This is a genomic window from Streptomyces sp. x-80 (assembly GCF_046549095.1).
Taxonomy (GTDB): domain Bacteria; phylum Actinomycetota; class Actinomycetes; order Streptomycetales; family Streptomycetaceae; genus Streptomyces; species Streptomyces celluloflavus.
Map to the genome: position 1 here is coordinate 1 of NZ_JAJPWM010000016.1, position 57,671 is coordinate 57,671.

General features: G+C 71.6%; 37 protein-coding genes. 23 read left to right on the forward strand and 14 right to left on the reverse strand.

The window, feature by feature from the left end; genetic code table 11:
• From ACLJWH_RS28355 to ACLJWH_RS28370, 4 genes are all read left to right on the forward strand, one after another.
• Nucleotides 1-2,849: type I polyketide synthase (locus ACLJWH_RS28355; RefSeq protein ID WP_411144616.1), on the forward strand; the 2,849-nt coding region annotated here is incomplete at its 5' end.
• Nucleotides 2,850-2,962: 113 nt separating this feature from the next.
• Nucleotides 2,963-4,216 (forward strand): aspartate kinase, encoded by a 1,254-nt coding sequence (locus tag ACLJWH_RS28360; RefSeq protein ID WP_411144617.1) that lies wholly within the window; start codon nucleotides 2,963-2,965, stop codon nucleotides 4,214-4,216.
• Nucleotides 4,217-4,310: 94 nt separating this feature from the next.
• Nucleotides 4,311-5,624, forward strand: coding sequence for a homoserine dehydrogenase (locus tag ACLJWH_RS28365; protein WP_411144618.1), 1,314 nt, complete (start codon nucleotides 4,311-4,313; stop codon nucleotides 5,622-5,624).
• A gap of 229 nt (nucleotides 5,625-5,853) precedes the next feature.
• Nucleotides 5,854-7,383 carry an MFS transporter gene (locus ACLJWH_RS28370; protein ID WP_411144619.1) on the forward strand — a complete coding sequence of 510 codons (1,530 nt, stop codon included), beginning with the start codon at nucleotides 5,854-5,856 and terminating at the stop codon, nucleotides 7,381-7,383.
• Nucleotides 7,384-7,495: 112 nt separating this feature from the next.
• Here the strand turns inward: ACLJWH_RS28370 and ACLJWH_RS28375 are convergent, their stop codons facing one another.
• From ACLJWH_RS28375 to ACLJWH_RS28385, 3 genes are all read right to left on the reverse strand, one after another.
• Nucleotides 7,496-7,855, reverse strand: a complete 360-nt coding sequence (locus ACLJWH_RS28375) for a winged helix-turn-helix transcriptional regulator (protein WP_411144620.1) — start codon at nucleotides 7,853-7,855, stop codon at nucleotides 7,496-7,498.
• Nucleotides 7,856-8,562: 707 nt separating this feature from the next.
• Nucleotides 8,563-9,684 (reverse strand): FAD-dependent oxidoreductase, encoded by a 1,122-nt coding sequence (locus ACLJWH_RS28380; RefSeq protein WP_411144621.1) that lies wholly within the window; start codon nucleotides 9,682-9,684, stop codon nucleotides 8,563-8,565.
• A 97-nt stretch (nucleotides 9,685-9,781) separates the two neighbouring features.
• Nucleotides 9,782-10,675, reverse strand: coding sequence for an NADP-dependent oxidoreductase (locus ACLJWH_RS28385; RefSeq protein ID WP_411144622.1), 894 nt, complete (start codon nucleotides 10,673-10,675; stop codon nucleotides 9,782-9,784).
• Between the two features lie 70 nt (nucleotides 10,676-10,745).
• Between ACLJWH_RS28385 and ACLJWH_RS28390 the strand changes: the two genes are divergently transcribed.
• On the forward strand, nucleotides 10,746-11,333 hold the full coding sequence (locus ACLJWH_RS28390; protein ID WP_411144623.1) for a TetR/AcrR family transcriptional regulator: 588 nt from the start codon (nucleotides 10,746-10,748) through the stop codon (nucleotides 11,331-11,333).
• Nucleotides 11,334-12,415: 1,082 nt separating this feature from the next.
• Nucleotides 12,416-12,820 carry a hypothetical protein gene (locus ACLJWH_RS28395; RefSeq protein ID WP_411144624.1) on the forward strand — a complete coding sequence of 135 codons (405 nt, stop codon included), beginning with the start codon at nucleotides 12,416-12,418 and terminating at the stop codon, nucleotides 12,818-12,820.
• A 183-nt stretch (nucleotides 12,821-13,003) separates the two neighbouring features.
• Here the strand turns inward: ACLJWH_RS28395 and ACLJWH_RS28400 are convergent, their stop codons facing one another.
• Nucleotides 13,004-14,263 (reverse strand): N-acetylmuramoyl-L-alanine amidase, encoded by a 1,260-nt coding sequence (locus tag ACLJWH_RS28400; RefSeq protein WP_411144625.1) that lies wholly within the window; start codon nucleotides 14,261-14,263, stop codon nucleotides 13,004-13,006.
• Between the two features lie 320 nt (nucleotides 14,264-14,583).
• Entirely contained in the window at nucleotides 14,584-15,585 is a 1,002-nt protein-coding gene (locus ACLJWH_RS28405) for a hypothetical protein (RefSeq protein WP_411144626.1), read from the reverse strand.
• Between the two features lie 130 nt (nucleotides 15,586-15,715).
• Between ACLJWH_RS28405 and ACLJWH_RS28410 the strand changes: the two genes are divergently transcribed.
• The 4 genes from ACLJWH_RS28410 to ACLJWH_RS28425 all read left to right on the forward strand — a co-directional run bounded on the left by ACLJWH_RS28410 (nucleotide 15,716) and on the right by ACLJWH_RS28425 (nucleotide 21,508).
• The gene (locus ACLJWH_RS28410) at nucleotides 15,716-16,522 is read left to right on the forward strand and encodes a class I SAM-dependent methyltransferase (protein ID WP_411144627.1); all 807 of its coding nucleotides are present in this window, start codon (nucleotides 15,716-15,718) and stop codon (nucleotides 16,520-16,522) included.
• Nucleotides 16,523-16,826: 304 nt separating this feature from the next.
• Nucleotides 16,827-17,810: an NAD(P)/FAD-dependent oxidoreductase gene (locus ACLJWH_RS28415; RefSeq protein WP_411144795.1), complete on the forward strand. Its 984-nt coding sequence runs from the start codon at nucleotides 16,827-16,829 to the stop codon at nucleotides 17,808-17,810.
• Between the two features lie 2,381 nt (nucleotides 17,811-20,191).
• Nucleotides 20,192-20,545, forward strand: coding sequence for a thioredoxin (gene trxA, locus ACLJWH_RS28420; RefSeq protein WP_240150608.1), 354 nt, complete (start codon nucleotides 20,192-20,194; stop codon nucleotides 20,543-20,545).
• A 78-nt stretch (nucleotides 20,546-20,623) separates the two neighbouring features.
• Entirely contained in the window at nucleotides 20,624-21,508 is an 885-nt protein-coding gene (locus ACLJWH_RS28425) for a class I SAM-dependent methyltransferase (RefSeq protein ID WP_411144628.1), read from the forward strand.
• A gap of 1,367 nt (nucleotides 21,509-22,875) precedes the next feature.
• Here the strand turns inward: ACLJWH_RS28425 and ACLJWH_RS28430 are convergent.
• Nucleotides 22,876-23,628: a thioesterase II family protein gene (locus tag ACLJWH_RS28430; protein WP_411144629.1), complete on the reverse strand. Its 753-nt coding sequence runs from the start codon at nucleotides 23,626-23,628 to the stop codon at nucleotides 22,876-22,878.
• Nucleotides 23,629-24,080: 452 nt separating this feature from the next.
• On the reverse strand, nucleotides 24,081-28,373 hold the full coding sequence (locus ACLJWH_RS28435; RefSeq protein WP_411144630.1) for an AMP-binding protein: 4,293 nt from the start codon (nucleotides 28,371-28,373) through the stop codon (nucleotides 24,081-24,083).
• An 839-nt stretch (nucleotides 28,374-29,212) separates the two neighbouring features.
• Between ACLJWH_RS28435 and ACLJWH_RS28440 the strand changes: the two genes are divergently transcribed.
• Both ACLJWH_RS28440 and ACLJWH_RS28445 read left to right on the forward strand, forming a co-directional pair.
• Nucleotides 29,213-32,071 (forward strand): AAA family ATPase, encoded by a 2,859-nt coding sequence (locus ACLJWH_RS28440; protein ID WP_411144631.1) that lies wholly within the window; start codon nucleotides 29,213-29,215, stop codon nucleotides 32,069-32,071.
• Nucleotides 32,072-33,211: 1,140 nt separating this feature from the next.
• Entirely contained in the window at nucleotides 33,212-34,084 is an 873-nt protein-coding gene (locus tag ACLJWH_RS28445) for a metallophosphoesterase family protein (RefSeq protein ID WP_411144632.1), read from the forward strand.
• A 304-nt stretch (nucleotides 34,085-34,388) separates the two neighbouring features.
• Here the strand turns inward: ACLJWH_RS28445 and ACLJWH_RS28450 are convergent, their stop codons facing one another.
• The gene (locus tag ACLJWH_RS28450) at nucleotides 34,389-34,949 is read right to left on the reverse strand and encodes a flavoprotein (protein WP_411144633.1); all 561 of its coding nucleotides are present in this window, start codon (nucleotides 34,947-34,949) and stop codon (nucleotides 34,389-34,391) included.
• Nucleotides 34,950-35,875: 926 nt separating this feature from the next.
• Between ACLJWH_RS28450 and ACLJWH_RS28455 the strand changes: the two genes are divergently transcribed.
• The 4 genes from ACLJWH_RS28455 to ACLJWH_RS28470 all read left to right on the forward strand — a co-directional run bounded on the left by ACLJWH_RS28455 (nucleotide 35,876) and on the right by ACLJWH_RS28470 (nucleotide 42,819).
• Complete coding sequence (locus ACLJWH_RS28455; RefSeq protein ID WP_411144634.1) at nucleotides 35,876-39,265, forward strand: amino acid adenylation domain-containing protein; 3,390 nt, start codon at nucleotides 35,876-35,878, stop codon at nucleotides 39,263-39,265.
• Nucleotides 39,262-40,878, forward strand: a complete 1,617-nt coding sequence (locus ACLJWH_RS28460; protein WP_411144635.1) for a GMC family oxidoreductase — start codon at nucleotides 39,262-39,264, stop codon at nucleotides 40,876-40,878. Before ACLJWH_RS28455 ends, ACLJWH_RS28460 begins: the two co-directional genes overlap by 4 nt.
• A 2-nt stretch (nucleotides 40,879-40,880) precedes the next feature.
• Nucleotides 40,881-41,615 carry a thioesterase II family protein gene (locus tag ACLJWH_RS28465; RefSeq protein WP_411144636.1) on the forward strand — a complete coding sequence of 245 codons (735 nt, stop codon included), beginning with the start codon at nucleotides 40,881-40,883 and terminating at the stop codon, nucleotides 41,613-41,615.
• A 61-nt stretch (nucleotides 41,616-41,676) separates the two neighbouring features.
• A complete protein-coding gene (locus ACLJWH_RS28470; protein WP_411144637.1) occupies nucleotides 41,677-42,819 on the forward strand; it encodes an acyl-CoA dehydrogenase family protein in 1,143 nt (380 codons plus the stop codon).
• A 91-nt stretch (nucleotides 42,820-42,910) separates the two neighbouring features.
• Here ACLJWH_RS28470 and ACLJWH_RS28475 read toward each other — a convergent pair whose 3' ends face one another.
• The gene (locus ACLJWH_RS28475; RefSeq protein ID WP_411144638.1) at nucleotides 42,911-44,299 is read right to left on the reverse strand and encodes a PLP-dependent aminotransferase family protein; all 1,389 of its coding nucleotides are present in this window, start codon (nucleotides 44,297-44,299) and stop codon (nucleotides 42,911-42,913) included.
• Nucleotides 44,300-44,390: 91 nt separating this feature from the next.
• Between ACLJWH_RS28475 and ACLJWH_RS28480 the strand changes: the two genes are divergently transcribed.
• Complete coding sequence (locus ACLJWH_RS28480) at nucleotides 44,391-45,800, forward strand: MFS transporter (RefSeq protein WP_411144639.1); 1,410 nt, start codon at nucleotides 44,391-44,393, stop codon at nucleotides 45,798-45,800.
• A 176-nt stretch (nucleotides 45,801-45,976) separates the two neighbouring features.
• On the forward strand, nucleotides 45,977-46,855 hold the full coding sequence (locus tag ACLJWH_RS28485; RefSeq protein ID WP_411144640.1) for an NAD-dependent epimerase/dehydratase family protein: 879 nt from the start codon (nucleotides 45,977-45,979) through the stop codon (nucleotides 46,853-46,855).
• Nucleotides 46,856-46,997: 142 nt separating this feature from the next.
• Here ACLJWH_RS28485 and ACLJWH_RS28490 read toward each other — a convergent pair whose 3' ends face one another.
• The 4 genes from ACLJWH_RS28490 to ACLJWH_RS28505 all read right to left on the reverse strand — a co-directional run bounded on the left by ACLJWH_RS28490 (nucleotide 46,998) and on the right by ACLJWH_RS28505 (nucleotide 51,692).
• A complete protein-coding gene (locus ACLJWH_RS28490) occupies nucleotides 46,998-47,963 on the reverse strand; it encodes a BBE domain-containing protein (protein ID WP_411144641.1) in 966 nt (321 codons plus the stop codon).
• Nucleotides 47,893-48,189: a hypothetical protein gene (locus tag ACLJWH_RS28495; RefSeq protein ID WP_411144642.1), complete on the reverse strand. Its 297-nt coding sequence runs from the start codon at nucleotides 48,187-48,189 to the stop codon at nucleotides 47,893-47,895. Before ACLJWH_RS28495 ends, ACLJWH_RS28490 begins: the two co-directional genes overlap by 71 nt.
• The gene (locus tag ACLJWH_RS28500) at nucleotides 48,186-49,880 is read right to left on the reverse strand and encodes an AMP-binding protein (protein ID WP_411144643.1); all 1,695 of its coding nucleotides are present in this window, start codon (nucleotides 49,878-49,880) and stop codon (nucleotides 48,186-48,188) included. Before ACLJWH_RS28500 ends, ACLJWH_RS28495 begins: the two co-directional genes overlap by 4 nt.
• Before the next feature lie 255 nt (nucleotides 49,881-50,135).
• The gene (locus ACLJWH_RS28505; protein ID WP_411144644.1) at nucleotides 50,136-51,692 is read right to left on the reverse strand and encodes a class I adenylate-forming enzyme family protein; all 1,557 of its coding nucleotides are present in this window, start codon (nucleotides 51,690-51,692) and stop codon (nucleotides 50,136-50,138) included.
• 497 nt (nucleotides 51,693-52,189) lie between these two features.
• On the opposite strand from ACLJWH_RS28505, the gene paaA reads away from it, so the two are divergent.
• The 5 genes from paaA (at nucleotide 52,190) to ACLJWH_RS28530 (ending at nucleotide 55,886) form a co-directional block, all read left to right on the forward strand.
• A complete protein-coding gene (gene paaA / locus ACLJWH_RS28510; protein WP_411144796.1) occupies nucleotides 52,190-53,167 on the forward strand; it encodes a 1,2-phenylacetyl-CoA epoxidase subunit PaaA in 978 nt (325 codons plus the stop codon).
• Nucleotides 53,164-53,472: a 1,2-phenylacetyl-CoA epoxidase subunit PaaB gene (paaB, locus tag ACLJWH_RS28515; RefSeq protein ID WP_411144645.1), complete on the forward strand. Its 309-nt coding sequence runs from the start codon at nucleotides 53,164-53,166 to the stop codon at nucleotides 53,470-53,472. The genes paaA and paaB overlap by 4 nt, the downstream gene beginning before the upstream one ends.
• Nucleotides 53,469-54,239, forward strand: a complete 771-nt coding sequence (gene paaC / locus ACLJWH_RS28520) for a 1,2-phenylacetyl-CoA epoxidase subunit PaaC (RefSeq protein WP_411144646.1) — start codon at nucleotides 53,469-53,471, stop codon at nucleotides 54,237-54,239. The genes paaB and paaC overlap by 4 nt, the downstream gene beginning before the upstream one ends.
• On the forward strand, nucleotides 54,236-54,670 hold the full coding sequence (locus ACLJWH_RS28525) for a metal-sulfur cluster assembly factor (RefSeq protein ID WP_411144647.1): 435 nt from the start codon (nucleotides 54,236-54,238) through the stop codon (nucleotides 54,668-54,670). The genes paaC and ACLJWH_RS28525 overlap by 4 nt, the downstream gene beginning before the upstream one ends.
• Before the next feature lie 82 nt (nucleotides 54,671-54,752).
• On the forward strand, nucleotides 54,753-55,886 hold the full coding sequence (locus tag ACLJWH_RS28530; protein ID WP_411144648.1) for a 2Fe-2S iron-sulfur cluster-binding protein: 1,134 nt from the start codon (nucleotides 54,753-54,755) through the stop codon (nucleotides 55,884-55,886).
• 36 nt (nucleotides 55,887-55,922) lie between these two features.
• Here the strand turns inward: ACLJWH_RS28530 and ACLJWH_RS28535 are convergent, their stop codons facing one another.
• Entirely contained in the window at nucleotides 55,923-56,750 is an 828-nt protein-coding gene (locus tag ACLJWH_RS28535; protein WP_411144649.1) for a helix-turn-helix transcriptional regulator, read from the reverse strand.
• Between the last annotated feature and the right edge of the window lie 921 nt (nucleotides 56,751-57,671).

The following is a 57,671-nucleotide window of genomic DNA, read 5'->3' on the forward strand; positions in this document are numbered from 1 at the left end:
TCGGGCATACGCAGGCGGCCGCGGGTGTGGGTGGTGTCATCAAGATGGTGATGGCGATGCGGCACGGTGTGCTGCCCCCGACGCTGCATGTGCGGAAGCCGTCCGGGCATGTCGACTGGTCCAGTGGTGCGGTGCGATTGCTGACCGAATCTCAGCCGTGGGATGCCACGGGTCCGCGGCGGGCGGGTGTCTCGTCGTTCGGGATCAGTGGTACCAACGCGCACGTGATCATCGAGCAGGCTCCGCCGGAGGACGTTGCCCGGCCGGAGCTCGCCGCGCGGCTGTCCGCTGTGCCGTGGGTGCTGTCGGGCCGGAGTCCGCAGGCGCTGCGGGCCCAGGCGGAGCGGCTGCGTGACCACTTGGCCGGGCGGGACGACTGGGACCCGGCCGACATCGGATCCAGCCTCGCCACCACCCGTGCGGTTTTCGACCACCGCACGGTGGTGGTCGGCACCGACCGCACGGAGCTGCTGGCCGGGCTCAGCGAGGTGACGGCCACCGAGGCGACCCCGATCGCCACGCGCCCCCGCGACAAGGTCGTCTTCGTCTTCCCCGGCCAGGGCACACAGTGGGCCGGTATGGCCACCGGACTCCTCGACAGCTCACCGGAGTTCGCCGCGGCGATGGCCCGGTGCGAGCAGGCCCTGGCCGAACACACCGACTGGAACCTGATCGAGGTCGTGCGGGGCGTGCCGGGCGCGCCGGGCCTGGACCGGGTCGACGTGGTGCAGCCGGTGCTGTTCGCGGTGATGGTCTCGCTGGCGGAGGCATGGAAGGCGCTCGGCGTCGCACCGTCGGCCGTCATGGGCCACTCGCAGGGCGAGATCGCCGCCGCGTACGTGGCGGGCGCCCTCTCGCTGGAGGACGCCGCCCGCATCGTGGCACTGCGCAGCCAGGCCCTGCTCGCGATCGCCGGCCGCGGCGGCATGCTGTCCGTGCCGCTCGCCCACGACCGGGTACGCACCCTGCTGGAGCCGTGGGCCGGGCAGCTCTCCGTGGCGGCCGTCAACGGGCCGAACTCGACCGTGGTGGCCGGTGACGCGGCAGCGGTGGAGCGGCTGCGGGAACAGCTGGCCGACGACGGCGTACGGGCGCGGACGGTACCGGTCGACTACGCCTCCCATTCGCCTCATGTGGAGGACGTGCAAGCGGAGATCACCGCGAGCCTGTCCGGGATCCGGCCGCAGTTGTCGGAGATCCCGTTCTACTCGACGGTCACCGCGCAGCTCCTGGACACCCGCGAGCTGGACCAGGACTACTGGTACCGCAATCTGCGGCAGACGGTCCGGCTGCAAGAGACCACGCAGACGCTGCTGGACAGCAAGCACACGGTGTTCATCGAGGTCAGTCCGCACCCGGTGCTGACCATCGGGATCCAGGACACGGTGGATGCGGTGGCCGGCGAAGCGGTGGTCACGGGCTCGCTGCGCAGGAACAGCGGTGAACCGGCGGAGCTCCTGCGCTCCGCGGCCCAGCTGTTCGCCGATGGTGTGCGCATCGACTGGGGCGGGGTGTTCGGCCGCACCGGTACGGCCCGTGCCGACCTCCCGACGTACGCCTTCCAGCGCGAGCGCTACTGGCTCGACCGCTCCGGCGTGCACATGACCACGGCCGCACCGGCCACCCAGGGGCCGGCGGCGAGGCTCGCCGGGCTCACCGGCCAGGAGCGCGCCGAGCTGATCGCCGAGGTGATCACCGAAGAGCTTGCCCTGGCGCTCGGCCGCGGCAAGGGGGGCACGGTGGAGGTGACGGACACCTTCACCGAGCTGGGGCTCAACTCACTCTCCGCGATGGAACTGCGCACCCGCCTGGCGGCGCTGACCGGAATCCGGCTGCCGGTCACGGTGCTGTTCGACCATCCGACCGTCGACCAGCTGACCAAGGTGCTCGACGAGCTGATCACCGACTCGGGGGCGGGGTCCGCAACCGGACCCGAGGCGGGGGACGGGAACAGGGGCGAAAGCGGCTCCGATACGGGGCCCGGGGCCCTGAGCGGTTCCGTGGCCGTCACCGAGGCACCCGGCACACCGTCCGGCGCAGCCTCCGCACCGCCCACTCCGCTCATGTCACTGTTCCGGTCGGCATGCGCGGGCGGACAGATCACCGAGGGGCTCGACCTGCTGGCGGTCGCGGCCCGGCTCCGGCCGGCCACGGACCGGCCCGCGCCGGAGCGGCCACCGATCCGGTTCGCCCGTGGCGAGCAGCGGCCCGCCCTGGTGTGCCTGCCGTCCTTCGTGGCCCCGGCGAGCCCTTACCAGTTCGCCAGGTTCGCGTCGGCCTTCCGCGGTGAGCGCGATGTGTACTCGCTGACGGCCGGCGGCTACGCCGAGTCCGAACCACTGCCCGAGACCATCGAGTCGCTCGTACGGGCACAGGCCGAGGCGGTACGGGCGTGCGCGGCGGACCGGCCGTTCGTCCTGCTGGGCTACTCCTCGGGCGGGTGGCTCGCCCAGGCGGTGGCCGAGGCGCTGCGGGGTCAGCACCGGCCCGCGGGTGTCGTGCTGCTGGACAGCTATCTGCCGGGCGACCGGGAGATACTTCAGATCCAGTCGACGCTCTTCGACGAGCTGGCCGCCAAGCCGGAGGCGGCCGATCTGGTCGACGACGCGAACCTGACCGCCATGGGCCGCTACCTCAGCCTGTTCCGTGGCTGGTCGCCCCAGCGGGCAGAAGTGCCCACCCTGATGGTCCGGGCCGGACAACTGCCCGGGGACGACGGCGGGGAGCGCTCCGTCTGGCCGCTGCCGCACACCGAGGTCTCCGTGCCGGGCAGCCATGTCTCGATGATCGACGAGTTCGCCGACTCGACCGCGCAGGCGGTCGCGACCTGGCTCGGCTCGACGTTCTGAGCCTGCCCGCCCTGCCTCACCGTCCACCGGGCGGTGGGGCAGGGCGCCCTGCGCACACGGCCGCCGGGCCGTCCCGGACACCGAGTCAGCCGAATGTCGAATGGAGCAGGTACGTGCTGGTCGTCCAGAAGTACGGAGGGTCCTCGTTGCAGGGCGCGGACCGGATGAGACAGGTTGCCGAGCGCATTCTGCGGACCCGGCGCAGCGGTCGCGAAGTCGTCGTCGTCTGTTCGGCGATGGGCGACACCAGTGATGAGCTGATCGACCTCGCGGAGAAGGTCAGCGGCAACCGGCCGGCGCGGGAAATGGACATGCTGCTCACCGCCGGCGAGCGGGTGTCCAATGCGCTGATGGCCATGGCGATCCATGACCTGGGGGGCAGTGCGCAGTCCCTTTCGGGGGCGCAGGCAGGGGTGTTCACCACCGCCGACCACGGCAGCGCACGCATCGTCGACGTGGTACCGAACCGGGTCCGCGAGGTGCTGGCACAGGGCGCGATCGCCCTGGTCGCGGGGTTCCAGGGCATCAGCCGGGACACCGGCGACACCACGACGCTGGGGCGGGGCGGCTCGGACATGACCGCTGTCGCGCTGGCCGCGGCACTGAAAGCCGATGTGTGCGAGATCTACACGGACGTCGACGGTGTGTTCTCCGCCGACCCCCGAGTGGTCGGCAACGCGAGACTGCTGGCCGCCATCAGCTGCGAGGAAATGCTGGAAATGGCGGCCACCGGCGCGAAAGTTCTCATGTCGCGCTGCGTGGAGCACGCACGCCGCCACAATGTCGACATCTGTGTCCGCTCCTCCTTCACCGATCACCCCGGAACGCTCGTATCGTCGGCGGTGCAGAGCGCTTCGGCGGCGGAATCCGTTGTCACGGGTGTGACCCACACCCGGTCGATAGCCAAGGTCACCGTGGCGGACGTCCCCGCTGAACTCCCGGCGGTGGCTCGGATCTCCGACGTGTTCGCCGCCGCCGGAATCCCCGTGGGCATGCTGCCGGACCTCCCGGTTCCGCCGCGGGGCGAACTGGCCTTCACCGTACGGGACACGGACGGACCGCACACCGTGGAACTGCTGGAGCGGCACCGCACCCGTATCGGTTACGGGACGGTGCGGTGCGACACGTCGGCGGGCCAGGTCTCGCTCGTGGGCGCCGGGCTCCGAAGAGACGCCGGCGTCATGGCGACGCTCCGCCGCACCCTGTCCGGGGCCGGTATCGGCGCCGACCTGGTCTCCGCCTCCGGGATCCGCGTGTCCGCGCTGTGCCGCGCGGACCAACTCGACGACGCGGTACGCGTGTTGCACCGGGCATTCGGTCTCGACGCCGCAACCGAGGCGGTCGTCCACGCGGGGACCGGACGCTGACCGTGCCCCCGCCCCTCGATACGGGCCCGCCCGGGGCCACCGCCTGCCCCGGCCGCCCCTCACCTCCCCAGCGCGCCGTCGAAAGGACCTCGCCATGAACGCCGAACCCCTGAGAGTGGCTGTACTCGGTTGTGGAGCGGTCGGCACCGAAGTCGTCCGCAGGCTGCACGAGACGCGGGCCGTACTGGCGGGCCGCGTCGGCGCGCCCCTCGAACTGGCCGGTGTCGCCGTGCGTGATCTCCGGCGGCCCAGGGGCCTCGCCATCGACCCACAGCTGTGGACCGACGATCCGCTGGCGCTGGTCAAACGCGACGATGTCGACATCGTCGTGGAACTGCTCAGCGGCACCGAACCGGCCCACGCCCTGATCACCACGGCCATGGAACACGGCGCTTCCGTGGTGAGCGCCAACAAGGCGCTACTGGCCGCACACGGGCCCTCTCTCCACGAGACGGCCGCACTCCACGGCGTCGGCCTGTCCTACGAGGCGTCCGTGGCCGCGGCGATTCCCCTGCTGCGCCCGCTGCGCGACTCGCTCGTCGGCGACCGGATCACCCGCGTCGTCGGCATCGTCAACGGAACCACCAACTACATCCTGGACCGTATGACGCAGACGGGCGGCGACTTCGGGGCGGCGCTGCGCGAAGCCGTCGAGCGCGGGTACGCCGAGGCCGACCCGACCGCCGATGTCGCGGGGACGGACGCGGCGTGCAAGGCCGTGATCCTCGCGTCGCTGGCGTTCCACACCTGGATGCCCCTGGAGAGCGTCCACCGCGAAGGCATCACGGGGGTGACCGCGACGGATGTGGCGGACGCCCATGCCTGCGACCGGGTGGTCAAGCTGGTCACCGTGCTGGAGCGCATTCCCGCCCGGCACGGTCAGGAGGGAATCCTGGCCCGGGTCCATCCCGCGATGGTCGCTCGCGCGCACCCGCTCGCCGATGTGCCGGGTGCGGACAACGGGGTCATCGTCGAGGCCCCCGATACCGGCCCGCTGCTGTTCCGGGGCGCGGGCGCCGGAGGGGCTCCCACGTCCAGCGCGGTCATCGGCGACCTGGTGACGGCGGCGAGAAGGAGGCTGCTCGGCCACCGGGAGACCACGGCACCGGCCACCGAGCCCGAACTCACCCAGCACATACGGGAGCTGCGCACCCGGTATCACCTCAGGATCGGCGTCAACGACTCCCTGTCGGGACTCGACGGTGTCACCTCTGTGCTGCGCTCCCACGACGTAGGGGTGGACTCCGTCCGACGGAGCCGGACGGCCGGCCGCGACGCGCTGACGGTGACCACGGGAACCGTCCGCGAGCCGGACCTGCACGCGGCCGTGGCAGCCGTTGCCGCCCTGCCGTCGGTGGACACACCACCACGGCTCATGCGCCTGCTCGACCCCGCCGGCGGCCGGTGAACCGCGCGAGCGCCCCGCCGCCGCGAGCCGGTGTCCTGAAGTCCCCTTGAATTCACCCTGCCGTTCTGTTCTTGCCACTCCGTTTCGGTGGCGTCAACAGCGCGGGCGCCCTCTGTCATCCTTCTGCAATCGGCTGGAAACAACTGGTCAGGGATAGTACACATAATGTCCCTAAGGGACAGGAAATACCGTACTTGTCTTCGCTGATGACGGTCTGCACGATAGTGAGATGACGGAAGAAAAGACAGCTTCTCGCCGCTGGGCGGTATTGGCCGTATTGCTGGCCGGGATGCTCATGGGCGGTATGGACCTCACCATTCTCAATGTCGCGCTGCCGACGGTGAGCCGGGAATTGCTGCCGTCGAGTTCCGAACTCCTGTGGATTATGGACGGATATGCGCTCACCGTGGCGGCGACCCTGGTGGTCTGCTCCACGGTGGGCGACCGGATCGGGCGCAAGCGGATGCTGCTGGCGGGGCTCGCGACCTTCGCGCTGGCCTCGCTCGCGGCGGCCCTGACCACCGCACCGGGACAGCTCATCGCGGCACGGGCCGTTCAGGGCCTGGGCTACTCGATGCTGCTGTCCAGCACGGTGGTCATCATCCGCGTGATCTTCCCGGTGCCCCGTGAGCGGGCGCTGGCGTACGGGTTGTGGGTGGCCAGTTCCAGCACCGGTGCGGCGCTCGGCCCGCTGGCCGGCGGAGCGCTGGTCGAGAAGTTCTCCTGGGGGGCGGTATTCCTGGTCAATGTGCCGATCGCGGCCGTCGCCGTCGTACTCGGCCTGGTGCTGGTCCCCGAGTCCCGCAATCCCGACCCGCAACGCTGGGACGTCCCCAGCGCGGTGCTCTCCATCCTCGGCCTGGCAGGCGCGGTGTACGCGCTGCAACACATCGGGCAGCCCGAGAAGCTGTCCCCGGTCACCGTGGCGGTCGGGGTGCTGGGAGCGGCGCTGCTGGCAGGCTTCACCGTACGGCAGCGCCGCATCCCGAACCCCTTGCTGGACATGCGGCTCTTCACCGACCGGCGGTTCTCCGTGTCCACCGTGTCGATCCTGCTCTGCTACGGCGCCTACACGGGCTTGCTGTTCCTGCTGACCCAGCAGCTGCAACTGGTGGACGGATACTCGCCGTTGACGGCCGGCCTGACACTGGTCCCGGTCGCGGTCGCCAGTGCCGTCGGCGGCGTGGTCGCCCCGAAGCTGGCCGCAGCGGTCGGCAACCGCATGGGGGTGACCGTCGGGGCGTCCGTGCTCGCCCTCGCGCTGCTCGCACTGGCGGTGTTCGGCGCGGCCGGCAACCTCCCCTCACTGATCGCGGTCGGCCTCGGCGCAGGCACGGTGATGACGCTGGGCGCGGATTCGATGATGAGCGCAGCGCCTCCGGAGCGGGCCGCGGAGGCGGGAGCCGTGCAGGAGGTCGGATTCTCGCTCGGGGCGGGCCTCGGCGTCGCCGCGATGGGCATCATCGTCACGGTGGCCTACCGGGCCAACTTCACCCCGGTCGGCGGACTCACACCGAGCGAGCAGGACGCCGCCTCCGGATCGCTCGGCACCGCGGTGGAGCTGGCCGGCAAGCTCGCGGGTGGTGCACGGGAAGCCCTTCGCGGCAGCGCCCAACGCGCATACGAAACGGGATTCGCCCTCACGACCGCGACCGCGGCCGCCGTGCTGCTGGTGCTCGCCACAGTGGTCGCCGTCCTCCTGCGGCCGGCCAAGCCCGTGGCCGCGGCGGAGGTGTCGGAGCACCAGTCCGCCGGCTGATCACCCCGGTTGACGTCACCGAGCCACTGGTGCCGTCGCCGCGTCCGTGTCCCGCGGGACGTTCATCGCCCCGCGGGACACGGCGGTCCGGCCGCCGGCGTGGCGCCGAGGGTCAGGCGACAGAGGAGTCGGGAACAGGGCTGCGGATCTGCTCGCGGTACCAGTTGCCCCACTCCTCCAGCTGGTCCACCAGACTCTTGAGGCTCATACCGATCTCGGTCAGCGAGTACTCCACCCGGGGCGGCACCTCGCGGTAGACGGTCCGCAGCACGAGCCCGTCCTCCTCCAGATCACGGAGCTGGCGAGTGAGCATCCGCGGAGTGATATCCGGCATCGCGCGATTCAGCTCGCCGAAACGCAGCGTTCCCGCAAACAGGTATTTAAGGATGCTGAGCTTCCAGACACCCCCACAGACGGTCATCGCGACCTCAAGGGTGCAGTAGTCGAGCATCTCGTCCACGCGAGGCCGCATGTCTCTCCCCCTCTGTGCCCATCAATTTCGCTCTCAATAGTAATATCCCCGTGCCGATTACACCTGTCCGGACCGTGGTTGGCTGGATTGATGGCCCTCAGGGATGAGACGGTACCGGCGACGCGGTCGGCAAGACCGAAACCCCCGCGCACAGCATGGCCGAAAGTGGCGCCCTCCATCCGCGTGCGTCATCGACATGCCCGTGGTTATCGCTGGAATGGTGTGACCCGGGGCAACGAATGCCGGTGCGATGCGGTGGTCCGCCCGTCCGCCCGTCCGCCCCGGCCCGTCCCGCGCGGAACGGCCGCCCCCGGCCCGTCCGCACCGTCCGTCCCTCTCACCCCCGGCGCGACATGGTGGTCCGCCCACCGTCCCGGTCGCACGGATACGTGTCCACCACCGACCCGACCGGCGGCCCGGGATGCCCCGAGGCGTCCGCACCCCCCACCGGCGCCGGAGGCAGGGTGCCGGCGTACCTCGTCCCGGCGCGCCCCTTCCGGCCAGTCTTCTTGGCAGCGGTCGGTAACTCACGGAGGAGACTTCGACCGCCGGCCGAAGAGCGACTCACAGGACAGACACCTCCGGGCGCGCGATGGGCGCGCCGATTCGTCGCCTCCATCCGTCGCCTCCATCTGTCGCCTCTCGGAGATCCCCACTACCGCTCCCAGGTTCCGACCACCCGCCCTTGGGTCCACACGACGAATCGCTCAATCGGTCCGCTCGCCTTGGGTGAAGAAGTTGATCACCTCCTGGGATGTGGGGTTGTGGGCGGCTACGGCGGTGGCCGCGGCGCCGCGGGGGAACATGGCCTGCTCGTATGCGGTGAGGGCGGTCTCGATGTCGTCGGGGTGTGCGGCGAGGGCCTTGCCGAGTTCGGCGCCGTCCTGCATGGCCACGTTGGCGCCTTCGCCATTGGGGGTCGAGAGGTGGGCGGCGTCGCCGAGCAGGGTCACTCCCGGCACCCGGTCCCAGCGGTGCCCGGTCGGCAGGACGTGGAGGGGGCGCAGGACCGGTGCGGTCTCGCCGGCGGTGATCAGGGCGATGAGTTCTGGTGCCCAGCCGTCGAACTCCGCCGCGATCCGCACGGCGGCTGCGGCGGCATTGGTGAAATCGACGGCGGCGAACCAGTCCTGCGGCTTGGTCAGCGTGAGGTAGCTGCGGAGGGTCCCGCCCCTCTCCCGGTGAACCACGAACCACTTCCCGTCCGCGTCCGGGTCGAGCGCGACGAGCGTCCCGCCGCCGACCGCTTTCGCGGTGGCCGGGTGCCGGGTGTCCGCGTCGTACAAGGAGGTCTCGACGACGGACCGGCCGACGTACTCGGGTGTGGCGCCGGAGAGCAGCGGCCGGACGCGTGACCACGCGCCGTCCGCACCGACCAGCAGGCTGGTGACGACGGTGCTGCCGTCGGCGAACGTCACCTCATGGCGGCCCTCGGCGAGGGCGCGGACGCCGGTGGCCTTGTGGCCCCACCGGACGGTGCCGGCCGGGAGTGCGTCGAGCAGGATCTGTCGCAGCTCGCCGCGCTGTACCTCGGGGCTTCCGCCCGTGCCGTCGTCAGCTTTGTCGAACAGGACGGTCCCGTTCCGGTCGAGGAGCCGTATCGCTTGGCGGCCCTCCAGGATGAGGCCGCGGAACTCGTCCATCAGGCCGGCCGCCGTGAGGGCGAGTTGGCCGTTGCGGTCGTGGATGTCGAGCATCCCGCCCTGCGAACGCGCCGTCGGGGAGGGCTCCGCCTCGTAGACGGTGGCCGGGATGCCGTGGACGTGCAGGACGCGGGCCAGTGCGAGGCCGCCGAGGCCGGCGCCGATGATCGTGACAGGAGTGTGCATGGGGGCTCCATACGTGTCGCACACCTGCCGGTTGGGCCCGGCAGGATCTCTGGAAGGAAGTCAGCTTGCGGGGCCGTGCAACTGCGCAGGAAACGGCTCAGACCACCACGACCCGGCGCCCGCGCGTATGACCGGCACGGCTGTCGATGTGCGCCGCCGCGGCCTCGGCGAGCGTGTACGACTTCTCGACCGGGATGTGGAGCTTTCCCCGGGAGATGAGGCCGGCGGCCTCGGCGAGCGCTTCCGGCACGCTCCCGGCCACGCCGGAGTATCGGGCACCGAGCTCCGGTGCGGCGAGATCGGCGATGGAGATCACCTTCTGCGGATCCCCGGTCAGTTCGACGAGCTCGCGGATCACGCCCGAGCCGGCCAGATCGAGAGCCGCGTCGACAGGGCCGAGCTGCCGCACCCGCTCGACCCAGCCCTCGCCGTACGTCGTGGCGAGGGCACCCAGGCTGCGCAGATAGTCCTGGTTCGCGGCCCCGGCCGTGCCGATCACCGTGATGCCGCGGTCGCGGGCGATCTGTAGCACCGCCGATCCAACTCCCCCTGACGCACCGCTGGCCAGCAGCGTCTGCCCGGACTGCACACCGGCCTGGCGGATGATGCGCAGCGCGGTCTCCACGACGGAGGGGTACCCGGCCGCCTCTGCGAACGTCAGCCCCTCGGGCATCCGGGCCCAGGCCGACAGAACAGCGAGCTCGGCATAGGTGCTTGAGCCTTCGCCGAACACGTGGTCGCCGACCTCGACCCCTTCGACGCCCTCGCCGATCTCGTCCACCACCCCGGCGGCGTCCTGCCCGACTCCGGCGGGCAGTTCGATCGGACGGACCCTCTGGAACTGGCCTTCACGGATCCTCCAGTCGACGGGGTTCACGCCCGCCGCCCGTACGGCGATGCGTATCTGGCCGGGGCCCGCGTGGGGCTCCTCGGCGTCTACGAGGTGCAGAACGTCCGGACCGCCGAACTCGGCGAAGCTCACTCTCTTCATGCCGTCGAACGTAGCACTAACGGTTAGTGTTTAAAAACCGTTCCGCCTTTGTATTTGGTAGCGTCAGGGTATGACTGTGCCGCCCGGACGCCGGGAGCGTAAGAAGGCCGCGACCCGCCAGAAGATCGCTGACACCGCCCTGCGGCTCTTCCTGGAACGCGGGTACGACGCGGTGGGCATCCGTGACGTGGCCGCTGAGGCCGACGTGGCCGTCACCACGCTCTTCTCCCACTTCGCCTCGAAAGAGGCCCTGGTGTTCGAGCAGGACGACGACTTCGAGCAACGCCTTACGCAGGCGGCCACCGGCCGGGCGCCGCACGAACCGCTCATCCCCGCGCTGCGCCGCGAGATCCAGGCCCTGGTGCGACATTGCACGGCGGACAGCGCCGCCCCGATCTGGCGCCTGATCGACGAATCACCCGCCCTGCGGGAGTACGAGGAGTCGATGAGGCTGCGCCACGCAGAGTCGCTGGCAACGGCCATCGCCGCCGATCCCGGCCTGTCACAGACCACAACGGCCTGCCGGGCGATCGCGAGGTTCGTGATCGACGCCTATTCGCTGGCCCGTGAGGCGGCCGATCCGCAGGCCGCGGTGGACGAGATCTTCCGGATGATCGAGGCGGCCTGGGCGGTCACCTGCCCTACTGGACGCGCGTGAGGAACTGTTCCTCCAGGTAGGACAGGGGCCGGTCGGGCCGTGACGAGCCGCTGAACGCTCGACTTCGACTTCGGCTTCGATCTGCTTGAGCAACTGGTCCACGTCGCCCCGGACGAAGAGCTCCGGCTTGCCTGCCGGGACGGTCCCGACCTCCCGGGCACGGCGTTCGGCGCGCTTGACCGTGGATCAGCTCCAGCGGCAATCCGCTGCAATCCGCTGCGCTCCGCTCAGCCTTGGGAGGCCGCTCTCCACCGGCGCCTGCCGGACGCGCGAGCCGGACCCGCCCTTCGCACTGCTCGCCATGCGTGCCAGCGGGCAGGACCCGGCCTTCGGAGAGGGCGTGTGCGAGTCGAGCTCCGGTCTCACGGCACCACTCGTCCCCGGCGAGGAAGAGCCGATCCGTGTCGTCGGCGATCTTGTCGTAGCCCTCAAGACCGGCGACGTTCGGGAGAGTCGGCGAAACCATGTGGTTGTCGGCGAAACCGTGTGGTTCGCGGGGGCGGTGGTCTTTCCCAGCGCCGGCCGGGGACGGGTCGAGGCCGAGGTGGCGCGAACGGTCACCAGGGTCGCGGTTGACCGCGGCCGAAGCGTTCGACACGTCGTGAGACCGCGATAGAAACCGCGGGCCGGAGAAGCGGCGTCCGGCACGAGCCGCGAGTTCCTGCACATCGCAGGTCGAGGCGACGAGCGCTGCGGTAACGGCGGATACGGCCCAACATGGCGGGGGAGAGCGGTCGTTGTGCCGGTTTCGGCGTGGTCGGCCGTAGGACTGGAGGAATACCGGTACGCGTTCGCCGCGTACCAGCGTCTGCGCCGCGAGACCGTCGCCCTCTCAACAGCGTCGGGCGCTGTTTCCCGCCGTCCGGAGAGCTGACCCGCCAGGTGCCGTGGATAGGCCGGGCTCCAGCGCCCCGGATCGCCTGGCTCCTGCGGGACGTCTCCGACGCGGGCTGGACGGCGGACGAGGCGATCGCATTCCTGGACTGCGCCACGGCCTTGGAACGGGTGCCCCGCCCGTCGGGGTCCCTTACCCGGGCGGGGTGGCGGGGGCGGTGGCCCTGTGGCCGGCTGCTGAGGGCCGGGTGCGTGCTGCACAGACGTACCGGGACTCCCGCAGCGCGGAGCAGGCCCGCCGCCAGGAGTGGGAGGGCAACTGGCAGGCCCCGCGCAGCGAGTCGGTCCGCCGCCTGGTCGCCGGAGCGTTCGCCGGACGCCCGCGGCAGACGGACGAGGACCAGGGCGAGGTGCTGCCCGCGCCGACCGACGCTGACGACTTCGGCGCGGATGACCTGGCAGACCTGCGGACGACGGCCTCGGGCGAGTTCATGAAGCGTGAGGCGACGCTCTTCACGACGACGCTCTTCACGACGACGCTCTTCACGACGACGGTCGACGTGGGAGGGCGACCCGCCGCCGAGTGGATCTGCGACGCTGCCCTGGTGCAGCGCGCCCTTCGCCATCAGCGAGTGGCAGTCGCAGCTCGCTGATGGCGAAGGGACACGGGTAGCAGGTCAGACGACCGAGACGATCAACCCCAGCCAGCAGCAGCCCGGCAGGGGCGAGGTGCAACTGTCCGGCGTAGACCTGGCCTGGGCCGCACTGCACCGGGCGCGCGAGGTCGCCTGGTGGTGGGCGTCAGGGCGTCGCGGTGAGCATCAGCGCATGCGGTGTCATCGCTGGGTGCGGGGCTCGGCCGGTGCGGTCCCGTCCGGCTCCTGGGCCTGCTCCATGCGGTCGGCGACCTGCTGGCGCAGGGCGGGGAGCAGGGCGTAGAGATCCTCACCCGGGCAGAGCGTCGCGTACACGTCCCGGTGTCCGGTGACGACATCGACCGTCTTGGGATTCTGCCCGGGGAAGTCCAGGACGGCCTTCCCCTTGGGGTCCAGCTGATACTGGGCGCCCTTCCAGGCGAGGATGTCGCGCAGGCCGTTGAGCATGTCCGGCTCCGGCTTGCCGCCGCCCGCCTCGGTGGGTTCGAAGTTGCCGAGGGTGGCCACGCCCAGAGTGCCGGTGTTGTACCCGGCGGCGTGGCCGCCCAGGATCGCCTTGGGACTGGCGGAGGGATTCGCGTCGATGCTGCCCCGGCGCCCCTCCCATATACCGCCGAAACGGTCGACGACGAAGTGGTACGGGAAGTCGCCGTACCCCTCGTTGACGATCTTGTCCGTGTAGATGGCGCGCATCAGGCTGGGCACGTCTTCAGGGCGGTAGGCATTGCCGTTGACGGTGTGGTGGACCACCATCGCCCGGACGGTGTCCATCCCCTTGAGCCCGGGGTCGGCCTTGGACTCGTCCGCGCCCCAGTCGGCCCGGGTGTGGACCGCGGGCGCGAGCCGGTCGGCGGCGGACGCTCCGGCAGTACCGACGGCGGCCGCGGGCTTCATGGCGAGGCGCTGCGTCCCCTTGCCGTCGCGTGCCTCCGGCTTCTTGTCCGGGTTGATCAGGGAGAGCCGCAGGTTCCTGGGGAGTTCGCCCTTCTCGGTGGTCAGGCGCAGCTGCGCCCCGTCGGCGGTGTCGGAGAAGAAGACGCCGGAACCGGCGCGCTTGGCCTCGCTGGAGTCCTGGTCGCCGCCGAGCGGGACGTCCTGCCATGCGGTCCACTCGCCGTTGCGGTGGAACCGGGCGGTGGCATGGGCGTCGCGGTCGAGGCGCACCCCCTTCTCCCAGGAGAGGCTGACGGCCCGGAACGTCTTCGTGGCGTTCCTCTCCACCCTGATCTCGCGCTCGGCCTTGCCGGATGTGGTGCCCGGCCGCGGTTCGCCCGCCGATCCGGTCAGCGGAACGTTCGTCATCTCCGTCGTGGGCGCGACGTCCGCGACCGGGAGGGCGATATCCGAGGCAGCGGGCTTCTCGGCCGTCAGGACTGCCGCGGCGAGAACGCCTCCGGCCAGCAGCGTGGCAACGGTCCGAGCTGTTCGTATTCGTGACATCTGCGTGCTTTCGATGGGGGCGGGCCGTAGCAGCCCTAAATGATCAAGTTCGCAGGCAGTACATCACAACAAGCAGCGCCAAAAGACCCTTTATGGATCCGAACGGTGAAAGTACACACCATCTCGGAGCGCAGGGACCGGCGAGCCGACCGGCAACGCCGGAGCAGCGCAGGCGATCGAGGCCGCCGACGCGCTGCACACGCACCACGACCTCGACGACGAGTTACGGGGACGAGTTACGGGAGCGACTGGCTGCCGAGCTCAAACGCCGAGGAACTCCGGCAGCGACGGCCGGCACGACATCACCACCACCGGCGTTTTCATCGGCACCCCTGCCTGCTTGGCCCCCGAGTGCTTCTGCGGCGCCTTCGACACTCCCGCAACGAAGCCAACCCCCATGACGGCCAAGGCCCGGCCGCGGAACTCCGGGGTGAGCAGGGCCCGGTGCGTGATGTGCTCGCGGCCGTCCGTGAACACGATGCTGGGGCCCAGGAGCGGGTGATCTGCCAGGTGTAGTCGGCATTGGTGAACCGCTGGTCGGTCCAGGCGGTGCGGACGTCGGCGTGGCGGCTCAGCAGCCAGGTGTCGGTCGGCTCGTCATAGGCGGTGGGGAGGGTGGTGCGCAGCCGTTCGTACAGGGGGTAGGGGGCGATCTCGAACTGCCGGGACCTCAGCGTCGGCGCCGCCTCGCCGGTGTGCACTGCTCCATGGCCGTCCTGCACGGGGATGCCGGCCTGGACGTGGTAGCGAGAGGTGGTGCGGTGCCGGTTCACGCAGGCCGACACCACGTGTTCCCACCGGTCCGCCGCCCGCGGCGCGTCAACGCGGTCGGCTTCCCGAAGACCGTCGTGCCCGAGATGGCGCTGCTTGACAGTGGTGAAGCCGCTCACCGCCGTCACGAGCATTTCGTGCGCGGCGTCCACCGCCGCCCGCAGGGTCAGATCCCGTTCCTGCGCCAGGACCGTCACCGGGTTGAACCAGTGAGCGTCGCAACCTGCCGCTGACGGCCGACGTGGGTTCTTGTCGGCGGGCCAGCCCTTCGTCGTCTTGCACTGCTGGCCCTCGGCGGCACCGCACTTCGCGCACGGCTGCGGCAGGACCTCGACGGCCACCGCGGCGTTCCGCTCCCGGCGTCGCCGGGCGGCGGCTGCCTTGTTTTCCCAGTCGAGGCCGATGCCGGCCTTCGTCTCCGGGTAGGCCGTGGTCTCCCGTCCGCCGGCGCCCGTGAGTTTGGCGTCCTGCGCGAGCCGGATCAGTTGCCGGACGGTCGGGATGATTGCCGGGCCGCCGTCGTCCTGGCGGTCCGTCTGGTGCGCGGCCACTTTCCACGGGTTGTCGCCCCTGAGACAGGTCTCCTTGGAGTGACCGACCAACTGATCCCTCTCTGGGCTAGGGTCCTGACCAGCCGCGTTCTGGATCTTTGCGGCGGGACCGGGAGGGGGGACGGTGCGGGTGACGGCCTTCGATGAGTGTGAGCGGCGGACGTGGTCTGGTCGTGCGGAGGCGTTCGCGGGGAGTTTCGCGAAACTGTGTGCGTATCCGGCTTCGCAGTTGCTCGATGCCGCGGTGGTGGGAGAGGGCGCGCGGGTCCTCGACGTCGGGACCGGGACGGGAACGGTGGCCGCGGCGGCCTGCGAGCGCGGCGCAATGGTGACGGCGGTAGATGCCGAGCCCAGCATGGTGGAGCTGGCGGGCCGCGCTGCGCCGGCCGCCGAGGTTCTCACTGCCGTCTTGCCGGAGCTCCCCTTCGAGGACGGCACGTTCGATGCGGTGGTCGGCAACTTCGTGCTCAATCATGTGGGTCGCCCGAGGGTCGCTCTCAAGGAGCTTCGCCGGGTTCTCCGCCCAGGCGGGCGGATCGCCCTGACGATCTGGGCGGTCCCCGCGCCCGCCGGCCAGGCTCTGCTGGGCCGGGCCGTCGAGGCGGCGGGGGTCACGCGGCCCTCGCATCTGCCTCCGCTCGCCGCGGAGGACGATTTCCCGCGCGATCAGGACGGCCTGGCCGGGCTGATGATGTCGGCCGGGCTGCGCGAGGCGGCGTGCGAGACGCTGTACTGGGATCACCGGGCCAGTCCCGAGGAGTGGTGGAGCGGGCCGGTGGCCGGGGTGGCCTTCATCGGGCAGTTGCTGCTGAGCCAGCCCGAACAGACCCACGCGGACATCAAGGGGCACTTCGACAGGCTCTCGCAGGAGTTCCTCGGCGAGGACGGCCAGTTGGTCCTTCCCCATGCCGCCTTGCTGGCCAGCGCCTGTCGTTGAGCCGGATGGTTGCGTAGGTGACAACGGCGTAACTCACAAGCAAGGCCATGGAGGGCTTGACGTTTTTTTGGGGGCCGATTGTGCAGGCCGTTGGCTTGGGCTGCGGTCCTGTGGTTTGGGCGAGGCGTGACGGTAGATCGAGGTTGGGGTTGGGGTGGGGGCTGTTTCGGACTGTGGGCGTTGCGGTGTGTGGGTGCTGCGGTGGTGGTGCTGTGGTGGGGTGTTTTGTGTGGTTGTTGGGTTGTGTTTGTTCCTGGATTGGCAACAAAAATTGTTGTTGTGGGGTGGTGGTTGCAGTCTGGTGGTGGAGGTGGTCGTCGTGAGCGGTGCATCGGGCAACGCAGTGAGTGATGTGTATGACGTGGTGGTGGTGGGTGGGGGTGCTGCTGGGTTGAATGCGGCGTTGGTGTTGGCGCGGGCGCGTCGGCGGGTGGTGGTGGTGGATGCGGGTGAGCCGCGTAATGCTCCGGCTGCGCATATGCAGGGGTTTTTGTCGCGTGATGGGATGTCTCCGGCGGCGTTGCTGGAGGTGGGTCGGAGGGAGGTGGCTGGTTATGGTGTGGAGTTGATTGAGGGTCGGGTGGATCATGTTGATCCGGGGTTTTTTGTGCATTTGGATGGTGGTCCGGTGCTGAAGGCTCGTCGGGTGTTGGTGGCTACGGGGTTGCGGGATGAGTTGCCGGAGATTCCTGGTGTGCGGGAGCGGTGGGGCAGGGATTTGCTGCATTGCCCGTATTGCCATGGGTATGAGGTGGCTGATCAGCCGGTGGGGGTGCTGGGTACGCATCCGGGTGCGGTGGAGCAGGCTTTGTTGTTGCGGCAGTGGTCGGGTGATGTGGTGTATTTCCCGCATACGCAGGAGTTGTCTGATGGGCAGCGTGAGCGGTTGTTGGCTCGTGATGTCTATATAGCCGACGGCACGGTCAAGTGGCTGGTGGTGGAGGATGACCGGCTGCGGGGGGTGGAGCTGGCGGAGGGGTCGGTGGTGCCTCGTCGTGCGGTGTTTGTTTTCCCGCGCATGGTGCCTCGTGATGCGTTGTTGAGTGATCTGGGTTGTGAGAAGGATGAGCGGGGCTGGGTGACGACGGACGCTGTCGGGCGGACCAGCATGTTCGGGGTGTGGGCGGTCGGTAATGTCGCTGATCCGCGTGCGTTGGTGGTCACCGCGGCCGGCAAGGGGGCGGCGGCTGCGTTCGCTCTCAATCATGATCTGGTGGACGAGGACGTCGAGCGTGCCGTCGAGGACTATCGCGCGGCGGCCGGCGCGGACCCGTCCCCTGTGCGTTAGGCCAGCCTGTCAGTTTGCCGCGCGGTCGTTGGGTCTGTATCGCCGTCCTGTTGGCCGGCCGCGCGGTCGGCTGTCTGTATCGCCGTTGTGCTGGTCGGCCGGGCGGCCCTGCACGTGTCGCGTGTCGCCGTCCTGCTGGCCTGTCCCTACCGTCGCTTCGTTGCCTTGTCCGGCACCGCTGGGCCGGGCCGCTGGGCCGGACTGCTCCGCCGGACCGGGCGGGCCGACCTGCTGCGGCGGACTGTTCCGCCGGATCGGGCGGGCTGGTCTGGCTGGCGGGGGCGGTCTGACTGGCTGGTCTGGCTGGTGCGGGCTGGTCTGACCGGGGGGGTGTGTGGGTGGGGTGTTGTTTTGGTGGGTGGTCAGGCTGGGCGGGCTGTCGGTTGTTGCTCTGCCGGACTGTTGGCTTGTTTGCCTGGGTGCCTGGTCGTCTTGTGGGGAGGCGGTGCACTGCTTGGTGAAGGAGGCAGGTGCACTGCCTGAGGCGGGTCTGGCCGCCTGTTTGCTGCCCGTTCGGATGTATGCCCGGACTCGTCAATGGAAGACATCTGATGCCCGTTGCCCTCGCAGTTCGCGTTACCGCGCAGGCCGTTGCCGCTTGTGGCGACGGTGTCTGTGCCGGCTGCGGGGTGTGTTCCTGCGGCGGTCTGAGGCCGGTTTTGTGTGGGCGGTGCTTTGTTGGCCTGTTCTTGCCGGCCGTGGTGGCCGGGCTGTTTTGGGTGGTTGGGCTGCTTTGGGTGGTTGGGTTGGTTGGGGTGGCTGTGGTGGTCGCAGGGGTGGTGGTGCGTGTGGTGGAGGGGGCGGCGGGTGGCTGGTCCGGGGCGGGTGGGTTCGGGGCCGGTGGGTTTGGGGTGGGTGGGGGCGTTGTTGTGGGGCTGGTGGTGGGCGTTGCTGTTGCTGGGTGTGTGCTGCCGGTTGGGTCTGGCTGTGGTGTCGCCGGTGCCTGGGGCCCCGTTTCGGTGATGGTGCTGATTCTGGTGGGGCCGGTGTTGTTGTCGGTCGGCGTCTTGCTCCGGGGGTGCGCAGGGGTAGTCCGGTTTGTTGTGCGTGTGCCTTATATCGGGTCGGTTCGGCGGGTGGCGTCATGGTCGTCGTGAGGGGGTCTGTCTCCGGTGCCGGTGCCGGGGCTGGGGCCGGGGTTGGGGTTGTCTCCGGGTCTGGGGTCGTCTCCGGGGTTGGGTCTGGCTTTGTGCCGGGGGGCGTCTGCGGGGTGGGAGATGTCTTTGCGTCCGGGGTTTGTGGGGTTGGGGTTGTCTCCTCGCCTGGGGTTGGTTTCGGTGCCGGGGTTGTCTTTGCGTCCGGGGGTGGCTTGGTGGCTGGGGTTGGGGGTGTTGTGGTGGCTGGTGCGGTGGTGTTGTGGCGGCGGTGTGTTGTGGTGTGGCTGTCGGGGGTGTGTGGTTTTCGTTGTTGTGGGTGTGGTGTTTGCGGGGGTGGTGGGTGTGGTGGCTGTGCTGGTTTGTTGTGTGGTGCCTGGGGTGGTGCGGAGCGGTACTGGGTGGGGCTTTTCGTTTCTTGCTCTCTCGCCTCTCCGATTCCCGGTGGCCGGCTCGTCGGTCCTCCTGACTCCGGTGTCCGGCTCGTCGGTCCTTCAGGTTCCGGTGTTCGGCTAGCTGGCCTTCCGGGCTCTGGTGTGTTGCTTGTCGGTCCTTCAGGTTCCGGTGTTCGGCTAGCCGGTCCTCCGGGTTCCGGTGTTCGGCTCGTCGATACTCCGGGTTCCGGTGTTCGGCTTTCCGGTCTCCGGGGCTTTGGCGGTCGGCTTGCTGGTCCTTCAGGTTCTGGTGTTGGGTTCGTCGGCTCTGTGGGCTTGGGCAGTGGGCTTGTCGGTTCCCGGGGTCCTGGTGTCCGGTCCGTCGGCTTTCCCGGTTCCGGTGTCCGGCTCTCAGGTCTGCGAGGTCCCGGCGTCCGGTTTATCGGCTCTCCGTGCCCTGGTAGCCGGCTTGTTGATCCTCCCGGTTCCGGTGTTCACCCCTTCGGTCTGCGAAGTCCCGGTCTGCGAGGTGCGGGTCCTCGAAGTGCCAGTCTTCGAGGTGCGGGTCTGCGGAGTGCCGGCCCTCGAGGTGTGGGTCTTCGAGGTGCTGGTCTGCGGAGTGCTGGTTTTCGGAGTGTTGGTCTGCGGTTTTTGGGTCGTCGGCGTTTGGGTGGCTGGTTTTTGGGTGTCCGGTTGTTGGGTGTTTGGTGTTGTGTTTCTTGTTTTTCCTGGCGGTTGTGGTTGTTGCGGCGGGTGTGGTTTTGGCTGTTGTGGTGTGTTGGTGGGGAGGTGGCGTGTTTGTTGTCGGGGAGTGGGCCGGTGTGGGTTCGTGGTCCTTGACCGGTGGGTGTGGACGCCGTTGCCGCTTGCCGGGCTGTGTGCCTGGTCCGTTGCGAACTCATTCTGGACTGTCATGAACAAGGAGATACCCGTCATGCCCGCAGCTCCCGTTGACAGCATCACCGAGCAGACGTTTCCTGCCCGGGTGCTGGAGTCGAAGATTCCTGTCCTGATCCAGTTCTGGGCCCCGTGGTGTGCGCCGTGCCGCATGGTCACGCCGATCGTTGAACAGATTGCCGCTGAGCACGCTGATGTGCTGGATGTGGTCAAGGTCAACGTGGACGAGGAGCCTGCCCTGGCTATTCAGCACGGGGTGTCTTCGATCCCCGCTTTCGTTGTCATCGCCGACGGTCTTCAGAAGAAGTCGTGGGTGGGTGCCGCTCCCAAGCCTGTCCTGGAGCGCACTCTCGCGCCCTACCTTCGCTGACCGCTCTTGAGGGCCCGTAACACCTGCACCATCTGTTTGGCCCGCCCGCCCCCTCTCCTGCCCGGAACAGGAAAAGCCATGAACGTACACCACACCGAGGACATCGACTGGGATGCCCTGGGTGCCCAACTGGAACGTGAAGCCGAACTGCACACGCCCTTCTTGGAGAAGGCGGCGGGCTGGCTGCGGGATCTGCTGGGCGCCGGTGACGGCGCCCACACCCGTATCCACCGTGTCCTGGATGTAGGCAGCGGGCCGGGGGTGGCCACCTGTCTGCTCGCTCGTTTCTTCCCGCATGCCGAGACCGTCGCCGTCGACCAGACTGCCGGGTTGCTGGAGCGGGCGCGGATGCGTGCGGCCAGGCAGCATCTGAGCGGCCGGGTGATCACCCAACGGGCGGATCTGCCTGAGGAGTTCGGCACGCTCAGTCCGGCGGACCTGATCTGGACCAGCCATGTCGTCCATCACCTCGGTGACCAGCAGGCGGCGCTGGACGCGCTGGCCGCGTCGTTGCGGAGCGGTGGCATGCTCGCTGTCGTCGAACGCGGGCTGGCGCCCCGCTTCCTGCCACGTGATATCGGGATGGGCCGTCCTGGCCTCCAGGCCCGTCTGGATGCCGCGATGGAGGATCGCTTCACCGCCATAAGGGATCAGCTGCCCGGTTCGGAACCGACGGTTGAGGACTGGCCCGCGATGCTCGCGCGGGCCGGGCTCATCCCCACCGGGACGCGGACTTTCCTCACCGACCTGCCCGCCCCGCTGGGGCTGCCGGCCCGTGAGCACCTGCACGCCCATCTGACCCGGCTGCACACCCTGATCGGTGACCGTCTCGACGACGAGGACCGCACCACGCTGGAGCGTCTGGTGGACGGGGATGCCTGTACGGGAATCCTCTGGCGTCCCGACGCTTTCTATCTGGCCGCCACCACCGTTCACACCGCCCGCGCCTGCCCCGCGGCCTGACCGCATCACCTCGTAGCCCGCACTGCCCGCCCCTGACACCGAACCCGGCCCCGGCCCGGTGCCGCCGCTCGCGCGCCGGCCAAGGGGCGGCCGCCCGTCATCTCGCCCCGCCCCGCCCCGTCTCGTCTCGTCTCGTCTCGCGTCCACTGGTGTTGTCTTGTGGCATCTCTGAGGTGTGATGTGGCCGGGGAGGGGTGTGGTGGGGGAGGGCGGGGAGGGGGGTGGCGGGTCGGGGGCCGGCCGCCCGTTCTGCCTGGCGTCGGGCGGCTTCCGCTTCGTTGTCCAGCATCCCTGGGGTGGGCGGGAGTTACGGCGCTCCACGGCTGCCGCGGACGTCATAGCCGCTGTGGCCCCGTCGGCCACGTCGGCTGCTGTGACGGTGACGGTTGTGGCCGTCCCGTTCGTACCACGTACCGGTGGCGGCCGTTCGGTCCGTATCGCGTACCGGTTGTGGCTGTTCCGCCCGTACCGCGTACTGGCTGTGGCTGTGGCTGTTCCGTTCGTACGCGTTTCGGCTGCGGCTATCTCGTCCTTTCGCAGCCGGTGTCCGGCACACCTGCCGGCGTCCGTGTCGGGCGCTGGCTGCGTACTGCATTCCGGGCTTCGGTGCCGGGTGCTGGCTTGTGTGCCGGTTGGCTCGGTTCGCGTCGTAGAGCAGCGTTTCGACAGCAGTTCGGGGGCAGTGCCCGCGCCGGATGTACACGGCTTCGTCGGGCAGCAACTCGGTGGTGACTGGTGGGACGCCGTCTACCGCTCGTTCGGGGTCTGGGGTAAAAGCGCTGGCTATGGGCGGAGGTGGCCGCCGCCGCGCCGTTGCCGGGCGCCGGCGGGTGCCTCCCGTTCTCGTGGACATCGAGTCTTCCGGTCGGCGGGCGCCTCCCGGAGGTCTGAGCATCTTCTGCTGCCGCTCGTGAACAAAGTCAGCTGGTCGTAGGGAAGACGGTCTCTGTGCCGGCCGCTGGTCATTTTGCCGGTGCCGGTCTCTGTGCTGGTCGCCGGTGGCCGGTGGTCGTCCTGGTTGCTGGTTGCTGGTTGCTGGTTGCTGGTTGCTGGTCGGGGTGCGGGTGCCTGGCGTGTGTGTGGTGGCCAGGTGTGTTCGTGGTGGCCACTGTGTGGGCTGGTGCGCAGGTTTGGGGGGGGACGGTGTGGGTGGTTGGTGCGCAGGTTTTGTGCTGGGCGGGTGGGTGTGGCTGGTTCGTTGGTGGTTGTGTTCTGTTCGTTGTGGGCGGGTGGGGTGTGGGGCTGTGTGCTTGTTGTCGTATCCGTAGGCATTCGTTGTTGTGCTTGCTGGGTATCTGGTGTTGTGCTTGGTGTGGTGTTTGGTGTGGGGGTGTTTTCTTGTGGTGTGGAGGGTGGGGTTTGGGTGGTCAGAATGTTCTTTCGGATATGGGGTGGAAGCGGCGGTGTGAGGCGTACTGGCGGGTGAGGTCTTCGGTGAACGCGTCGAGCAGTTGTTTTTGTGCGGTGCGCAGGAAGAAGTGGTCGCCGGGGAACATCCGTACTTTGAAGAACCGGCGGGTGTACTCGCGCCAGCCGGCCAGTTCCGGGCCTTTCACGCCGGGGTCGTTCAGTCCTCCCATCGCGGTGATGGGGCAGTGCAGGACGTTGTCGAGGCCCTGTTCGTAGGTTTCGGCGAGGGTGAAGTCGGCGCGCATCATCGGCAGGAGCAGTTTGGTGAGGCGGGGGTCGGCGAAGGCTTCTTCGGGTGTGTTGTAGTGCTCGCGGATCCGGGCGAGGAACTCGTCGTCGGGCAGGTGGCTGACGGGTGTTTCGCGGCGCGGGTGGTGGGGTGCTCCGTGTCCGGACACGTAGAGCCGTTCGGCCACGAGGTCGTGGTCCCATTCCAGTCTGGCGGCGATTTCGAAGGCCAGTAGGGCGCCGAGGCTGTGGCCGAAGATCGCGAAGGGCCGGTCGCACATCCGTGCCACGGCGGGTACCAGGTCGTGCAGCAGCGGTTCGAGCCGGCTGTGGGGCCTTTCCCGTATGCGGCTGCCGCGGCCGGGCAGTTCGACGGGGGTCACGATGACCGACCGCCCCAGGTGGCGGCTCCAGGGGAGGTAGATGCTTGCCGAGGCGCCTGCGTAGGGCAGACAGAACAGTCGTACCGAGGTCTCGGTCATCAGCTGTTCACCTGCCCGCAGCCGCCCGCTGCTGAGCCGTGGCTGAGGTGTGTGGTGGTGTGCCTGTGCCAGAACATGCTGGTCGTCCCCTCGTCGGGTGGGTGGTCCTTGGTCCGCTGTGTCCGCTGTGGCCCGCGACGGGGTACTCCCGTACGGCTGGTGACGGCGTGCCCCCGCTGCGGCTGGTGGCGGCGTTCGGGGGAGAGGCCGCGGGGAGGCCGGGGTGGGGCCGTGGGTGGGGCCGTGGGTGGTGCCGTTGTTGGGTGAGCGGGGTGAACGGGGTTAGTTCTGTGGGGAGTTGTGGCGGTGGGGGGTGTGGGGGAGTTGTGGGTGGTGTTGTTCTGCTGGGGCTGGGGCTGGGGCTGGGGCTGGGGTGGTGGTGTGGTTGGTTTTCTGTGGGGTGAAGGGCTGGTGGTGGCGGGTGGGGTGTAGAGCGTGTGTGGGGGGTCATGTCAGGTGGTTTCGTGGGGTGTTGTGGCGGGGGTGAGCGCCGGGGTGGTGGGGGTGGGGTGCGGCTCTCGTGGGGTGGGGGTGGGGTCGAGGGGGTGTTCGGGCCAGATGATCAGGTGCGGGGTGTGCGGGGTGTGCGGGTCGGGGGCTGCCGGTTGGTGGGGGCCGATCTGCCTGGTTTCCAGGAGTTGTTCCAGGTAGGCGGTGATTTGTTGCTCGGTTGGTGTGCGCGGTGCTTTCCCGGGTGCTTCGTCGGGGGGTGTGGGCCGTCGGCCGGCTGGGGGGAGGCCGGGCGGTGTGGTGTGCTGCGGTGTGGTGCTGCGGGGTGGGGGTGGTGGGGGCACTGGGTTCGGGGTGGCCGGTGGTGTGTGTGCGGGAGGCCGGTTGGTGGTCCGGGGGTGGTGGGGGTCGGTGGGGGCTTCGCCGGCGCGGGACGTCGGATACGCGGCGGGCTGCGGGACGCTGCCGTCCTTGGTGCTGCCGTCGTTGCCCGTGTTGCCGCCTCTACGGCCGCGGTCGTCATCGCTGGCGTTGCCGCGTTTAGGGCCGCTGTCGTTGTCGGTGGCGTTGCTGTCCCCACGGACGGTGTCGGCGTTAGTGGCTTTGCTGCCTCCGCGGCCGTCTCCATGGCCACGGCCGCTGCCGCTGTGGTGACTGTTGTCGTTGCCCTTGCTGTTGTTACTGCTCCCGCTGCCACCGCTGTTGCTGTTGTTGTTGCTGTCGGTGCTGCCGCCGTTGCTGCTGCCGCCGCTGCTGCGGCTGGTGCCGTCGCTGTTGTTGTGGGTGGTGTCGTGGAGGGCGTCGTGGGTGGTGGTGTGGGTGGTGTGTTCGGTGGTGTTGGTGGGGGAGTGTTCGTGTGGGGTGCGGGGGTGGGGGATTGGGGTGTTGTCGGGGTCGGTGTGCGGGGTGTCGGGATGGGGGTGTGGGTCGAGGCGGCCGAGGAGCTCCAGTGCGCCGTCGTCGCGTAGGCGTACCAGGTCGCCTGTGCGGCATATCGGCAGGTCCGGGGGGAAGGCGGGGGTCGGGGAGCAGCCGGTGGCCGGTTGTGGGTGTCTTGGGTGGTGGCCGGCGGCGATTGCTGGGCCGGCGAGGTGTAACTCGCCGGCGACGCCGGCCGGTACGGGCCGTTGCCTGCGGTCCAGGACGCGGACGGTCTGGTTCGCCAGTGGTTTTCCGATGGGCAGGGGGCCGGTGCGGGGGGTGTTTGCTGCGGTGATGCGGTGGTGGGTGGAGACGGCTGTGGCTTCGGCCAGCCCGTACAGGTGGTGCAGGGCGGGCCGGGCGTCGCCGTGGTGCTCGATCCAGTGGTGTACGGCTGCCGGGTCGAGGCGGCCGCCGCCGAGGAAGATGTGCCTGAGGTCGGGCAGGGGGGCCGTCCTGTCCTGGGGGAGGTCTTGCGCCAGTTGGGCGAAGGCCGCCGGGGTCAGGGACAGTACGGTGACGTGCCTGGCGGCGGTGAAGCGGCGCAGGGTGTGCGCGGTGCGTGCCGCCTGGGGCGGTACGACGGTCAGTGAGGCGCCGTTGGTCAGGGCGTTCCAGATTTCCCACACGCCGGCCCCGAATGCGGGGGAGGGGGTGAGGGCCCAGGTCTCCTGCGGGCCGAAGCCGAACTCGCGGCGGGCCGCGGCGACCATGCTCTGCACGTTGGCATGGGTGAGGACCACGGCCTTGGCGGGGCCGGTGGAGCCCGACGTGTACAGGACGCAGGCCGCATCCGCCGCATCCGCCGCATCCGCTGTAACCGTGGTGTCCGCTGCATCCGCTGTACGCGTGGTGTCCGTCGTGCCCCCGGCGCCTGCCGTACCCGCAGTGCCCGCCGAACCCTCCGTACCTGTGGTGCCCGTCGTAGCTGCCGAACTTGCTGTACCTGTGGCGTCCGCTGTACCCGCCGTATCCGCCGTTCCCGTGGAGCTTTCCGTCCCCGCGGTGCCTGCCGAACCCCCCACACCTGCTGCACCTGCGTCGCCTGCCGTATCGGCGGTCCCCGCGATGCCTGCGGCGTCCTCGGTATCCGCAGTGCCCTGGGTATCCGCCGTCCCCATGACGCCCGCGGCACCCTCCGGACCCGCAGTACTCCCTGCGCCCGCCGGACCCTTCCCACCCGGCGTACCCCTGGTGCCTGCTGTGCCCTCCTCCGTACCCGCGGCGTCTGTTGCACCGTCCGTATCCCCGGCGCCTGCCGCGTTTTCCGTACCCGCAGCGTCTGCCGCGCCCTGCGTATCCTGCGTACCTCCGGCACCCGTGGCGCCTTCCACACCCGCGGCACCCGCCGTCCTCATGGCCGTGGCCCTCTTTGCCCCCACCGGCACAGGCGCCACCGACCCCACCGCAATCCCCGGCGGGGCCGCCGCCACCGTCGCGGCCCCCGCCACCGGCTCCGCCCCCACCGTCGGCAGATCCCCTGGCCCCGCCCCCGGCAGCTCCCCCGCCCCCGGCAGGCCCTCCGCCCCCGGCAGGTCCCCTGGCCTCGGCAGGTCCTTCGCCTTCGGCAGGTCCTCCGCCCCCGGTGGGGATGCGGAAGGCGGTGTGTCAGGCGATGTCCATGGGTGTGGCAGGGGGGTGCCGGTCTCGTCGAGGAGGAGAGTGAGCGGGGTCCAGGCGGCGGGCAGGTGGGGGCGGGTTTGGGGTGTGGTCACCAGGGCGGTGGTCCGGGCGGTGGTCAGGAGGGTGGTGAGGTGGGCCGGGGGGTGGCCGGGGTCCAGGGGGACGTAGGCCGCGCCGGTTTTGAGGATGCCGATCAGCGCGGCGATCCGGTGGGCCGAGGGTTCCAGCAGGAGGGCGACGCGGCTGCCCGGTCCCACGCCCCGGGCGCGCAGTGCGGCCGCGGTGCGCATGGCCAGTTCGTCGAGGCGGGCGTAGGTCAGGCGGGTGTGCTCGTCGGTGACCGCGGTCGCCTGGGGGGTGCGGGCCACCCAGCGCGCGAAGCCGGCGGTGAGGGTCTGCGCCGCGCCGCGGACCACGGGGGGCGGCGCGGACACAGGAGGCGCGCTCAATGTCAGGTGGTCCAGGGGGAGTTCGGGGTGGCTGGTGAGGTGTGACCACACGTCGCGCAGCTGGCGGGCGATGCGGGTGGCCGCGGCGGGGGAGATTCTCGTGCGGTCGTGGACGATCCGTACCACCGGGGCCTCGCCGGGCATGATCAGCACGGTCAGGGGGTGGCGGGGGTGGGTGTCGCAGGCCGCCGCGGTCTGCGTCAGCCCGGCCTCCGCCAGGTCGGTCTGCGGCAGGTGGGCGCCGGGGAAGCAGACGCCGCTCTCCAGCAGCGGCCCGGTGCCCGCCGCCCGGTGCACCTGCGCCCACGGCACGCCGGGGTGTTCGGCGGCGGCCGCCACCCGGGCCTGGACCTCGCACAGCCAGGACACCGCCGTGCGCGCCCCCTCCACCCGCTCGCGTACCGGCAGGGTGAGGGTCATCGGCCCCAGGACCGCCCGCGCACCGGGCAGCTGCGCGGGGCGGTGCGCGAGCGTGGCGCCGCACAGGACATCCGCCCGCCCGTGGTAGCGGCTCAGCAGCACCAGCCAGGCACCCAGGACGAGCGTCTCGCGGGTGAGGCGGTGGGCGCGCAGCACCTGCGCCGCGCCGCGGCCGGGCCCCTCCAGCGGGCAGGTCACCACCTCGTGGGTGGCGCCGTGAGCGGGCAGCGCCGGGGCGCCGCCCCACAACAGCGGCGCGGGCGCGGTGAAACCGCCGAGCTCACCGGCCCAGAAGGCGGCGTCCTTGCGCGGGCAGTGCGCCGCCCACCAGGTGAGGTAGTCGCGGTAGGGGGGCGCCGGCGCCAGGCGCGGCGTGCGGCCCTGGAGCAGCGCCCGGTAGGACTCGGCGAACTCCCCCAGCGCCACCGCACACGACCGGCCGTCCGCGACCAGGTGCGAGAGCCGCCAGGCGAACGTCCACTGCCGCGCACCGCGCCGGATGAGCGTGGCACGCATCAACGGCGCCCGGCCCAGCGCAAATCCCTGTGGCCGCTCCCGGTCCAGCCGCTCTTGCAGCCGCGCGTCCTGCACCTTCTCACCGGTCGCCCGCCAGTCCAGGACCTCCAGCGGAAACCGGGCACCGCGGTGGACCACCTGACGCGCCCGGCCGTCCGCACCCCGGCCAAAGGCGGTGCGCAGCGCCGGATGCCGGTCGGCGACGTACTGCCACGCCTGCGCGAACACATGCGGGTTGAGGGCGCCGGTGAAGGAGACCAGCACCTGCTCGGCCCCCACACCGGCCCGCGGCCGCTGCCCGTGCGCCGCCAGCAGCGCCTGCTGGACGGGCGTGAGCGGATAAACGTCCTCGATGATCTCGGCCACGCGTGCTGCCGCCCCTTCCTGGCCGTTCCTGCCCTGGAGCGCCGACGACGCCCGCCGCACACGCCGACGACACCCTGCCGCCGGGGCCGCCCCTTCGCCCGGCGCCGTCCCCGTGCCGTGCCCGTGCCGTCCCCGTGCTGTGCCCGTGCCGTCCCCGTGCTGTGCCCGTGCCAACGGCGGGCCGCCCGGCACGGGCACAGCACGGCTGCCGTCTGCCGGCTGCCGCTGTGCGGCCGGGCGGCCGGTGAGCCCCGGCCGCCCGGCCGGCCCTCTCCCGGTCCGCGCATTCGTGACGGTGCTGCCCGCGTCATCCCGGCCCTTTGGCCGACGTTCGATCAGGCAACCACCGCAAGGTGCCGCCGACCGTACCTATGCGGGATTAGGAGGACTCAATACGGTGCCCCCGAAGAATCGACCGAAGCAACACTTCGGGCCCTGCGCCGAGCAGCGGATGCGGCGTGTTTCCGCCCGGCCGCTTGTCTATGTGAAGCCTTCAGCTGCGCAGGTTAGGCGTGCTAGCGTCTGCGCGGTACGTGTACACCGTTCACCCATGCCTAGGGGTCGAATTGGATCTCAAGCACGTGACTCTCGCGCAGGAGCCGTCCGACCCCCTAGTCGCGCACGGCACGCCGCCCGGCGCCGCACCGCTCGAAATGACCGAGGCCCCGCAGAAGTCCGGCGGCCGCGAAATCACCCGCCGGGTACCGCAGCAGCGCACGCCGCCGGTGGCGTGCCCCGCCGCGACGGCACCCATCCTGCACGCAGGCGCGCCCGGCCAGGGGCGCGGACCGGTGACAACGCCTTGTCACCCAGTATCGGAACAGGGGGATACGAGAACGGTGCCCAAGGAACTGTACGGCCGCAGCGAAGAATCGCGCATCATTACCGAATTACTCGACTCCGCAACAGCCGGAGCAGGCGCCCCGGCGCTGGTGGAAGGCATTATCGGAACAGGCAAAACCTCCCTTCTGCGCTGGGCGGAAGAAGCCGCCAGACAACGGGGAATGCAGGTCCTGACCGCCACCGCGACCTCCACCGAACAGCACTTCCCGATGGGCGTCGTCCACCAGCTCCTCGACTGCCTCGACACAGCCGGACACCATCCCGATTCAGCCTTCAGAGAATTACCCGGGCAGGCTGGCCGGGAACACCCCGACTACCTGCAACTCACCGAATTGTTCAAGACCCTGAGCCGGGCAGCACAAAAGACCCCGCTCCTGCTGACGGTCGACTGCATTCAATGCGCGGACCCGCAGTCCCTGCTGTGGCTGGGATTCCTCAGCCGGCGCCTGGACAGCCTCCCCGTGGTCCTGCTCGCCAGCAAACGCTGCGGCGAGATGGCCAGCGACCAGCACCTGCTGGTGGAGTTCATGGAAGGCATACGCCCCGACCGCCACCTGCGCATCGACGACCTGTGCCCGAGCGCGGCCCTGGACCTGGCCGCCGCACTCGCCAGCCAGGACCCCGGCGCCCTGGACCTCCTCATCGCCGGCAGCGGCGGCAACCCCTACCTGCTGACCGAACAGATCCGCACCGTCCCCGCACCGCACACCTCGGCAGCCGGCCCCACCGACCAGGCCGAGCACCCCCCGGCCGAACTCCCCATCCGGCTGCGCGCCGTCAAGGACCGCGTCCTGTGCTTCCTGGGCCGCCTGGACGGCCACGGCCCGCGCGCCGCCCGCGTCGCCCGCGCCGCCAGCGTCGTGGGCAGCGCCGTCAGCGCCGAACTCATCGCCGAACTCTGCTCCCTGCCCGCCGAGGAAGCCTCCGAATCCCTCGACCGGCTCAGCGAATCCGGCATCCTGCGCGGCACCGACCTCACCTTCCGCCACCCCGTCCTGGCCCGCCTGCTCTACCTGGACATCCCCCACGCCCAGCGCGCCGAACTGCACCGCCTGACCGCCCGCGCCCTCCACCACCGCGGCAGCTCCCCCCAGGACATCACCCCCCACCTCCTGCACGCCGCACAACTGGACGAACCCTGGATGCCGCGCCTCCTCCTGGACGCCGCCGACGCCCTCGTCCCCCACCAGGCACCCGCGGCCATGGAACTGCTCGACAAAGCCGCCACACACGGCGTCCCCGCCCACCTGGCCCCCCGCGCGGACAAACTCCGCGTCCAGGCCCTCATGGGCCTGGACCTGCCCGCCGCCGTACCCGCCCAGTCCGCACGCGTCGACCACGCCGCGCACCCCAGCGAACGCGCCACGGAATCCCTGCGCCTGGCCGACCTCCTCCTGCGCCTGGACGAACCCCGCCAGGCACGCCAAGTCCTCGAACACGCCTACGACCAGATCCGATGTAGCGATGCGGCCACCGCCGCACGGCTGCGCCGCCAGCTCACCCACGTCCGCCTGCACGAGGGCACCTGCACCCTCTCCACGCCCCGGCCCGACGACCCGGCCCCGGCCGGCTGCCCCGCACCCACCGGCGAGGAACGCCTCGAAACCGCCCTGCTGCTGCGCACCGCCCAAGGCGACTGCGCCACCGCGGTCACCCGCATCGCCCACACCCTCCTGGCCACCCCCCGCGCCCCCTACGGCTCGCCCTCCTGGTACCACGCCCTCCTCGGGCTGCTGTGGTCCGGCGGCTTCGACGACGCGCACCGGCACATCGACGCAGAGGTCCAGATCGCCCGCGCCCACGCGGTACCCACCCGCCTCGCGGACGCCCTGGCCACCCGCAGCCTGATCCAGCTCCACCGCGGCCTGCTCGACGACGCCCGCGACGACGCCCGCCAGGCCCTGGCCCTCCTCCAGCGCATCCACGCCGACCGGCACCACACCGGCGCCCTCGCCCGCAGCGTCCTGATCGAAGTGGCCCTGGAGAAAAACCAGATCGCCGGCCTCGCCGACCTCCTCGCCACCGCCCTGCCCTTCCCCGCCACCGCACCGACCTGGTGGCAGCTGCACCTCATGCACAGCGCGGCACGCGCCCTGGGACGCCTCGGCGAAACCCAGCGGGCCCTCGGCCTGATGGCCCACTGCGAGAAGGAACTGCGCCGCCGCAAGGTGACCAACCCGGCGATCCTCCCCTGGCGTTCGACCACCGCCATGCTGCACGCCGGCGTCGGCAACCTCCCCGACGCCCGCCGCCTCGCCCGCGAGGAAGCCGAACTCGCCCAGCGCTGGGCCGCCCCCTTCGCCCGGGGCCGCGCCCTGCTGGCACTGGCCTCGGTCACCTCCCACAGCGACGCCCTGCGACTCTCCACCAAAGCCGCCGAACTCCTCGACGCCCACCAAGAACCCCTGCTCTACGCCCACTGCCTGCACGTCGCCGGCCAGGCCCACCAGCAGGGCGGCAACACGATCCGCGCCCGCGAACTGCTGCACCGCGCCACCGAAGTGGGCGTCTCCCTGGGAGCCGACGGACTCGTCGAAGTCGTCCAGCGCGCACTGCGCAGCGCCGGCGGCCGCCCCGACCCCCGCAAGGACTCCACCGAAGCACTGCTGACCCCCACCGAGCGCCAGGTCGCCGAACTCGCCTCCCGCGGCATGAGCAACCGCAGCATCGCCCGCCTGCTCCAAGTCAGCCTGCGCAACGTCGAATCACACCTGACCCACTCCTACCGCAAACTGCGGATCAGCGGCCGCCACGGACTCACCAAATACTTCCCGGCCCAGGACAGCACCCCCGCCCCCGTCATCCTGCACGGACGCCAGGCCGTCTCCTACCTGCGCCAGCCCCAGAGCGCCTGACCACCCGCACACCCCGCACACCCGCACACCCCGCGGCCCGTACGCCCACACAACCCCCGTACGCCCGCGCGCCCGCACGAGAAGGAGCACCGTGCACCTACCGGAAAGGAGACACCCGCCACCCGCACCACCCGGCCGTCAAAAACACCGGCCGTCAATACCGCAGGCCGTCAATACCCACCGGCCGTCAATTCACCGCACCTCGAAGGAAATTACGCCGGTGACGAGAACTGCTGCCACCGCCCGCCACCACGCCGCACCTCGCGCGTCACGGCAGCCGAATACCGCGACGGCGACCAAGCCCGCCACCGGCAGAACCGAAGGAAACAGGCAGAAGGGGGAAGGTACGAAGGAGGAAGGTGCGAAGGAGACGGGCGCTAAGGAGAGCCGCGAAAGCGTAGGAGTCGCCGGCCGCACTACGCAGGCCGGCGCATCACCGAAGGCCGAAGGCGGGTAACCACCCCGGATTTCCGCACCGGGGAGTACGCACCACCGCCGGGCTGTCCGGCCCGGAATACGCCCTCCGCCACCGGCGCGCCGCGCCGCCCGCCGGAAGGAAGCGCGCTCCGTACGCGCAGCCCAGAGAGAGCGGCTCCACCGACGCGTCCCCGTAAAGGCGCGCGATGTTCCCTCCCGCGGGATGCGGAGCCGGCGTCCGCGACATCACGAAAAGACGCGAACACGGCAATAGCGATACGGGGTCACAGTAATACGGGAAAACAGCAATACGGGAACGCGGGAACGTAGGAACGCGGGGACGCGGGAATGAGGGGACGCAGGGACGCGGGAAAGCGGTGACACGGCGGCACAGGTAGACGGCAACACGGGGGAAGGGCGGCGGCTTTGCCGCCCTCCGCAGAAGCCCGTTCGCGCCGCCCGCCGGACACCGCCCGGACCCGGACCCGGACCCGGACCCGGACCCAGACCCGGACCAAGAGCCAGACCCGGGCGAAGACCCGGACCAGGACCTGGATCCTGCCCAGCCCCAGCCCAGCACAGAAACCCAGCACAGAGCCCGGGACAGAGCCCGGGGCCGGGAAGAGACCGGAACCGGAATCAGGACCGGAATCAGGACCGGAATCAGGACCGGCGACCGGTGCGTTGTGCGCCGGCCGCCCTCGTCATGCCGTGGAGGTACGCGTGTCGTTGCTCGCCATCAGCGATCTGCATGTCCGGCACAGTGAGAACCGTGAGGTCGTCGAGGGGCTGCGGCCCGTTTCCGACGACGACTGGCTGCTGATCGCCGGAGATGTCGGTGAACTGTCGTCCGACATCGAATGGGCGCTGAGGGTGCTGCGCGACCGGTTCGCCACCGTCGTGTGGACCCCCGGCAACCACGATCTGTGGACGCTGCCCGAGGACCCCGTCCAAGACCGCGGAGCGCTGCGCTACGCCTATCTGGTCAGCCTCTGCCGGAAGCTGGGCGTGATCACGCCCGAGGACCCGTACCCGATCTGGCACGGCCCCGACGGGCCGGTCGCCGTCGCGCCGCTGTTCGTGCTCTACGACTACACCTTCCGCCCGGAGGGGACCTTCACCGAGGAAGGGGCCCTGGCCGCGGCCCGCCGCGAAGGGGTGGTGTGCACCGACGAGTTCCTGCTGCACCCCGACCCCTACGCCAGCCGCGCCGACTGGTGCCGGGCGCGCCTGAAGTGCACCGAAGCACGGCTGGACGCTCTCCCCGCCGACCTGCCCACCGTCCTGGTCAGCCACTATCCCCTGGTGCGCGAACCCACCAGGGTCCTGCGCCATCCCGAGTTCGCCCTGTGGTGCGGCACCGACGCCACCGCCGACTGGCACCGCCGCTTCCGGGCACAGGCCGTGGTCTACGGGCATCTGCACATCCCCCGCGCCACCTGGCACGACGGGGTGCCGTTTCGGGAGGTGTCCCTGGGCTACCCCCGGGAATGGCGCCCCCGGCCGGGACAGCCAGGCGCCCTGACCGTGGTCTGGCCGGACGACCGCGGCCCGGCGGCGCACACGCCCCGCCCCGTCTCCTCCCGCACCGCATAGGCGCACCGGGCCACCCGCCACGACGCCGCCCACCCCCGCGGCACACCAGCCGCCCACCCCCGCGGCACACCAGCCGCCCACCCCCGCGGCACACCAGCCGCCCACCCCCGCGGCACACCAGCCGCCCGCGGCCACGGCGCGCGGCCGCCGGCCGCCGGCGGCCGGTGTGGCCGCGGCGGGCCATCGCCCGCGTCGCCCGCGGTGCCCGCGTCGCCCGCGGTGCCCACGGTGCCCACGGTGCCCACGGTGCCCACGGCGCCCGGGGGCAGGGCCGTGGGCGCCGCGGACCGGCCGGTCAGCCCGGTCAGGTGCGCTGCGCGGAGAGCAGTTCCCCCACCGTCTGGGCGACCTGCTGCGGGGAGGGCAGCGCCGGGTGGTTGTTGTAGGTGCGCGAGAGAATGTCGTAACTGTCGTGCCAGACGGGTTCGGCGACATGCTGCCCGTCCGCACGGATCTGGGCGATATTCCGCTGGACCGCGGGCTTGTTCCACATGTGAGCGCCCATGACCGGGAAGTAAACGACCGGGAAATCGGCGGAAAGTATCACCGTCGAAAGGCGGTTGGGTGCGGCGCCCGTAGCCGCGATGGCGAGCGTGTTCGCGGTGGCGGGCAGCACCACGAGAATGTCGTGATCCGCCGCAAGACGGGAAGGTTTGTCGGTCGCCCAGTCGGCCGGGGATTCTCCGCTCACCACGCGTTCGGCGGAAAGGCCCACGGTGTGCGGCGGAAGGAAGGTGGTCGCGGTGTGCGTCATTAACACCGTATACGTGCCGCCGAGTTGTTCACGCATCGCCGTGAGATACGAGGGAAGCGACGCCACGGCAACCGAACCGGTGGCACCGACAAGTATGCGCTTGTCGGACACGGGCGGGGGAGTCTTCTCTACCATAAGTCAATCATGCACACAGACTTCACCCGGTTCAATACCGGTAGCGTTCCCCCAGCCACGCACAACTGTTAGTACATCACCGGGAGTTCACGGTGTGTGCTGGTCATCGCCCTGATGGGGAAAATGCCGGGACGGCCGCCCCGCCCTCCTTTTTCTTCCCGGCATCCCAGCATGTGACGGGCCGTCAGCCACCCCGGGCTTGTTCTCCGGCCCGCTGTCCGCACGGCGTGGTGACACCGCCTGCCCGCACCGCGGGAATCCTTCGGTCAGCCCTACGGTGGCACCGTATTGAGGCGGTGGACATGCCCTCATATCTTCCCTTCGGAGGAAGCGAGGAAGCCGGCCCGCCGGCCGGGCCGCGGGCAGCCCGGGCCCCGCGTGAGCGGTGAACGCCGGCGGGGGAGCCGCGCGGTGGCGCCGGCGCCTGGTCCCCGTCTCCACGCGCCGAGCCCGCCGACCTACCAGGAAACGGAGTGGAGTGCTGTGGCGACAGCAGCCGAGCACCGCCCGCCCGCCGGGCGCGATCACCGACCCCGGGAAGGCCGCGCACCCGCCGCCCCCACGCCACCCACCCGCCGGGCGGCCGCCGCGGCCCCCGCCCTGTGGCCGGCCCACCACACCGGCACCCGCACCCGTACGGGCACCCGCAGGGGTGTCCGTACGGACCCTGCGCCGCACCCCTGATGCCCCGGGCCGCCGCCCGCCCGCGGCGCCCGGCACGGCGGGCGGGCGCCGCCTCGCGCGCCGGCCCCGCCGCGCCACCGCCCGCCCACCGGGCCACCGCCCGCCCACAGCGCTGCCCACAGCCCACCCTGCCGGGTGCGGCGTCCACGACGTCCGCGGCGATGACCGCAACGGCACGCCACGCCACGCCACGCACTGAAGAGAGGCACGGAAGCTTGATGGAAGATCTTCTTACCGAGTTGCGGAATCGTCGTGTCAATCTTCGTCTCGACGGGGAGCGCCTCGATGTCCAGGCGCCCGACGGCGCCCTCACACCGGAGCTGACCGCCGCCGTCACCGAGCATCACGATCAGCTGGTCGCTCTCCTCAAGGGCAGTCCGCACCCGCGCGGTCTGCCGCCGCTGACCCCGCAGCCCGAGCTGCGTCACGAGCCGTTCGCGCTCACCGATATCCAGCGCGCCTATCTGATCGGCCGTCACAAGGGCCTGGAACTGGGTGGCGTCTCCAGCCACTACTACCTGGAGTTCGACAGTCCGGACCTGGACATCGACCGGCTGACCGCAGCCCTCCAAAAGGTCGTCGACCGGCACGACATGCTCCGCGCGGTGATCGACTCCGACGGCAGCCAGCGCGTCCTTCAGGACGTCCCGCCCTGCCGCATCGCGACCACCAACCTGCGCGGCAAGAGCGCCGGCGAGCAGGCGGCGGCCCTGGAGGAGATCCGCGGGCACCTCGCCGACCAGGTGCTGGCGACCGACCGCTGGCCCCTGTTCGACATCCGCGCCACCTTGCTGGACGAGGACCGCGTCCGTCTGCACCTGAGCCTGGACCTGCTCTTCGTCGACGTCCCCAGCCTCTTCCTCCTGCTCCACCAGTGGCGCCGCCACTACGACGACCCCGCCTGGTCGCCCGCCCCCCTGGAGCTGTCCTTCCGCGACTACGTGCTGGCCGAGCAGGCGCTGGAGAGCGAGCCGGTGGCCACGAAGGCCGCCGACTACTGGCTCGCCCGTATCGAGGACCTCCCGCCCGCCCCCGACCTCCCGCTCGCCACCGCTCCCGAACGGCTGGGCCGCCCGGACTTCACCCGCCGTCGCAGGGTCCTTGCCCCCGCGCGCTGGGCCGCGCTGCGCGCCGCGGCGGGCCGGCGGGGCCTGCGGCCCTCGGCGCTGCTGCTCGCCGCCTACTGCGAGGTGCTGCGCACCTGGTCCAAGCGGCAGGACTTCACCGTGACGCTCACCCTCCTCAACCGGCTGCCGCTGCACGAGCAGACCGGCCAGATCATGGGCGACTTCCTCGCCCCCAGCCTCTTCGCGGCCACCGGCCGCGCTGACGAAACGTTCGCTCAGCGCGCCGCCGGCGTCCAGCACCAGCTCCTGAGCGACCTGGCCCACTCGGCGTTCAGCGGCATCCGCGTACTGCGCGAACTCACCCGCCGCCAGGGCGACGGCCGCGCGGTGGCGATGCCCGTGGTCTTCTCCAGCACCCTGGAAGCCGACGCCAAGGACGCCAACGGCGACGCCCTGGGCGCCTTCGGCGACCTGGTCCACAGCGCCAGCCAGACCCCCCAGGTGTGGCTGGAGAACCAGCTCTTCGAGGAAAACGGCAAGCTCATCGTCAACTGGAACGCGGTGGCGGGACTCTTCCCCGACGGCACCCTGGACGCGATGTTCGACGCCTACCAGGTGCTGCTGGACCAGCTGGCCGACGACGACACCGTCTGGGACCGCAGCCGCCAGATCGTGCCCCTGCCGGCCGGCCAGGCCCACGAACGCCGGCGCGCCAACGCCACAGCCACCGACCTCCCCCCGGCCCGGCTGCACGAACTCGTCGCCGCCTCCGCCGCCCGCCGGCCCGACGCGGTGGCCGTCATCGCCGACGGCACCGAGACCACCTACCGCCAGATCAGCGAGGAGGCCCACCGCCTGGCCCGCCGCCTGCGCGCGGCCTGCGGCGCCGAGCCCAACACCCTCATCGCGGTCTGCCTGCGGCCCGGCGCCGAACAGATCACCGCCCTGCTGAGCGTCCTGCACGCGGGCGCCGCCTACGTCTCCATCGACCCGGACCTGCCCGAAGCACGCCGCCACACCCTGCTGGAGCGCTGCCGGGCCCAGGCCGTGGTCACCGACCGGGAACTGCACGAAGCCCTCACCTGGCCCCCCGGCATCGCCGTCGTCACCGCCGAGCAGGACGCCACCCGCCGGTGCAGCCCCGACCCGCTGGAGAGCCGCCAGGACTACGACGACCTCGCCTACGTCATCTTCACCTCGGGCTCCACCGGCGAGCCCAAGGGCGTGATGATCTCCCACCGCAGCGCCGCCAACACCGTCCAGGACATCAACCGCCGCTTCGGCGTCGACGACAAGGACCGCGTACTGGCCCTGGCACCGGCCAACTTCGACCTGTCCGTCTACGACATCTTCGGCGTCCTGGGCGCCGGCGGCACCGTCGTGGTCCCCTCCGCCAAACAGTCCAACGACGTCGCCCACTGGAGCGACCTCGTCGACCGGCACCACATCACCATCTGGAACAGTGTCCCCGCACCCATGCGGATGTGGATCGAATCCCTCGACGAGACCACCTCCCCGCACCCCGCGGGCCCCCGCCTGGCACTGCTGAGCGGCGACTGGATCCCCACCGACCTGCCCGGCCAGATCCGCGCCCACTTCCCCGACATGAAGGTCACCAGCCTCGGCGGCGCCACCGAAGGCTCCATCTGGTCGGTGTGCTACCCCATCGACGACGTCCCCGAGCACTGGTCGAGCATCCCCTACGGCAAGGCCCTGGCCAACCAGACCCTCCACGTCTACAACTCCTGGCTGGAGCCGTGCCCCATCGGCGTCACCGGCGAAATCCACATCGGCGGCACCGGCGTCGCCCAGGGCTACTGGGGCGACGACACCCGCACCGCGGAACGCTTCATCACCCACCCCGACACCCACGAACGCCTCTACAAGACCGGCGACCTGGGACGCTACCTGCCCGGCGGCGACATCGAGATCCTGGGCCGCGAGGACTTCCAGGTCAAGATCAACGGCTACCGGGTCGAACTCGGCGAGATCGAGGCCGCCCTCATCCGCCAGCCCGGCATCCGCCAGGCCATGGTGACCGCACCCGTCCACCCCCGCACCGGCCAGCGCCAGCTCGCCGCCTACTGCGTCACCGACCAGCCCCCCACCCCCGCCACCGACCCCGCCGCCCTGCGCGAAGCCCTCACCGGCCTGCTCCCCAGCTACATGGTGCCCAGCCACTACGTCCCCCTGACGCAGCTGCCCCTGACACCCAACGGGAAGATCGACCACAAGGCCCTGCCCACCCCCTGGAACGACAGCGCCGAAACCGACCACCGCGTCGCGCCCCGCAACGACATCGAGGAGAAACTCCTCGCCCTGTGGTCCGAGCGCCTGGGCCACACCGACTTCGGCATCGAGGACGGCTTCTTCGACGTCGGCGGCGACTCCCTGCACGCCGTCGGCATCATCGGCCACCTGCGCACCGAATTCGGCATCAGCCCCGAAGCCGAACAAGAAGTCCTCGAAGGGCTCTTCACCAACGCGACCATCGCGACCTTCGCCGAGATCATCGAATCGATCAAGGAGGCGCAGGCATGAGCGGGACCGCCACCGTCTGGGACCACGTCGTCGTCGGAGCCGGATCCGCCGGATCCCTCACCGCCGCCCGCCTCGCCGCCACCGGAGCACACGTCCTGCTCCTGGAAGCCGGCAGCGACCAGCCCACCGAACCCGGCGCCAACCCGCTGCGCGACGCGAGCAAACTCATCCTCGAGGGCTACAACTGGGACTACCGCGCCAACCTGCGCACCAGCACCCGCCTGGCCGACCTCCTGCGCACCGGCGCCCCCGACCACAGCCCCGAAACCGAGGCCCGCCGCACCCGCGCCCTGTGGTCGCGCTTCCCCTACCAGCTCGGCAAGGTCGTCGGCGGCTCCTCCGCCGTCAACGGCGCCCTCGCCATGCGCGGCCTGCCCCGCGACTTCGACGCCTGGGTGGCACACGGCAACCCCGACTGGTCCTTCGAACAGGTCCTGCCCTTCTACAAGGCCATCGAGAACGACCCCGACTTCCCCGGCAGCCACCACGGCGACAGCGGCCCGCTGCCCATCCGCCGCCCCCTGCCCGAGCACCTGCACGAACTGGACGCCGCGTTCTGGGCCGAATGCACCCGCCTGGGCGTCGAAGACCTGCCCGACCTCAACAGCGGACAGGAAAACGGCGTCGGCACGGTCCCCTCCAACGCCGTCCACGGCGAACGCGTGGACGCCGCCACCGTCTACCTCACCGCCCCCCGCACCCTGCCCAACCTGGAGATCCGCACCCACACCCGCGTCACCCGCGTCCTGTTCGAAGGCCACCGCGCCGTCGGCGTCGAACTGCTCCACGACGGCCGCCCCACCACCGTCGCCGCCCGCAACGTCACCCTCAGCGCCGGCGCCATCGGCACCCCCGCCATCCTCCTGCGCTCCGGCATCGGCAGCGCCGCCCTGTCCACCACCTTGGGCATCACCCCCGTCGCCGACCTCCCCGGCGTCGGCGAAAACCTCGCCGACCACCCCTCCGTCGTCATCTGGTCCCAGCCCAAACCCGGCGTCTGCACACCCGGCCTGCCCTGGCGCCAGGTCGCCGCCCGCATGTCCAGCGGCTTCGACGACGACACCGACATCCAGATGGGCCTGCTCAACAACGTCGACAGCCAGACCATCCCCGGCTTCATCGACCGCCTGGGCTGGCCCATGGTCGTCGGCATCTCCGTCATGCTGCTGCGCCCCGCCTCCCACGGCCGCGTCTTCCTCGAAGACGCCGGCCCCCACAGCCGCCCCGTCATCGAACTCGGCCTCGGCACCGCCACCGACGACATCGAACGCCTCGCCCACGGCGTCCGCAAAGCATGGCGCGTCCTGCGCTCCGACGGCCTGGGAAGCCGCCTGGACCAGACCCAGTTCTGGACCGACGCCATGGTCGCCAACGACAAAATCCTGCGCAGCGGCGTCCGCAACATCATGAACCCCGGCTGGCACGCCGTCGGCTCCGCCCGCATGGGCCCGGCCACCGACCCCATGGCCGTCGTCGACCAGAACTGCCACGTCCACCACACCGAAAACCTCCGCGTCGTCGACGCCTCCGTCTTCCCCACCATCCCCAGCGCACCCACCAACCTGACCACCCTCATGCTGGCCGAACGCATCGCCAGCAGCACCAAGGAGTAACCGTGCCGACCACCCCCAGCCCGCCGGTACGGCTCTACTGCTTCCCCCACGCCGGCGCCACCTCCTCCGTCTACCGGCCCTGGAAAACCCTCGCCCCGCCCCACCTCCAGATCAAAGGCATCGACCCGCCCGGCCGCGGCACCCGCACCCGCGAACCCCACATCGCCGACTACCGCACCCTGGTGGACTCCCTCGCCGACCACCTGGCAGCCGACCTGCGCCAGGCCCGCAAGAACACCCCCCACCTGCGCTACGCCACCTTCGGCCACAGCTTCGGCGCCACCCTGAGCCTGGCCGTCGGCGCCACCTTGGCCCGCACCGCCCGGCAGGCCCCCGAACGCGCCATCCTCTCCGCGGCCCTGCCACCACCACTCCAGCCCCCCGATACCACCGCCGCCCTCACCGACGAGGAACTCCTCACCAAAATCGCCGCCGACGGCGGCACACCCCCCGAACTGCTCACCGACGGCGCCATGAGCCGCTACCTCGTCCGCCTCATGCGCGAGGACTACGCCGTGCGCCGCCAGTTCCCCCAGGACACCGCCCTGCACGCCGACTTCCCCCTCACCCTGATCGCCGCCCGCCAGGACGCCTACGTCGCACCCGACCAGATGTGGCAGTGGTCCCACCACAGCAGCGCCCCCAGCCGCCACGTCGAGATCCCGGGCGGACACTTCGCCGCACTCCAGGAACCCAAAGAGATCCTCACGATCGTGGGCGACGACCTGACCCGATGACCACCGCCCCGGCCGGCCGCACGGCGCCGGCCGGGGCTCTCGCAGGAAAGGCAACGCCCACATGGGGAACACGCCCTACGAGGCAACGCACGAAGACTTCCGCACACTGTGCCGCGAGTTCCTGGCCCGCGAAGCAGTCCCCTACCACGACCAGTGGGAGAAGGACGGCATCGTCAGCCGCGAACTGTGGCGCAAAGCCGGCAAGGCCGGCCTGCTGGGCACCGGCGTCCCCGTCGAATACGGCGGCGGCGGCGAAAACGACTTCCGCTACCACGCCGTCCTCGCCGAAGAACTCATCCACGCCCGGGTCACCGCACCCGGATTCATCGCCCACAACGACGTCCTCGCCTCCTACCTCACCACCCGCACCACACCCGAACAACGCGAACGCTGGCTGCCCGCACTGTGCGCCGGCGAACACATCGCCGCGATCGCCATGAGCGAACCCGACGCCGGCTCCAACGTCGCCGACATCCGCACCACCGCCGTACGGGACGGCGACAGCTACCTCCTCAACGGACAGAAGACCTTCATCACCAACGGCGAGAACTCCGACCTCGTCCTCGTCGCCGCCAAGACCCAGCCACAGCGCGGCGCCCAGGGCATCAGCCTGCTGGTCGTCGAACGGGGAACCCCCGGCTTCAGCCGCGGCAAACGACTGGAGAAACTCGGCTGGCAGGCCAGCGACACCTGCGAACTCTTCTTCGACGACTGCCGGGTACCCGCCGCCAACCTCATCGGCAAAGAGAACGCCGGCATGGCCTACCTGATGTCCGGCATGCCACGAGAACGCCTCAGCATCGCCACGGTCGCCGTCGCCGCCGCCGAACGCATGCTCGCCGACACCCTCGAATACGCCCGCACCCGCCAGGCGTTCGGCCAGTCCATCGGCAGCTTCCAGCACAACCGCTTCCAGCTCGCCACCATGGACACCGAAATCACCATCGCACGCGTCTTCCTCAACCACTGCATCACCGAACTCAACGCCCGGCGCCTGAGCGTGGCCGACGCCGCCAAAGCCAAATGGTGGACCACCGAACTCCAGGTCGAAGTCGCCAACCGCTGCCTCCAGCTCCACGGCGGCTACGGCTACCTCAAGGAAAGCCCCATCTCCCGCGAATGGGCCAACAGCCGCGTCCAGACCATCTACGGCGGCACCACCGAAATCATGAAAGAACTCATCGGCCGCACCCTGGGCCTGTAAAACCCCGGCCCTCCCGCCCACCGCCCGCACCGCACCACAGACGCCCCGTGGCCGGCAGCCGCCCCGCCGGCCACCTCGCCGGCTCCGGTGGTCACAACGCACGCAACGTGCTGAGCAACGCATCCAGGGCCAGCGCATAGGCATGGGCGGGGGGAGTGGCGTAGCCGACGACGAGACGCGCAGCATGCGGGGCCGGGGGACGGCCCCGCAGATAAGCGCCCAGCGGATGGACACGCACCGAGGCCGCGTCCAGCGCGGCGACGGTATCGGCCTCCGAGGGAGCGGAGGCCGGCAACTCCACGATGGCGTGCAGACCGGCCGCGACACCCGTCACACGCGCCCACGGCAGACCCTCCGCCACCCGCGCGGCCAACACGTCACGCCGGTGCCGATAGGCACGGCGCACCGTGCGCAGATGCCGGTCGTAGGCGCCCGAACCGAGCATCGAGGCAAAAGCCAGCTGATCCAGCGGACCCGTCGTACGGTCCGCCAGCCGCTTGGCCTCCGTCAGCGGCTCCAGCAACGCCGGCGGGCAGGCGATCCAGCCCAGCCGCACCCCCGGCCCCAAAGACTTGCTCAACGACCCGACATACACCACCCGCCCCGGATGACGGCCCTGAAGAGCCCCCACCGGACGCTTGTCATAGCGGAACTCACCGTCGTAATCGTCCTCGACGATCCACCCCCCACGCTCCTGCGCCCACGCCAGCAGCCGCGCCCGCCGCGCCGGACTCATACTCACCCCCAGCGGGAACTGGTGCGCCGGCGTACACACCGCCGCCCCCGCCCCCGAACCCTCCAGCGCCGCCACACTCATCCCCTCCGCATCGACCTCCACATCCACGATCCCCAGCCGCCCACCGACCACCGTGAGGTGATCGGCGAGCGCCGGATTCTCCATACCCGCCTCCCGCACACCCACCTGCGCGAACACCTCCGCGAGCAGCCCCAGAGCCTGCGTATAGCCCGAACACACCACCAGGTGACCCGGATCGACCCGCACCCCCCGCACCCGGCCCAGATAGCCCGACAGCGCCGCCCGCAACTCGATACGGCCCCGCGGATCCCCGTAACCCAACGCCGCGGCCGGCGCCTCCCGCAGCACACGACGCAGCGCCACGAGCCACGCCTGGCGCGGAAAGACCGAGACATCGGGCCGGCCCGGACCCAGATCATGCCGCGGCACAGGCACCGCACCGCCCGGCACATGCGCCGCGCGCAACTCGGGCGAGGGCTGCGCGGCCACATGCGTACCGGCCCGCCCCGCCGTCGTCAGCCAGCCCTCCGCCACGAGCTGGGCATACGCCTGGCTGACCGTGCCCCGCGAGAGCCCGAGCTCCACCGCCAGACTCCGCGTGGCCGGCAGCCGCGTACCCGCCGCCAGCCGGCCCTCCACGATGGCCGCACGCAACGCCTCCTCCACCGCCCGGCCCCGGCGCCCGCGCGCAGCCATCTCGATGAAGAGGTCGAGCCCCGTCACTCTCGTCGCCGACATCGCCGTCCCTTTGGCCCAGTCTCGTACGCGGTATATGGCCCAGGTAATCGCACCAGGAAGCTTTTAGCCTGCACACATGACCACCCAGCGATCAAGACGCGGCGGCGCGGCGACGCGCTCCGGGGCACGCACCGCCGCGCCGGGGGGCGGGATACCGCGGTCACTGGTGCTGCTGCTGGCGGCCGCCTGCGGGCTGATCGTCGCCAACAACTACTACGCCCAGCCACTGCTGCCCGACCTGCAAGAGACCTTCGGCGTCCCGTCCGCCGTCATCGGCCTGTGCGTGACGCTCAACCAACTCGGCTACGCCGCCGGACTGGTACTCGTGGTACCGCTGGGCGACCTTCTCTCCCGGCGCCGCCTGATCGTGCCGATGCTCGCCGCCGACGCGGTGATCCTGGCCGCAGCCGCCGCGGCACCGGGCGCCTGGGCCCTGATCGCGGCCCTCACCCTCGCCGGCGTCACCGGCTCGGTCATCAACATCCTGATCCCCATGACCGCCACCCTCGCCGACGACACCCAGCGCGGCCGGGTCGTGGGCACCTTGATGACCGGCCTGCTGCTGGGCGTCCTGCTGGCCCGCACCGTCGCCGGCGCCCTGGACGAACTCGCCGGCTGGCGCCTGGTCTACGCCACCGCCGCCGTACTCATCGCGGCCCTCACACTCACCCTGTACCGGAAACTGCCCGACCTGCCCGTACCGCCCGGCTCCAGCTACCCGCGGCTGCTCGCCTCGGTGGCCTCCCTCGTACGCACCGAGCCGTTCCTGCGCCGGCGCATGGCGATCGGCGCGGCGGGCTTCGCCGCCTTCCAACTGCTGTGGACCGCCCTGCCGTTCATGCTCGTCGAGGAGCCCTACGGCTACTCCCCGGCGGTCATCGGACTGTTCGGGCTGCTGGGAGCGGCCGGGGCACTGTGCGCCCAGCCCGCCGGCCGCCTCCAGGACCGGGGCCTGGCGCACACCGCGACCGGCCTGCTGCTCACCGCGATCGTGGCATCGTGGGCACTGCTGGCCGGCCACGAGATCCTGGCGCTGGTCATCGCCGGGATCCTCCTGCTCGACGTGGGCGTGCAGGGCGTACACGTCCTGAACCAGGCCCGCATCTACGGCTACCGCCCGCAGATCCGCTCACGGGTCACCACCGCCTACATGTCCGCCTACTTCCTGGGCGGTTCGGCCGGCGGCACGCTGGCGGTGACGCTCTACCCGCGGCTGGGCTGGCCGGGCGTCTGCGCCGTCGGCGGGGCGCTCGGCCTGACAGCCATCGCCCTGTGGGCGACCGAACGCGTACGCACCGCCCCACCGGCGGAACCGGCCCCACCGGCGGAACCGGCCCCACCGTCCGAACCGGCCCCACCGGCCCCACCGGCCCCACCGGCCCCACCGGCCGGACCGTCCGAACCGGCCCCACCGGCCGGACCGTCCGAACCGGCCGGACCGGCGGGCCGGGACACCCAGGAGGGGCCCGCCCCGCACCACGGATGACGCCCACCCCCGCCCACGCGGGAGTGGAGGAACTCCTGGCACTCCCACCGGAATTACCGGCACCCACACCCCACACGGATCACCTGGAACCGGACGCACCACACCGGACGCACCACACCGATCACGCCACACCGATCACGCCACACCGAACACCGATCACTGAACGCGGAACACTGATGACCACCGATCTCGGGAGTATCGATCTCATGCGAATCTTCGTCGCCGGCGGCAGCGGAGCCATCGGCCGCCGGCTCGTGCCGATGCTGGTAGCGGCCGGACACGAGGTGTGGGGCGCGTCCCGCACCACCGAGGGCGTGGCACGGCTGCGCGCCCAGGGGGCGCGGGGCCTGCTGCTCGATGTGTTCGACCGTGCCGCGGTGGCCGGCGCGATGGCCGAGGCCGGCCCGGACGTGATCATGCATCAGCTCACCTCACTGTCCGGGGGAAGCCCCGTGGACAACGCGCGGATCCGCAACGAAGGCACCCGCACCCTCGTGGACGCGGCCCGGCGGGCCGGAGTGCGCCGGATCATCGCCCAGTCCATCTCCTGGGCCTACGAGAGCGGCACCACACCCGCCGACGAGAGCACCCCCCTCGACACCGGCGCGCCCGAGCCCCGGGCCACCACGATCGGCGGCATCACCGCGCTGGAGGAGGCCGTCGCCGAACTCGACGAACACGTCGTCCTGCGCTACGGCACCTTCTACGGACCGGGCACCTGGTACGCGCCCGGCGGCATGATGGCGGACAAGGTCGCCCAGGGCGGGGTGCCCGCCCACGACGGGGTGTCCTCGTTCGTGCACGTCCAGGACGCCGCGCACGCCGCGCAGCTGGCGCTGCGGTGGCCCAGCGGCGCGGTCAACGTCGTCGACGACGACCCGGCCCCGGCACGCGAGTGGGTGCCGGCCCTGGCCAAGGCGCTGGGCGCACCGGCCCCGCAGCCCGCACCGGGCGGGGCGGGCTGGGAGCGCGGTGCCCGTAACACGCGGGCGCGGGAGCTGGGCTGGGAGCCGGTACACACCTCCTGGCGGACCGGCTTCCTCCAGCAGGACTGACCGGACCCGCCGACGCGGGTGGCCGGCGCCGCAGACCGCGGGCGCGCCGGCCACGATCCGCCGGCAGGCGCCCTCCGGACAGCGGCCGCGGCGGCCCGCCCGGACCCGGGCCGGCCGCCGCGGCCGCCGACCCGGCCCGAGGTCAGAGCGGGATGCTGTGCGGGGAGCGGAAGAAGCCGTGCGGGTCGTACCGGCGCTTGGCCGCGGAGAGCCGGGGGAGATTCTGCCCGTAGTAGGCGTCCTGCCAGTCGGGCAGGTCGGGGTCGGGGTAGTTGACGTAGGTACGGCCGTTGGAGAAGGGGTCCATGGCGGCGAAGCCGTCGCCGACCCAGCCGAGCGCGGCGGACAGCTCCTCCGGCTCAGGCCGGGGGCTGCCCAGGCCGACGGTGTAGACGGCGAAGAGTTCGGCGTCGCGGTGCACGTAGGCGGTGTCCTGCGCGCCGGGCGCGTTCGCGTTCTTGCCCAGGGACAGCAGTCCCAGCCAGCGGTACTGCCCGGCCCGCCGCCCGGCGTCGAACGCGCCGAGCATGGCGGCCAGGCCCGCGGCGGGGACGGCCTGGCTGAACATGCGGCTGCGGTGGCGCACCCAGGTGGTGCGCGGCAGCAGCGCCTCGGGGTTGCTGCCGGTGAGGTGGCACTGGGCGGTGGAGGAGTCCGTGCAGCCGAACAGCCGCATCATGGCGTCCCGGTAGGGGCGTTCCTGGATGACACGGGTGGTGGGCGGGGTGCCGATCGCGGCGGTCAGCTCGGCCACCAGCGCCTCCACCTCGTGCTGCTCGCCGAAGTGGGCGCCGCCGACGATGACGGTCGGCTCGGCGCCGGGCCTGGCGTCGTTGAGGAGGATCCCGGCCCGCGGCGCCAGGTCGGCGGGGGCGGCGGCCGCCCACTCCTGCCAGTGCGTCAGGACCCGGTCGGCCAGCGCCCAGGGCCAGGTCAGGTCGAGGGTGACCACCCGCCGCTCGCGGGTCGGGGCGATCTCGAAGTCGGTGACCACGCCGAAATTGCCGCCGCCGCCCCCGCGCAGCGCCCACAGCAGATCACGGTGGTGCTCGCGGGAGGCGGTGCCAGCGCACGACGGCCTGCGGGCGGACCGTGTCGAACTGGGCACTGGCCAGCTGCTTGGCCCGCTCGTAGCCGGCGTCGCCCGGCAGCACCACCGCACCCCGGACCGCGGCCCGCAGCTGCTCCCAGGGGATGCCACCGGACCGCACCCGCCCCGCGGCCCGAGCCGCCGCGGTGGGCCCGGCGGCGCCCGCGGCTGCGGTGGCCAGCAGGCCCGGCGCGGCCAGACCGGTGGCCGCCGCCGCGGTCAGCAGCGCTCTTCTCCTGATCATCGGTTTCCCCTCGTGTCCACGGCGCGCGCGGTGTGCGCCTGACGCAGCACCCCGCGCTGCACCTTGCCCGTGCTGCTGCACGGGAGTTCGGCGACGAATTCCACGATCCGCGGGTACTTGTACGGCGCGATCTCCGCCTTCACCCGGTCCTGGATCTCCCGCGCCAGCCGGCCGGCGGCCGCCGGCGAGGCGGGCGCGTGCCCTTCGGCGGGGACGACCACCGCCTTGACCACACTGCCGCGCTCGGCATCGGGCACGCCCACCACCGCGCAGCCGGCGACCGACGGGTGACGCAGCACGGCCTGTTCGACCTCGGGCGCGGCGACGTTGTAGCCCGCGGTCACGATCATGTCGTCGCTGCGGGCCTGGTACCAGAAGTAGCCGTCACTGTCGCGGAGGTAGATGTCGCCGGTGATGTTCCAGCCGCCCTGGACGTAGTCGCGCTGACGGTCGTCGGCCAGATAGCGGCAGCCGGTCGGCCCCCGGACGGCCAGCCGCCCCGCCACCCCGTCGGGCACCGGCCGCCCGCCCTCGTCGACGACACGGGCCGAGAACCCCGGCACCGGCTTGCCCGTCGCACCGGGCCGGATCTCCTCGTCGGCCGCCGCGATGAACACATGCAGCAGCTCCGTCGCGCCGATACCGTCGATGACCCGCTGCCCGGTGGCGGCCTCGAAGGCCCGCCAGGTGTCCGCGGGCAGCGTCTCGCCCGCCGAGACGCAGCGCCGCAGCGAGGACAGGTCATACCCCTCGATCTCGCGCAGCACGGCCCGGTAGGCGGTGGGAGCGGTGAACAACACCGTCGCCCGGTGCCGGCCGACCGCGGCGAACAGCTCGCGCGGCGTGGCCTTCTCCAGCAGCAGCGCCGCCGCCCCGGCCCGCAGCGGGAAGACCAGCAGCCCGCCCAGACCGAAGGTGAAGGCGAGCGGCGGACTGCCGGTGAACAGATCCTCCGGCACCGGGCGCAGCACCCGCGCGGCGAACGTGTCCGCGATGGCCAGCACATCCCGGTGGAAGTGCATCGTCGCCTTGGGCTCACCACTGGTGCCCGAGGTGAACGCGATCAGCGCGACATCATCGGCCGCGGTCGCCACCGCCCCGAAACCACCGGACTTGGCGTCCGCCCGCCGCGCCAGCTCCGACCCCGCACCGCCGTAGCCGACCACCCGCAGCCCGGCCACCTCGGCCCGCAGCAGCTCCTCGGTGTAGCGCTCCTCGCACAGCGCCAGCTCGACGCGGGCCTTGCCGGCCACCACCCGCAGCTCACCGGCGCGCAGCAGCGGCATCGTGGTCACCACCACCGCGCCGGCCTTCAGGGCCGCCAGCCAGCAGGCCGCCAGCCACGGCGCGTTGGGACCGCGCAGCAGCACCCGGTTGCCCGGTACCAGCCCGAAATCCTCCACCAGCACCCGCGCGATGCGGTCCACGCGCTCCCGCAGCTGGGCGTACGTCCACATCCGCCCGGCCGCGTCGTACAGCGCCGGCCGCGCCCCGCCGAACCGGCCGATGGTGGCGTCCAGCAGCTCCTCGGCGCAGTTCAGCCGTGCGGGGTAGCGCAGTTCGGGCAGGCCGAAGACGAACTCCGGCCACTGGGCCACCGGCGGCAGACGGTCCCGGGCGAAGGTGTCCCGGTGCGCGGACGGGGACAGCGGCGCCCCGCCCGCGGGGGTGGCGGCACTCAGCGGCTCCATGGCTCCTCCACGGCTAGGCGCTCACACGGACACAGGCCGTCCGGGCGCCGCACACCCGGCGGCCCCGCCCGCCCGCGAGGGCGATCCCGTACGCGGCGTGGGCGGGGCCCCACCGCACCGCGGTGGCGGTGAACCGGACCCGGGGGAGGGGCCGGGGGAGCGGCGGCCGGCGAAACGGCCGGGGGAGTGGCGGGGGCAACGGCCGGGGGAGCGGCGGGGGCAGTGGCGGGGCCGGCCGGTGCCGCGCCCGGCCGCTCAGCCATGCTGCCCGCCGTCCTCGGCCAGCAGCCGCACCAACTCCGCCCGCCGCACCTTCCACGTGGCGGTGCGCGGCACCCGGTCGAAGGGCAGCTGCCGTACCGCCTCCATGGCCGGCAGCCCCGCCACCGCCCGCGCCCACCGCGCCGGATCCAGCGGCGCGTCATCCCGGGTGCAGGCCACCGGCACCGGCCGGCCGCCGCCCGACGCCACGATGACGATCTCCCGCAGCTCCGGCAGCCGGGCCATCAGCGTGTCCTCGACCCGCAGACTGCTGTCGACGGTCTCGACCTGATCGACCCCGCGGTCCAGCAGGTGCAGCCGCCCCAGCCCGTCCCTGAACCCCAGATCGCCCATGGCCCACCAGCCGTCGTGCAACTGCCGGCGAAAACGCTCGTCCTCCCCGAGATACGTCAGCGCCCTCGTACGGCTCTTGACCTCGATATGACCGACCCTGCCCGAGCGCACCGGCCGGCCCCCGTCGTCGACGATGCGCATCCGCACGATGCCCGGCAGCGGCCAGCCCACACTGCGCCCGCCCCCCTCGGCCGCACCGCGCGCCGTGACCCAGCCGCCCGCCACCGGCCCGGTCTCCGACTGCCCGTAGAGCTGAAAGAACTTGGGGGACCTGCGCTCGGAGGCACCCAGCAGCGTCCGCACGGTGCGCGGGTGCAGCGCGTCGAACGTCGCGTTGTAGTAGCGCACATGGGCCAGCGGGCCCCCCGCCGCCCCGGCCAGCACCTCCCAGTCGACGAAGGTGTTCGGCTGCGTCTCGACGACACCCGGCCGGTGCCGGGCGAACAGCGGCCCGATGACGCCCGGATCCGCGTCCACGGCCACCAGCAGCGGATTCCCGTACGCCAGACCGAGGCTGAGCGCACTGTAGAAGCGGGCATGCACGAAACTCACGCACAGCGCCACCGACTCCCGCCGCCAGGTCCGCGCCGCGACGACCTGCTGAAGACGCAGCCGCTGCCACAGCGCACCCGGCGTCTGCACCACCAGCTTCGGCACCCCGGTGGTGCCCGAGGTGTGGCTGATGAACGCCGGCTCGTCCGGGCGCGCCCGGTACGTGCCCGCCAGCGACGCCACCGCATACGCGCCCAGCACCTGGGCCCCCGCACGCGCAGGCCCCGCGGTCAGCAGCACCCGGCGGGCCGCCGAGGTATCGAGACCACGGGCCTCCAGATGCGGCGCGTCGATGAGCAGCCAGGGCCGCTCCAGCCGCTCCAGCAGCCGCGCCGCGGTCCGCCCGTCCAGCGTCGGCGAGAGCAGCGCGGGGACGGCCCCCACCCGCTGCACCGCGGCGGCCAGCACCGCGATATCGAAGTTGTTCGTCTTGTAGAGCGCCACCCGGTCGCCGTGGCGCACCCCCGCCGACACCAGCCTGCCCGCGAGATCGCGGACCAGACGGGCCAGCGCGCCGACCGTCCAGTGCGTCCCGCCCCCGGGCGCCACCTGGAGCGGCACATCCAGCACGACGGGCGCCGAGGCATGTGTCCGGGCCGCCTTGTCGAACATCACACCGATGTAGAACCCCTTGCCGCCGGTCACGTCGCCAACACCCCTTCCGGTCAGCACCACTGGCCACCGAGTTTTTTCCGCCCACGGGGGCGGCCGGGGATTTCTGGCAGCTTGCTGACACGCTCCGGCCCCCGGCTGACAGGTGGTTGCCAGCAGCCCGCCACCGCGGGAAGCGGCCTGGCTACGTTCGTCACCACACGGCCGAGGACCGCACCCCGCAACGCCCCGGCCCCGGCCCCGGACCGCACCGCGCCCGGCGACCGCGCCCCACGGCCGGCGGCCGGTGGCCACGCGCCAGGCGGCACGGAACTCGGCCCCGCGGCACAGCAGCGACAGAACGGAGAGCACCGGTGGACAAGGACGAGCACCCGCTCGCGCCGCCCGGCGCGGGCGAGCTGCTGGCCGAGGTGGAGGCGGCACACACCGCACTGCGCACCGCACACCGCACCCCACCGCCACCGCCGCCCACCGCCACCGGCGCCGCGGGGACACCCCACGAGCACGGCACCGCACCCGACGAAGCCCGCCTGCTGGCCCACTTCGAGAAGGTCATCGCCGACGACCAGAAAATCGAACCCCGCGACTGGATGCCCGACGCCTACCGCCGCACCCTCGTCCGGCAGATCGCCCAGCACGCCCACTCCGAGATCGTCGGCATGCAGCCGGAAGCCAACTGGCTCACCCGCGCCCCCTCCCTGGCCCGCAAAACCATCCTCCTGGCCAAGGTCCAGGACGAGGCCGGCCACGGCCTGTACCTCTACGCGGCAGCCGAAACCCTCGGCGTCCACCGCGCCGACCTCCTCGACGCCCTGCACGAAGGCCGCCAGCGCTACCTCTCCTTCATCAACTACCCGACCCTGACCTGGGCCGACACCGGAGCCCTGGCCTGGCTCACCGACGGCGCCGCCATCGTCAACCAGGTCCCGCTGTGCCGCTCCTCCTACGGCCCCTACGCCCGCGCGATGGTCCGCGTCTGCAAGGAGGAGTCCTTCCACCACCGCCAGGGCTTCGACTCCCTGTGGGCCCTGACCCACGGCACCACCGCACAGCGGCAGATGGCCCAGGAAGCCGTCGACCGCTGGTGGTACCCGGCCCTGGCCATGTTCGGCCCCCCGCACCACGCCTCCGTCCACTCCGAGCAGTCGATGGCCTGGCGCATCAAACGCTTCACCAACGACGAACTGCGCCAGCGCTTCGTCGACATCTGCGTCCCGCAGGCCGAACTCCTGGGCCTCACCCCGCCCGACCCCCACCTGCGCTGGAACGACGACCGCGGCCACTACGACTTCACCCCGCCCGACTTCGACGAACTCACCCGCGTCATCAAGGGCGACGGCCCCTGCAACCGCCAGCGCATCGCCCACCGCCGCCGCGCCCACGACGAAGGCGCCTGGGTCCGCGAGGCCGCCGCCGCCCACGCCGCCAAACCCCGCACCCCCCACACCGGCCCGCACCCCACGGCGGCCACCACCGCCCCGGCCACCGCACACGAGAGCGCGGCATGACCAGCCCGCCCGCACCCGACGAGCGCCGCGACTGGCCCCTGTGGGAGGTCTTCGTCCGCGCCCGCCGCGGCCTGGCCCACACCCACGCCGGCAGCCTGCACGCCCCCGACGCCCCCCTCGCCCTCCGCCACGCCCGCGACCTCTACACCCGGCGCGGCGAAGGCGTCTCCCTGTGGGTGGTGCCCGCCGCCGCCATCACCGCCACCAGCCCCGACGAGAAAGACCCGTTCTTCGACCCCGCGGCCGACAAGCCCTACCGCCACCCCGCCTTCTTCGCCCTGCCCGAAGGAGCCGAACACCTGTGACGGCACCCCGCACCATCCCCGCCACCGCACCCGCCTACCCCCTGCGCCTGGGCGACGACGCCCTGATCGCCGCCCAGCGCCTGCTCCAGTGGTGCGCCCGCGCCCCCCAGCTCGAAGAGGACGTGGCCCTCGCCAACATCTGCCTCGACCTGCTCGGCCAGGCCCGCGTCCTGCTCACCCACGCCGGCGAACTGGAGGGCCGGGGCCGCGACGAGGACGCCCTGGCCTTCCTGCGCACCGAGCAGGAGTTCACCCACGTCCAGCTCGTCGAACTGGACAACGGCGACTTCGCCGTCTCCATGGCCAAACTCCTCTTCTTCGCCACCTACCAGGAGTTGCTGTACGGGCAACTGGCCGCCTCCACCGACCCGGTCCTGGCCGCCCTCGCCGCCAAAGCCGTCAAGGAGAGCACCTACCACACCGGCCACGCCGCCGCCTGGACCATCCGCCTCGGCGACGGCACCCAGGAGTCCCACCACCGCATGCAGCACGCCGTCGACACCATCTGGCCCTACAGCCACGCCCTGTTCACCCCCGACGCCCTCGACCGGGCCGCCGCGGCGAACGGCACCGGCATCGACCCCGCCACCCTGCGCGCCCCCTGGCACGAGCGCATCACCCGCACCCTCAAAGAGGCCACGCTCACCGTCCCCGACGACGGCTGGGCCCCCGGCGGCGGCCGCCAGGGCATCCACACCGAGGCATTCGGCTACCTGCTGACCGAAATGCAGGCCCTGCACCGCGCCCACCCCGGAGCCCGCTGGTGACCGCCCCCACCGGAGGGGACACGGCCCGGCTGCGGGCGGCCCTGGCCACCGTCCACGACCCGGAGATCCGCGTGCTGACCATCGAGGAACTGGGCATCCCGCGCCAGGTGGACATCGCCCCCGACGGCCGGGCCCACATCACCCTCACCCCCACCTACCTGGGCTGCCCCGCCATGGACGCCATCCGCGCCGACCTCCGCGCGGCGGCACGGGCGGCCGGCTACCCCGGCGCACGGATCGACACCGTCCGGTCACCACCGTGGACCACCCGCTGGCTCAGCGACGCCGCCCGCGACGAACTCCGCGCGGCGGGCATCGCACCCCCCGCCCCCCAGCCGCCCCCGCCCCGCCCGCCGGCGCCCGCCTCCTCCCCCTGGCCTCCACCGCACCCCACTGCCCCCTGTGCGGCGCCGCCGACACCACCGAACTGACCCGCTTCGGCTCCACCGCCTGCAAAGCGCTGTGGCGCTGCCGGGCATGCGGCGAACCCTTCGACCACGTCAAGGAGCACTGTTGACCGCCCCCACCGTCCCCACCGCCACCACCGGGGCGCCCGCCCGCCAGGACTTCCACGCGCTGGCGGTCACCGCCGCCGCCCCGGCCGCCGACGACCACAGCGCCGTCGCCGTCACCTTCCACGTCCCCGCCCCACTGCGCGAGACCTTCGCCTTCGCCCCCGGCCAGTACGTGACACTGCGCACCCAGCGCGCGGGCGCCGAGGTCCGCCGCGCCTACTCCCTGTGCTCCACCCCCCGCCAGCTGCACGCCGACGGCACCTTGCGGATCGGCGTACGCACCGTCGACGGCGGGTGCCTGTCCCCCTACCTGGCCCGCGAACTCGCCCCGGGCGACACCCTGGACGTCCTCGCCCCCCAAGGGCACTTCACCACCCCGCTGGACCCCGGCCACCCCCGCCGCCACTACGCGGCACTGGCGGCGGGCTCCGGCATCACCCCCGTACTGTCCCTGGCCGCCACCGCCCTGGCCACCGAACCCACCAGCACCTTCACCGTGGTGTACGGCAACCGGACCGCGGCCTCGGCCATGTTCACCGAGGAACTCGCCGACCTCAAGGACCGCTACGGCCGGCGCCTGCACCTGCTGCGGCTCTTCTCCCGCGAGACCCACCGCATCGGCCTGCCCCACCAGCGCCTCGACGCCCCCACCCTGCGCACCCTCCTGGCCGGACCGCTGCCCGCCGCCGTCGTCGACACCTGGTTCCTGTGCGGCCCCCAGACCATGGTCAGCGGCGCCCGCGACGTCCTGGCCGAGCAGGGCGTGGCCGCCGCCACCATCCACGCGGAGCTCTTCCACACCCAGCCCGACACCCCGCCCGCACCCGCCGACGGCACCCGGGCCCCGCACGCGGGCGCCGAGCTGACCCTGCGCCACGGCGGACGCACCAGCACCGTCCACGTCCAGCCGGGCCAGACCCTCCTCGACGCGGGCCTCGCCCACCGCCCCGAGCTGCCGTTCTCCTGCCTGAACGGGGTGTGCGCGACCTGCCGGGCACGCGTGCTCGACGGCCGGGCCGAAATGGCCAGCAACTGGACCCTGACCGAGGAAGAGATCGCCGACAACTACATCCTCACCTGCCAGGCATCCCCCCTCACCCCGACCGTGGACCTCGACTACGACGTGGTGTGACCCACTCCGCCGGGCCCGCACGAGCCGGGCGCGCCCTCACCGCGCCGCCGCCACCTGCCACTGCCCGGCCCGCAGCCCGGCCTGGAAACGCGACCGGGCCCGCAACAGCCGCATCACCACCGCGACATGCCGCCGGTAGGTACGCACCGAACAGCCCAGCTCCCGGGCGGCCGCCTCGTCCGTCCAGCCGGCGCCGAGCAGTTCGAGGACCCGGGCGAGCGTGCCGCCGTCCTCCCCGGCCGCCCGCAGCGCCGCGGCGTCCAGCTCCGCCAGATGCCCGGCATCGGGGGACTGGACCCACACCGCGTCGAACAACGCCTCCAAAGCCCTGACCACCAGCGGATCGGCCACCACCGTCGGCGTCCCCCGCGCCCCCGGCTCGCAGAGCATCGCCACCGCCCCGTCGATCACCACCATCTCCGGCAGACCCACGGACGCCGCCCGCGCGACCGCGCCCGCCGCCGTATAGCGGCTCAGCAGCCGCCGCTCGTCCTCGTCCAGCAGCAAGGAACGCGGCACGACCAGCCGCAGCGGACCCCGCCCCCGTAACAGGGCCGCATACAGCGCCTCGACCTCCGGCGGCCGGACGCCGCTCAGGTCCGGCGACAGACTGATCCGGCTCGCCACCGCCCGCCGCTGAACCTTCTGGACGAGCTGACGCACGGCCGCCTCACCCTCCCCGGCAGCCACCGCCCGCCCCGCCGCCGGCGCGCCCCACTCGGGCGCCGGAGCGTCCCGGCCGCCCAGCGACCGGGCGATCTCCCGCACCCGCCCCGCGTGGTAGAGCAGGGCCCGGACGGCATCCTGCCCCTCGGCGGACGGCGGTATCCGGGGGTGCGTCACAGGGGTGTTGGTCATCGTCATAACGGCTCTCCTCGGGCAGAAGTGGCGCACTGCTGACGTGTGCCAGGTGAAGCGTTGAGAAGACGGACCGGGCGGCGCCGCAACGCCACCCGACGCCGGCGCCGGGCACCCGCACCAGGCGCACCCGGCCGCCCCGGCGGCGCAACACGATCAGCGGGCCCGGCACACCCCGGCCCGCGCCCCCGGGCGCTCCCACCGCCCGGCGCACCCCGCAACCCGCCCCGGCCCCGGCCCAGGTTCCCGCCCAGGTTCCGGTCCTGGTGCGCGTCCCGGCTCCCACACCGGTCCCCGGCCGGGTGTCACCGCCGGCCCGCCCGCACCCCGCACCCCCGCCGGGCGCACCCGGCGCCCGCGCCCGGCGCCCGTCCGCCGCACACCCGCGCGCCCGCCACCGGTATCTCTGCCGGTATCTCTGTCACCGACCCACACCATCTCGCCGAATCCCTCCCCCGTACCGCTGCCGCCGTCCACCGGCGCAACGAAAATCCGTACCGCACCTTCGGTGCCCTGCCACCCGGCCGCGGGCAACACCCGCAGCCGCACGCCGTACCGGCACCGGCCGCGTCCGCGCGCCGGTGCCCGCCGCCTGCCTCCGCCGGATCGCCGCGGGCTCATCCGGCACCTGCACTCTGCCCGCTGCCGCGCTGTGACGGCAGTGACTCCTGAGCCAATTCCCGTACGGGCCCGACACCGACCGCCAGCCGCCCCCGGACCTCCCCACGCCGCCCCGCACACCGTGCGCAAGAGCGCCGTACGCATCGGCCGCCGAAGTGTCCGGACGGTGTTCCTAGGCATGATGTGCCCCTCGTGAGCCGATGGCCAGTGACGGACACCGCCCGCATCGGACACGGTTCTTCCCACACCGGCCGCAGCCACCCACCGGCCCCGCACACCGCCCCCCGCAAGCCGGACCCCGCACAC

What these genes read in the sequence shown, in the direction of transcription:
- ACLJWH_RS28365 (WP_411144618.1), top strand. Translation starts at nt 4,311, where the DNA reads ATGAACGCCGAACCCCTGAGAGTGGCTGTACTCGGTTGTGGAGCGGTC.
- ACLJWH_RS28370 (WP_411144619.1), top strand. Translation starts at nt 5,854, where the DNA reads ATGACGGAAGAAAAGACAGCTTCTCGCCGCTGGGCGGTATTGGCCGTA.
- ACLJWH_RS28375 (WP_411144620.1), bottom strand. Translation starts at nt 7,855, where the DNA reads ATGCGGCCTCGCGTGGACGAGATGCTCGACTACTGCACCCTTGAGGTC.
- ACLJWH_RS28380 (WP_411144621.1), bottom strand. Translation starts at nt 9,684, where the DNA reads ATGCACACTCCTGTCACGATCATCGGCGCCGGCCTCGGCGGCCTCGCA.
- ACLJWH_RS28385 (WP_411144622.1), bottom strand. Translation starts at nt 10,675, where the DNA reads ATGAAGAGAGTGAGCTTCGCCGAGTTCGGCGGTCCGGACGTTCTGCAC.
- ACLJWH_RS28390 (WP_411144623.1), top strand. Translation starts at nt 10,746, where the DNA reads ATGACTGTGCCGCCCGGACGCCGGGAGCGTAAGAAGGCCGCGACCCGC.
- ACLJWH_RS28400 (WP_411144625.1), bottom strand. Translation starts at nt 14,263, where the DNA reads ATGTCACGAATACGAACAGCTCGGACCGTTGCCACGCTGCTGGCCGGA.
- trxA (WP_240150608.1), top strand. Translation starts at nt 20,192, where the DNA reads ATGAACAAGGAGATACCCGTCATGCCCGCAGCTCCCGTTGACAGCATC.
- ACLJWH_RS28425 (WP_411144628.1), top strand. Translation starts at nt 20,624, where the DNA reads ATGAACGTACACCACACCGAGGACATCGACTGGGATGCCCTGGGTGCC.
- ACLJWH_RS28430 (WP_411144629.1), bottom strand. Translation starts at nt 23,628, where the DNA reads ATGACCGAGACCTCGGTACGACTGTTCTGTCTGCCCTACGCAGGCGCC.
- ACLJWH_RS28455 (WP_411144634.1), top strand. Translation starts at nt 35,876, where the DNA reads ATGGAAGATCTTCTTACCGAGTTGCGGAATCGTCGTGTCAATCTTCGT.
- ACLJWH_RS28460 (WP_411144635.1), top strand. Translation starts at nt 39,262, where the DNA reads ATGAGCGGGACCGCCACCGTCTGGGACCACGTCGTCGTCGGAGCCGGA.
- ACLJWH_RS28470 (WP_411144637.1), top strand. Translation starts at nt 41,677, where the DNA reads ATGGGGAACACGCCCTACGAGGCAACGCACGAAGACTTCCGCACACTG.
- ACLJWH_RS28480 (WP_411144639.1), top strand. Translation starts at nt 44,391, where the DNA reads ATGACCACCCAGCGATCAAGACGCGGCGGCGCGGCGACGCGCTCCGGG.
- ACLJWH_RS28485 (WP_411144640.1), top strand. Translation starts at nt 45,977, where the DNA reads ATGACCACCGATCTCGGGAGTATCGATCTCATGCGAATCTTCGTCGCC.
- ACLJWH_RS28495 (WP_411144642.1), bottom strand. Translation starts at nt 48,189, where the DNA reads ATGATCAGGAGAAGAGCGCTGCTGACCGCGGCGGCGGCCACCGGTCTG.
- ACLJWH_RS28500 (WP_411144643.1), bottom strand. Translation starts at nt 49,880, where the DNA reads ATGGAGCCGCTGAGTGCCGCCACCCCCGCGGGCGGGGCGCCGCTGTCC.
- paaB (WP_411144645.1), top strand. Translation starts at nt 53,164, where the DNA reads ATGACCAGCCCGCCCGCACCCGACGAGCGCCGCGACTGGCCCCTGTGG.
- ACLJWH_RS28535 (WP_411144649.1), bottom strand. Translation starts at nt 56,750, where the DNA reads ATGACGATGACCAACACCCCTGTGACGCACCCCCGGATACCGCCGTCC.